This window comes from Rhodoferax ferrireducens, assembly GCF_003347515.1.
Classification (GTDB): Bacteria; Pseudomonadota; Gammaproteobacteria; order Burkholderiales; family Burkholderiaceae_C; genus Rhodoferax.
In genome coordinates this window covers 392717-450387 of record NZ_QEII01000324.1, presented here as the reverse complement: position 1 = coordinate 450387, position 57671 = coordinate 392717, and the positions used below count along the sequence as shown (strand labels likewise).

The window sequence follows — 57671 nt, the reverse complement described above, 5'->3', positions numbered from 1 at the left end:
TACTAAAACAATAGCTACTAACGTAGACAGCACGCGGGCTAGAGGCCAAAAAAGCATTGAACGCAAGGCCAAGCCTGCGGGTGCCGGCATCGACTGGCGCGGCTTCTGGCTGGCGGTGCTGCCGCCGGTGTTTGGCCTGGCCCTTTTGATTGGCGTATGGGCGCTGGTGTCCATCTCGACCGCCAGCAGCATCCCTTCGCCGACCGAGACCTTCAAACAGGCCGTGGTCATTTTCTCGGACCCGTTTTACCGCAAGGGCCCCAACGACCAGGGCGTGGGCTGGAACATCCTGATGTCGCTGGAGCGCGTGGCCGTGGGCTTCGGTCTGGCGGCAGCGGTGGGCATTCCGGCCGGTTTCATGATCGGGCGCTTCGAGTTTTTGAGCCGCATGTTCAACCCGCTCATCAGCCTGCTGCGCCCGGTGTCGCCGCTGGCCTGGCTGCCGATTGGCTTGCTGGTGTTCAAGGGCGCCAACCCGGCCGCCATCTGGACCATCTTTATCTGCTCGATCTGGCCCATGATTATCAACACGGCGGTGGGCGTGCAGCGCGTGCCGCAGGACTACATGAACGTGGCCCGCGTGCTGAACTTGAGCGAATGGAAGATCGTCACCAAGATCCTGTTCCCCTCGGTGCTGCCCTACATGCTGACGGGTGTACGCCTCGCCGTCGGCACCGCCTGGCTGGTGATCGTGGCGGCCGAGATGCTGACCGGCGGCGTCGGTATCGGCTTCTGGGTGTGGGACGAGTGGAACAACCTGAACGTCAAGAACATCATCATTGCCATTTTCGTCATCGGCATCGTCGGGCTGATTCTGGAATACGCACTGATCAAAATCGCCACCGCATTCACATTCGAAGAGGTCAAATCATGAGCGACTCATTCAGCACCAAATACATCGAAATCTCGGGCGTCGAACAAACCTTCAAGACTAAAAAAGGTCCGTTCTGCGCCCTGCAAAACGTCAACCTGAACGTTGCCAAGGGCGAGTTCGTGACCCTCATCGGGCACTCGGGCTGCGGCAAGTCCACCCTGCTGAATCTGATTGCCGGCTTGACCATGCCCACGCATGGCCACCTCTTGTGTGCCAACCGCGAAATCGCCGGGCCCGGCCCCGAACGTGCCGTGGTGTTCCAGAACCACTCGCTGCTGCCCTGGCTGACCTGCTTCGAGAACGTCTACCTCGGTGTCGAGCGCGTCTTTGGCGCCGCCAACCGCACCACCGGCGCCGCGTCAGAGACCAAAGCCCAGCTCAAGGCCCGCACCGACGCCGTGCTGGCAATGGTGGGCCTGACGTCGGCCGCGCAAAAGCGCCCTGGCGAAATCTCGGGTGGCATGAAGCAGCGCGTGGGTATCGCCCGGGCGCTGGCCATGGAGCCCAAGGTGCTGCTGATGGACGAGCCTTTTGGTGCCCTGGACGCCCTGACTCGCGCCAAGCTGCAGGACGAGCTGCTGGAAATCGTTGCCCGCACCCACAGCACCGTGGTGATGGTGACGCACGACGTGGACGAGGCGGTGCTGCTGTCTGACCGGATCGTGATGATGACCAATGGGCCGGCAGCCACCATCGGTGAAGTGCTGAGTGTGGAGTTGCCGCGTCCGCGCAACCGGGTCGAACTGGCCGACAGCGCGCAATACCTGCAGTACCGCAAAGCCGTGATCGATTTTCTGTACACGCGCCAGGCGCACGTGGAAAAACAGGTGGCCTGATAGCCCATCCGGAGGAAAAGATGTCTGCCGTGCTGTCCGTCAACAACTCACTGGCTACAAAGTCAGCAGCCCCTCGCGGACGTGCAACACGGGCCAGAGGCAGTTTTTCCTTCGGAAAGTACCGCGAAATCATCATCGCGGTCGGTTTCTTCCTGCTGTTTGACCTGGGTGTTCTGGTTCTAAACTTCTACACGTCGTTCCAGATCGCGCAAGACGCCGTCGGCATCAACCTGTCGGGGCGCCAGCGCATGCTGTCGCAGCGCACCGCCAAAGCCATGCTGTCCGTTGAAGCGGCACGCATCCGCAACCAGGCGGTGGACCGGGAACTTGATGAACTGAGGAATGCAGCCACCCTGTTCGACACCACACTCAAAGGATTCCAGAAAGGTGCCACGGTGCCCGGCGGCGACGGCAAACCCGTCCATTTGCAAGCTGCAGAAGGCGCCAAGGCCCTTGATATTCTGAGACAAGCCCAAGCCATCTGGACGCCCTATCAGGAACGACTGACACCCGTTCTTGCCGGTGCCAGCACGGACGCCGAGCTGCAGTCGGCTGGCGACTATGCCCGCGCCAACAACCTCCCGCTGTTGGGCTTGATGAATGAGCTCACCACGGCGCTGGAAGCGGTGGCCTCGGACCGTGCCAACACACTGCGCCAGGTGCAAACCGGCGGCATTGTGCTGGCGTTGCTGAACTTTGCCTTCATCCTGTTCAAGTTCCTGCGCCGGCTGCGCACCTCGGACGCCGCCATTGACGCGGCGAACGACGAAAACCGCGAAATTCTGGTCAGCGTGCGCGAAGGCTTGTTCCTGATGACGCCGGAGTTCACCCTCGGCTCCCAGTTGTCAGACTCCGCGCACAAACTGTTTGGCAAGACCTTGACGCCGGGCGATCGCTTCTTTGACCTGCTGGCGCCCCTGGTTTCGGACAAGGCGCTGGTCGATGCCCGCGACTATGTCGAACTGCTGTTCTCACCGCATGTGAAAGAGGCCCTGGTGCAGGGCATCAACCCCCTGTCGGAAGTCGAGATCGCCGTGAAAAACCGGCTCGGCCAGGAGACCCAACGCCATTTGTCCTTCCATTTCAACCGGGTGCAAGAAGGCGGCACGGTACGCCATTTGCTGGTGACCGTGCAAGACATTTCTGAGCGCGTCGCACTTGAAGAAAAACTGAAAACCGAACGCCTGCGGTCCCAAAAGGAGTTCGCCATGCTGCTGACCGCATTTGACACCGACCCGGCCATGCTGCGGCAGTTCGTCACGCGCGCCGAAAGCAGTTTGCTGGAAATCAATGACTTGCTGCGCAGCACGTCAACAGCGCATGGCGAGCGCGCCATCATCCAGGTGATTGACGAGGCCTTTCGTCGCATCCATGCCCTCAAGGGCGACGCCGCCATGCTGGGCCTGGATACCCTGGCAGCCCAGGCGCACCAGTTCGAGAACGATCTGCAGCGTATCAGGCAATCGGGCGGGGTGACCGGCAATATGGGAGACGCCCTGCTCGCCCTGCCTATGCCGCTGGAGGACCTGCTTGGCAAGATTGCCGCGCTGAAGAGCATCATGGGCCGCAGGCGTGAAGACGGCGCGGCGCGCCCTGCGCAATCCGTCAGCGACGTGCTGACCCAACTAGCCAAGACCGTGGCCACCGACTGTGGCAAACGGGTCGAGGCGACTGTGGACATGGGCAAGCACAGTGATCTTCCGAGCCGCGCAAGAGACCTGGTGCGCGAAATTGCCGTGCAGCTGATTCGCAATGCCGTGGCCCATGGTATCGAAACGACACCCTCCCGGCTGGGCTCAGGCAAGTCGGCCGAAGGCAAAATTGAAGTGACTCTGGTGCGCAGCGAGACCGACTGGTGCTTGAGCGTGCGCGACGACGGGGCGGGCTTGAGCGCGGCCCGCGTCCGACAGCAACTGTTGGACAAAGGCTGGTATACCGCCGACCAGTTGGCGAGTTTCAACGAGCAGCAAATCGTGGCCCATATCTTTAAACCCGGCTTCTCTACCGCTGATGGCACATCGCTGCATGCCGGGCGTGGCGTCGGTCTGGATGTGGTGCAAGCCAATGTCCAACGGTTGGGCGCGCACTTGCTGTTGACGTCCACGCCAGGACAGTTCACCGAGTTCAAGGTCAGGTTTGCCGAATGAAGCCAAGGAGTACAGCATGCGAATGATGGTGGTAGATGACTCCAGCATGATCCGCACCCGCATCTCGCGCATCGTGCAAAGTGGCGGGCTCACCGGCATCGCCCTGGTCGGGCTGGCGCGCAATGGCGCCGAGGCGATCCGCATCGCGCGCGCCACACAACCCGAAGTTGTGACCATGGACCTGACCATGCCCGAAATGGACGGCGTTGAGTGCATTCGCGAACTGATCCGCATGCTGCCAAAAATCAACATTCTCGTGGTGAGCGCCTTGAGTGATAAATCCACGGCCATCGCCGCGTTACGCCAGGGTGCACGGGGCTTTGTGGCCAAGCCTTTCGGCGATGACGAATTGAAGCTGGCCTTGCTCGATGTGATGGAGGCGCGATGACCATGGGCGCACTGGTTGAAGACGAACTCAAGCTGTTTGTAAATTCGGTGCGTCGCTACTTCAGCGTCACCACGTCGCAAGAACCGCAAATCACGTCGGCCTTTTTGGGCACCAGCGATATTGAAGGCCATGACTTCAATGGTCTGGTGTCATTTTCAGGCACCTACGACGGCCACGTCATGGTGTCCATGCCAGGTAAGCTGCTGCGTGAGCTGCTCTTGCTGCAACACGAAACCGATTTGAGTGACGCCAACCTGCTCGATGCGGTGGGAGAAATCGCCAACACGCTGGCTGGCAATGCACGCAAGGCCCTGGGCTCGGGGCTGCAGATCTCGGTGCCAGTCAAAGTGCAAGGCGCGTCGGGCATCAAGGCGCGGGTCCGTCAACACCCCTACGTCATCACCCTGCGCTGGAACCACCAACCGGCACTCATCGTCGTGGACATGGAGCGACGAAGCTAACGAACCCTCCCCCGCGTTTCAACGAAGCGCGGTGACGCACGCAATTTGTGCCGCGCACCAAAAAGACGAAAAGACGGCGGACAGATCAACCCATAAAGGTGCAGTTATCGCACCCCAAGATGGCACAGTTATTGCACCAATTCCGTGAGTCTTTTTTTAATCTTTTGAGGGTTTGCACCATGGCGGGATTCCGCACCTTTCTCAAATCAGGGCATGCACCGACTTTGTTCGCTGCCTTCCTGTACTTCGATTTCTGCTTCGCGGTCTGGGTCTTGAACGGAGCTATGGCGCCGTTCATCAGCGAGACTTTTCAACTGACGGCCGCACAAAAGGGCTTCATGATTTCGGTGCCCATTCTGGCGGGCGCCTTCATGCGCTTTCCACTGGGCATTCTGTCGCAGTACATTGGCCGCAAGAATGCCGCCTTGGTCGAAATGGGCCTGATCATGATGGCGCTGGTCCTTGGCTACTTCTTCATCAGCTCGTACGACCATGTGCTGGCCATGGGCGTGCTGCTGGGCATTGCCGGCGCCAGCTTCGGCGTGGCGCTCTCTTTGGGCTCGGGCTGGTTCCCACCCAAATACAAGGGCCTGGCCATGGGCATTGCGGGCGCCGGTAACTCCGGCACCGTGCTGGCCGTGCTGTTTGCGCCGCCGCTGGCGACCGCCTACGGCTGGCAAACGGTCTATGGCATTGCCGCGTTTTTCATGCTGATCCCGATGGTGGTGATGGTCGTCTTTGCCAAGGAACCACCGGACATTGAGCACCAGACCTTTCGCCAACACATTGCCTGTCTGTTCGAGAAAGACGGCTGGGCATTCAGCCTGATCTACATCATCACCTTTGGCGGCTTCATCGGCCTGGCCAGCTTCCTGCCCACCTATTTTTATGACCAATTCGGTGTCACCAAAGTGCAGGCCGGTCAGCTCACCATGCTCTCCGCCCTGATGGGTTCGGCGGTGCGCGTGGTCGGTGGCTATATATCTGACCGCGTGGGCGGTATCAACACGCTGAGCGGCGTGCTGGTGGTGGTTGCCATTACCCTCGTGCTGTGCGGCCTGTCCGGCGGCTCGCTGGTTCTCACCACGCTGTTCTTCATGCTCTGCTTTGCGGCTCTCGGCGCGGGCAACGGTGCGCTGTTCCAGTTGGTGCCACTGCGCTGGCCGCTGACCACGGCGGTGGCGGGCTCCATGATTGGTGAGATTGGCGCTCTTGGGGGCGGGTTCATTCCCAACGCGATGGGTCTGTCCAAGCAGTACCTGGGCACTTACCTCTGGGGCTTCGTGGCTTTCGCCATCCTGGCCCTGGTCATGCTGGTGATGTTGCGCGTCATGCAAATTCGGTGGACGCGGACTTGGGCTGAGAAAGGTGGGCGCGCTCGGGCTTGATATTCTGGCTGTATTTCCCCCCTATCCCCCCGCCCCTTTCCACCCCGGCGGGGGGAGTGAGCGGGGAAACACTCACTTCGGCAAAAACAACAACCAGTAAATCAGCAATAAATTAAACAGCACAGACACCGCCAGCGCCACCTTCCACAAGGCCGTCGGGTCCCGCTGCATCAGCGGCGTCACTTGCGGCGCGGTCAGGGGGCGCGATGCGCCGCGCTCCAGCGCCAGTAAAAACTCCTCCGCCGTCTCGAACCGGTTGCGCTTGTCGCGCGCCACCGCCTTGAGCACCACATGGTCGAGCCAGATGGGGATCTCGGGGTTGCGCCGGCTCGGGGGCGTGGGGTCGCGGTAGTAGCGGCCCACCTGGTAGGGCAGCACCTCGCCGTAAGGCAATTTCCCGGTCAGCAGTTGGTAGAGCGTGACGCCCAGCGCGAACAGGTCGCTTTGGGCATCGGGCAGCTCGTGCTCATCTTCGTCGGCGCCGACCGTTCCGCCCGTTGCATGGGCCTTGCGCTGGTAGCCCCACTGCTCAGGGTTGACATAGCTGGGTGTGCCCGCATGCAACTGCCGCATGGACTTGGGTTCGCGCCCGCTGAGCGCCACGCCCAGGTCCAGCACCCGCAGCACGCCGTCCTCGCCCTGATGCAGGTTGGCCGGCTTGATGTCGCGGTGAATCACGCTTTGGCGATGCAGGCGCCCCAGTGCCTTGAGCGCCTGCATGGTTCCGCTCACCGCCTGTTGCGGGCTGAACTTGTGTTCGCGCTCCAGCATCTGCTGCCAAGTTTCCCCGCCATGCCAGTCATACAAAAGGTAGAAAGCGGAGTGCACCTGCCCTGTAGGCAACTGTTCATGAATTCTGACCAGGTTATCCGCCGCCCGCGAAGACTGCATGTGCTTGGCCAGCCAGGCCTCGTGCGCCAGCATGGCGCGTTCGTCCTGGTCGTGGGCGCGGGCCGGGTTCAAGGTCTTCAACGCATAGAGAGTTTGCGTCCTGGGATCCCGGACCTGGTACAGCACATTGATGCCGTTGTCAGCAACCGGTGCCGTCACCATCAGGCCATCGATGCTGTCGCCCACCTTCAGGCGCGGCGGGATCGGTAACGCCAGCGCGCTGCGATTGACGTCCTGAAGCGTGGCTTCCAGCAAACCCAGCACGCGCACCACCAGTGCCGTCACGTTGTCGCTGCTGCCGTTTTCCAGGGCCGCCTCCACCAGCTTCTGGCTGGCTTCCTGCGCGCTGGGAAGTCCGGCAAAGTCACGCAAATGGCGATCGCGCACTTTGCCGTGCACACCATCGGTCAGCAACACAAACACATCCCCGACGTGCAGATCACCCTGCCTGTAGTCCACGATCAGATGGTCTTCGGAGCCGACCGCGCGCAACAACTGGTGCTGGAAATCCGGGTGGTTCACCACATGGTCGTGCGTGAGCTGGATGGTTTCGCCGTCACGCAGCAGGTAGCAGCGCGAATCGCCCACATGGGCCAAGGTGTAGGTCTGACCGCGCAGCACCAGTGCGGTCAGGGTGGTCAGCCCCAGGATCGGATGGCGGCGGCGGTTGATGCCCGCCAGCCAGGCATTTTGCGCCGCGATGATGCGATCCAGCGCCACCGTGGTGTCCCAGGTTTCGGGCGTTCCGTAGTAATCGCGCACCAGGCTGGTGACCGTGGTCTGGGCCGCCTCTTTGCCCATGCCGCCGGTGCTGACGCCGTCGGCAATCGCCACGATGGAGCCCATGTCCTCCTGCCCCGTCTGGGGCAGCATGGCCGCGCAGAAGTCTTCGTTGATGTCTTTGCGGCCAGCCTGTGAGGCAAAGCCAATGTCTATTTCAAATGTCATGCACCAAGACACGCAAGATCAATGCCCAACATTGGTGCATTGCAGCAAAACACGGTCAACCGACCAGCATTTGCATGCTGCGTTCGTAATACCCGGACAGTTGCTCAAACACCTCCAGCAGGGTTTCGCTGGCGCTCGCCACGGTCTCCTGACCGGCAGGGTGCCGGGCATCGGTGGCGCCAGCCAGCATGTGCCGCCAGCCCACGGCGGCAGCATCCAGCGCGGCGCGGATGTCGGGCGTACTCAGGGGAATATTGTTGAGATAACTCAAGCCTTGCTCGAACTCCGCCCTGGATTCGGCCATGCCAACCTCGCTACGCGTCTTCGCGGCGGCGTCACCCAATACGCCAAGCAAGGCGTATTTGGCAAAGCGCTGGGACAACATGCGCTGTCGGCCCGCCATATTCAGCACGTGCAAGGGCGCCACGGAACCGGCATTTTCCAGACTGCCGGTCAGGCGCTCCGCCTCCAGCAGCAGCAGTTCGGCCAGCTCGTCGATATGCCCCATCTGGTCGGCCCGGGGTGCCCCTTGCAAGGCCTGCTTCAGGCGCGTCCAGGTGATCAGGACCTGCCCCAGCAAGTCGCCAAAAGTGGGCTTGGAAAGATTTTTACCCAATAGTGCCAGATTGCCCTCGATGCGCTGCAGGGAGTCTTTCAGGCGCTCTTTATCCTGGGCCACCTGCACGCCGGCGAGCTGCAGCAGATACAACTTGATCAGGCGCTGCGACAACATGCGCAACTGCCCGGCGCGGTTCACCGATTCGGCAAAACGGGCCGAATGGATGATGTGCTGCGACACCTGGCCCAGACGCTGGTTGCTGTGCATGGAGGCGGTGCGCAGGATCTGGAAGGCATCATCGTCCGACATCTGGCGCGCCCGCATCAGGATGCCTTTGGCCCGGTCCACCATCTTGCGCTCCTCGAAGCGGCTGGAGACGTCCAGCAATTCATCTTGCAGCGCCTGCTCACGCCGGAAACGGGCCAGCGCCAGGTGGACCAGCGGACGCAGACGGTTGGCACCATAACCGTTGATCTCATAGGCGTGGATGCCGGACTCGGTGGCGCGCACGATGTTGTCGGCATCACTGTCGCTGGTGAACACGATAACCGGGCGTGGCGAAGTCTCGTAAATAACCTGCGTGGCCTTGAACAGCGTCTCGTCCGGCAGCGGGTCATCGCAAATCACCACATCTGGTGCATGGCGCACCACCTCCCGCACCAACTTGCTGCGGTCATCGACCACGCAAACAACCTGGATGCCTGCGGCTTCGAGGTCTGGCACCAGCAGTGCCGAGCCTTTCGTGCCGTTCAAATGGACCAACGCGCTTGTCATAAATACCAATATACCAATGAGATGAAGGAGGAACAGGGTGTACCACATGCAAGTCGCGCACCAGGCCGACGGGTGCGACGGCAGACGCATAAACCGCGCTCCCGACACATGGCACAAGTTTTGCATGACACAGGGCGGACGTAACGAAGCGTCCGACCCGGGCCAAAGCGCCGCGAGTTCTGCGCACAACGCCGTGCGTAACGTATTTGAGAGGTTGCACCTGGTGTGCCTCACACCGGCTCTACAGCCGTGGTATCTGTTTTTCCAAGCCCCGAATTGGGTGCGCAGGCACCGCATGTGCCGCCACGGCATGGGGCTTGCACGCAAACAAGCGAATCAAATCTGGAGTAGCGCGATGAAGAAATCTAAATTGGTGATGGTCGGCAATGGCATGGCGGGTGTTCGCACCATTGAGGAACTGCTCAAGGTCTCGCCCGAGCTCTATGACATCACGGTGTTCGGCGCCGAGCCGCACCCCAACTACAACCGCATTCTGCTGTCACCCGTGCTGGCGGGCGAGCAAACCATCGACGAGATCGTGCTCAACTCGTGGGACTGGTATACGGACAACCACATTACCCTGCACGCCGGCTGGAAGGTCACCGAGGTGGACCGCATTCGCCGTGTGGTGCATGCCGAAAACGCGTCCGGTGAAAAAATCAGCGCCGAATACGACCGCCTGCTGATGTGCACCGGCTCCAACCCCTTCATCCTGCCCATCCCCGGCAAGGATCTGGAAGGCGTGATTGCCTACCGCGACATTGCGGACACCAACGCCATGATTGACGCCGCCGTCAAATACAAGAATGCCGTCGTCATCGGCGGAGGCCTGCTGGGGCTGGAAGCGGCCAATGGCCTGATGCTGCGCGGCATGAACGTCAGCGTGGTGCATGTGATGCCGACCCTGATGGAGCGCCAGCTCGACAGCGTGGCGGGCAAGCTGCTGCAAAAGTCCCTCGAAGACCGGGGCCTGAAATTCCTGATGGGCGCGCAAACGCAAGACCTGGTGGGCGGCGGTGGAGACGACGGCAAGCGCGTCACCGCCATTCGTTTCAAGGACGGCACGCAGGTGCCCGCTGACCTGGTGGTGATGGCGGTGGGCATTCGCCCCAACACGACACTGGCCGAGTCCATGCGCCTGCATTGCAACAAGGGCATTGTGGTCAGCGACACCATGCAGACCATCACCGACGCGCGCATCTATTCGGTGGGCGAATGCGCGGCGCACCGCGGCATTGCCTACGGCCTGGTGGCCCCGCTGTTCGAGCAGGCCAAGGTCGCGGCCAATCATCTGGCCCAGTTCGGCATTGGCCGCTATGTCGGCTCGCTCACTTCCACCAAGCTCAAGGTCACGGGTATTGACCTGTTCAGCGCCGGCGAATTCATGGGCGGCGACGGCACCGAAGAAATCGTGATGAGCGACCCCTTTGGCGGTGTCTACAAAAAACTGGTGCTCAAGGACGGCAAGCTGGTGGGCGCCTGCCTGTATGGCGACACGGTGGACGGCAGCTACTACTTCAAGCTCCTGCGCGACGGCCGCAGCGTGGCCGACATCCGCGACAAGCTGATGTTTGGTGAATCCAACATCGGCGACACCGGCCACGAGGGCCACAACAAGGCCGCTTCCATGCCCGATGACGCCGAAGTCTGCGGTTGCAACGGCGTCAAGAAAGGCACCATCTGCAAGGCCATCAAGGAAAAAGGCCTGTTCACGCTGGACGAGGTGCGCAAGCACACCAAGGCCAGCGCGTCGTGCGGCTCCTGCACCGGCCTGGTCGAGCAGATTTTGATGTTCACCGCCGGTGGCGACTACTCGGCCACGCCGAAGACGAAAGCCATGTGCGCCTGTACCGACCACGGCCATCAGGCGGTGCGCGAGGCGATTGTGGCCAACAAGCTGCTGACCATCGCCAGTGTCTACCAATTCATGGAGTGGAAGACGCCCAATGGTTGCGCGTCTTGCCGCCCGGCGATCAACTACTACCTGATCAGCAGCTGGCCCAAGGAGGCCAAGGACGATCCGCAAAGCCGCTTCATCAACGAGCGCAGCCACGCCAACATCCAGAAGGACGGCACCTACTCCGTCATTCCCCGCATGTGGGGCGGCGAGACCACGGCCAGTGAGCTGCGCCGCATCGCCGATGCGGTCGACAAATACAAGATTCCTACCGTCAAGGTCACCGGTGGCCAGCGCATCGATTTGCTGGGCGTGAAGAAAGAAGACCTGGCCAACGTCTGGAAAGACATCGGCATGCCCAGCGGCCACGCTTACGCCAAGGCCCTGCGCACGGTCAAGACCTGCGTCGGCTCGGAGTGGTGCCGCATGGGCACCCAAGACTCGACGCAAATGGGCAAGGACCTGGAGCGTGCCATGTGGCGCATGTACGCCCCGCACAAGGTCAAGTTTGCGGTGAGCGGCTGCCCGCGCAACTGCGCCGAGGCGGGCATCAAGGACGTCGGCATCATCGGCGTGGACAGCGGCTGGGAGATGTACATCGCCGGCAATGGCGGTATCAAGACCGAGGTGGCGCACTTCTTCGTCAAGCTGAAAACAGCGGAAGAAGTGCTGGAGTACACCGGCGCTTTTTGCGAGCTTTATCGTCAGGAAGGCTGGTACCTGGAGCGTACCGTGCACTACGTTTCGCGCGTGGGCTTGGACTATGTCAAGAAAAAGATACTCGACGATGCAGCCGGCCGAAAAGCCCTGTGGGAGCGCCTACAGTTCGCGCTGGACGGTGAGCCTGATCCCTGGTTTGACTTCAAGGAGGCTGCCGTCGATACCCGGCAGTTCGACGCCATCGGGACGTGAACTGCCTCACACCCCCATGGAGAGCTTCCCCACATGAAACGCAGACACCTGATCGCCGCCGCCGTCGCGGCCCCCCTCCTCAGCCTGAGCGGCCTGCAAGCCCAGGCCCAGGTCATTGACCTGAATGACGCCATCAACAAGGCCGGCCGCCAGCGCATGCTGAGCCAGCGCATGGGCAAGGCCTGGCTGGCCCTGCTGCATGGCATCGAGCAGACCAGCGCCCAACAGGTGCTGGACAAATCGATGGCCTTGTTTGACCGCCAGCTGACGGAGCTCAAGGCCTTTGCCCCCAACGCCGCGATCAAGCTCACCTACGGCCAGCTGGAGGCCGCGTGGAGCGACTACAAGAGCGCGCTGGTGGGGACGGCGCCGGACAAGAGGAACGCGCTGGCCTTGCTGCAGCAGGACGCCAAAGTGCTGGCCCTGGCGCACCAGGGTACCGTGCAGTACGAAGCGGCCTATGGCAAACCACTGGGCAAGCTGGTCAACATTGCGGGGCGCCAGCGCATGCTGAGCCAGCGCATGGCCAAGTTCTACCTGGCCGCCCGGCTGCCGGTGGACGCCGGCACCGCCAGCCTGGAGATCGGCAAGGCGCGCACCGAGTTTGTCAACGCCATGGAGATCCTGCGCAACGCGCCCGAAGCGACTGCCCGCATCAAGGACGAGCTGCAGTTGGCCGAGGGCCAGTGGGTGTTTTTCGACATCGCCCTGCAAAAGCTCCAGGACGGTCAAGGCAGCAGCAAGTCCCTGACCGAGGTGTTTGTCAGCAGCGAAAACCTGCTGAGCGTGATGGACCGTGTCACCGGCATGTATGCCGCCGTGAAAACCTGATTTTTATTGACTAAAACTGCCTCTAGCCCTTATTTAATAGGCGTAGGCAGCTATTAAAGGAGTAGCGAAATGACTGAATGGACCACTATCTGCCGCGTCGAAGACATCCCCGTTTTGGGCTCGCGCCGCGTCGCCCGCGCCCAAGGTCTGGATGTAGCCGTGTTCCGCAATGACAGCGGCGAAGTCTTTGCCTTGCTGGACCGCTGCCCGCACAAGGGCGGCCCGCTGTCGCAAGGCATTGTGTTTGGCACCAGCGTGGCCTGCCCGCTGCACAACTGGACCATCGGCCTGTGCACCGGCCAGGCCGCCGCACCCGATGAAGGCTGTACGCCGAAGTTCAGCGTCAAGGTGGATGACGGTCAGGTGTTTTTGCAAAGCGCCGAGCTGGCCAGCCATGCAACCGACCTGACGCGCCCCATCGCCGGTCCGGTTCGCAAAGAAACCAGCTGCACCTGAGCGGCGTGCAGGTCGGTATGAGCATTCCATGGCCTAAGCGCCCCCCGTTGATTCGAGAGCAGGAGAAAAAATGATATTCGGTCGAACAAATCGCAAGCCCATCTCCATCCCTGCCAAGGAAGTCAAGGAGTGGAAATACACGACCTGCAACTACTGCTCCACCGGCTGCGCCATCGAAATCGGCCTGAACGACAAAGGGAAGATCGTGACCAGCCGCGGTCATGCCGGGGCCGATGTCAACCGCGGCAAGCTGTGCATCAAGGGCCTGCTGGAGCATGAACTGTTCGACTCCCCCGGACGCGGCACCATGCCTTTGATGCGCGATAAGGCGCACCTGCCGTTTCAACCCAGCAACTGGAACGCGGCGCTGGACAAGACGGCGGAAAAAATCAAGGAAATCCAGGCCAAGTACGGGCGCGACGCCTTTGCTGTTGTCTCCACCGGCCAGCTGCTGACCGAAGAGTTCTACACCCTGGGCAAGCTGGTGCGTGGCCAGATCGGCACCAACAACTACGACGGCAACACCACGCTGTGCATGGCGTCGGCCGTGTCGGGCTACAAGCGCTCGTTTGGTTCGGATGGCCCGCCGGGCTGCTACGACGACTTCGAGCACACGCACTGCTTCATGGCCTTCGGCTCCAACCTGCCGGAGCAACACCCCATCATTTACTGGCGCCTCAAAGAAGCTTTGGAGAAGCGCAAGTTCCCGCTGATTGTGGTGGACCCGCGCGTCACCATGCTGGCGCAGTTTGCCGACATCCACCTGCCGATCACGCCGGGCACCGACACCGTGCTGATCAACGCCATGATGCATGTGATCTTTAAGGAAGGCCTGGAGGACAAGGACTACATCGCCAAGTACACGCAGGGCATCGACGAATTGCGCGCGCTGGTCGCCGACTACGACCCGGTCACCGCCCAGCATGTGTGCGGCATTGACGAAGACCGCATTCGCACCGTCGCCCGCATCTATGCCAAGGCGCCGGCCGCCATGAGCATCTGGACCATGGGCATCAACCAGTCCACGCACGGGTCGGACGGCGTGGTCGACATCAACAACCTGAACCTGATCACCGGCAACATCGGCAAGCCCGGCGGCACCAGCCTGTCCATCACCGGCCAGTGCAATGCCATGGGCACGCGCGAGTGGTCGTCCTGCTCCGGCCTGCCGGGCTACCGCGCGCTGGAAAAAGAAAAAGACCGCAAGACCGTGGCCGACTACTGGGGCATCGACGAGAGCTTCTTCCCGGCCAAGCGCGGGCTGGCGCAGACCGACATTTTCCCGGCCATCGAGACTGGCGAGATCAAGGGCCTGTGGCTGATCGCCACCAACCCCATGACCTCCATGGCCAACCAGCCGCGCATTCGCAAGGCCATGGAAAACCTGGAATTCCTGGTGGTGCAGGACGTGTACGAAGACGTGGAGACCAACAAATACTCGCACGTCTTTCTGCCCGCCGCCGTGTGGGCCGAAAAAGAAGGCTGCCACACCAACACCGAGCGCCGCGTCAACCTGACGCGCAATGTGCTGCCGGCCTACGCCGACTCCAAGCCGGATTTCTGGATCTTCAACCAGATGGCCAAGCGCTTTACCGACCGCAACATCATCCATTTCCCGGACACGGCCGAAGGGGCGTTCGATGAGATGAAAGAGCTGTCCAAGGGCGAGGGCCGCACGCTGGACATCTCGGGCATGAGCTACGACCGCATCGAAGCGGCACGCGGCATTCAGTGGCCCTACTCGGAAGCGCAAGCCGATGCGGACACCCAAAAGATCGGGCTATCGGACCCCTTCGAGATGAAGCTGCGCATGCCATTTGACGGCAATCCGCGCCTCTACACCGATGGCGTGTTCCAGACTTACTCTGGCCGCGCCAATCTGATCCCGGTGCGTTTCGTCAACAACAACGAATGCCCCGACACCGAGTACCCGTTCTGGCTCAACTCGGGCCGCGTGGTGGAGCACTTCCACACCCGCACCCGCACCGGCAAGATCGGCAACTGCAACAAGTTCAGCCCCACACCCTACATGGAGATGAACCCCGATGCCGCGGAAAAGCTCGGCATCGAGCACCAAAGCTATGTGCGCGTGGTGAGCCGCCGCGGCGATGCCATCGTCATGGTGCAGCTCACGCAACGGGTGGGCAGCGACATGTTGTTTATCCCCTTCCATTTTCATGACTGCGTGAATCGCCTGACGCTGGGCCTGCTGGACCCGCACTCACGCCAACCCGCGTTCAAGCAGAACGCGGCGCGGGTGGAAAAAATCGACCAGCAAGAAGCCGCACGTTTGAACCTGGAACGCAGGGCTTTTTGAGACATTGCGGGGCGGACCGCAGCAACACACAGTGCGCAAGCTCTGTCCTCACTGACTAAGGATGAATGCCATGAAAGACAACACCCTACGGAAGAACGCCCTGGTGGCCGATCCCAAAAACGGCTGCGGCAAACCCGGGTGCGCCAGCGGCGGCTGCGGCTCCCAAAAAGCGGCAGAGAAAAAAATCTGGGAGATCCGCACCGAGGAGCAGGTCTACGCCTTTCTCAAAGACACGACACATGCCGACACCAACCGCTACGGCCAAAAGATTGACCTAATCGCCCACACCGCCAACAAGCTGCCGGTCGGTCGCTCCATGTTCATCAACGAGAACCCGGCTGTGGGCACCAACCCCAACCGCAACAAGCAGCACGGTTTTTTCTTCACGGCGGACAACTGCATTGGTTGCCACGCCTGCGAAGCCGCGTGCAGCGAGAAAAACAACAACCCGGCGCACCTGGCATTCCGCTCGGTCGGCTATGTGGAGGGCGGCAGCTACCCCGACTACAAGCGCATGAACATCTCCATGGCCTGCAACCATTGCGATGACCCGGTCTGCCTCAAGGGCTGCCCGACCCGCGCCTACACCAAGCATGTGGAGTATGGCGCCGTGCTGCAAGACCCGGAAACCTGCTTCGGCTGTGGCTACTGCACCTGGGTCTGCCCCTACAACGCGCCGCAACTCGACCCGGTCAAAGGCCAGGTCTCCAAATGCAATATGTGCGTGGACCGGCTCGAAGTCGGCCTGAAGCCCGCCTGCGTGTCGGCCTGCGTGGGCAACGCGCTGGACTTCGGCGTGATCGAAAACATTCCGGGCGGCCGCGAACAGGCCCGTGTCGAGATCCCCGGGTTCCCGTCGCCCGAAATCACCCAGCCCAACATTCGCTTCCAGCAGATCAAGCAACTGCCGGACGAGATGAAGCGCACCGACTCCATGCCGGTCAAATACCACAAGGACGACAAGGGCCGCTACCGCCCCGCCATTGACCAGAAGAAGGGCAAAGCCAAACACTGGAACCTGGCGCGCCTGAGTTCGCGTGAAAACCCGCTGGTGCTGTTCACGCTGGCAGCGCAGACGGCGGCTGGCGCCTTTGCGCTGGCCTTCCTGGGCGCGCAGGCGGGCTTGAGCGGCTTCGCCGGCTTTGCGCAGTCGGCGCTGTATGCGCCGCTGGCCATCGTCTGCTTTTTGCTAGTCGCCTTTGGCCTGTTCATGTCCACCATGCACCTGGGCAAACCCCAGCGCTTTTACCGCGGCTTCAACAACTTGCGTCACTCGCCGGTGTCGCGTGAAGGCCTGGGCATTGCCATCTTCATGGGCGCGCTCGGCATGCACATTCTGTTCAGCCTGCCGGGCAACACCTTGGTGCAGTCCCTGTTCAGCGCCGTGTTTTCCAGCGATATCAACGTGCTGATCAGCTTTGATCGCGCCGCTGCCCTGGCCCGCGTGTTTGGCTACCTGGCGGTGCTGGGCAGCGCCGCCGGCCTGTACTACATGTACCGCTGCTACCGCATCAAGGCGCGTCCGTTCTGGAACCATTGGCAAGTCGGCACAGCCTTCGTGGGCAGCATGTTGTCCCTGGGTTCGCTGGTGGTGGGCGTCGTGGTGATTTCCACCCTGGCCTTTGCCGGTGAAGACTACTTGAATGTGACGCTCATCTGCGCCGGCGTATTGAGTCTGGGCATGTTGATTGAAGGTGTGGGGCATACGGCGCATGGCCGCGACATGGGCCTGGCCGAGCATGAAGGCGGCGCGTCCTACTATGTGCAGACCACCACATTCGGTAAAACCTATGTGCTGCGCAACGCCTTGCTGGGTCTGAACCTGGTGTTGGTTGTTGGCCTGCTAATCAGCATGCTGGCCTTCAATGCCGTCAATGTCTATATGCTGCTGGGCTTGGCCCTGGTCGGCGCCACCTTGATTGCCACCAGCGTGATTGGCCGGGCCCTGTTTTACGTGCTGGTGATTCCCACCACCATGCCAGGCGCCTTCTTCTGGAAGAACAAGGGCTTTGAAGACCATGCCCGGGACATCGGCCTGGCCAACATGCCGCAAGTGGGCGTGGCGCCGCTGCGGCACTGAGCCGGAATCAAGCCATGCAAATCGAAGACCTGCTCCTAAAAACCTGCGTCATCGGCGTCTCGTACTTTGATCTGCAAGGCGAGCTGATGAAGCAGAACCAGTATGCCGGCCAGGTGGTCAAGGTAGACGCGGAGCAAGGCATCAGCATCCAGCTCCGTCACAGCGACGCGGCGGTCAAAGTCGCAGAGTTCATCGTGCCGCCCCATCTGGATGCCTGGTTCAAAGCCCCGCCGGGGCGCTATCAGCACGCCGCCTCGGGCGTCGATATGGAAAATCCCGACTACCTGGTCACCTGGAACGTTTACCGCACCCAGGAAGACACCGCTGAAGGCCAGCACGAGTGGTGGGAATGGGTGCCAAACACCGAGCGACCGCAGGTGGGGCAAAGTCCAGACATGACCCCGAGCGCTTAGGGCTTGACCTATTCGTTGACAATTGGCGCCCCATGCGCATTGACAACTCCACCAAACTCACCGGACATGACTGAGACAAAATCCACCTGCCCCTACTGCGGCGTTGGCTGCGGCGTGATCATCGCGTCCGAAGGCAGCCAGATCACCGGCGTGCGCGGCGACCCGGATCATCCCGCCAACTTCGGCCGGCTGTGCACCAAGGGCTCCACGCTGCACCTGACCGCCAGTGCAGTCGTCAACCAGCAAACCCGGCTGCTGCAACCGATGCAGCGCTTGCAGCGGGGCGCCCCACCCCAGCGCACCACCTGGGACAGCGCCCTGGACCTGGCGGCCGGGCGTTTTGCCGACATCATCCGTAAGCAAGGGCCGGATGCGGTCGGCTTCTACATCTCGGGCCAATTGCTCACCGAGGACTATTACGTCTTCAACAAGCTCGCCAAGGGGCTGATTGGCACCAACAACATCGACAGCAACTCGCGCCTGTGCATGAGCAGCGCGGTGACCGGCTACAAGCAGACGCTGGGGGCGGATGCGCCGCCGGCCTGCTATGACGACGTCAACCATGCCGGCACGATTTTCATCGTCGGCTCGAACACCGCCTACGCGCACCCGATTCTGTTTCGCCGCATTGAAGATGCGCGCCAGGCGAATCCGGCGTTGAAGATTGTGGTGTGCGACCCGCGCCGCACCGACACGGCTGAGATCGCCGACCTGTTTTTACCGATCCAGCCCGGCACCGACGTGATGCTGTTCAACGGCATGCTGCACACCATGCTGTGGGAAGGCTGGCTGGATACCGCATACATGGCCGACCACACCAGCGGCTTTGACGCGCTCAAAGCCACGGTGCGCGATTACACGCCGGAGCTGGTGGCCCAGACCTGCGGCATCTCCAAGGACGACCTGCTGCAGGCGGCGCGCCTGTTTGCCGGCGTGCACGCGGGTAATGCCGCCAACCCGGCACAACGCAGCCCGACGCTCAGCCTGTACTGCCAGGGCCTGAACCAGTCCAGCAGCGGCACGGCCAAGAACGCCGCCTTGATCAACCTGCATCTGGCCACCGGGCAGATTGGCAAACCCGGCGCCGGGCCGTTCTCGCTCACCGGCCAGCCCAACGCCATGGGCGGACGCGAAGTCGGCGGCATGGCCAACTTGCTGTCGGGCCACCGCGACCTGAACACCCCGGCCCACCGCGCCGAAATCGCCGCGTTCTGGGGCCTTCCTGAGGTGGCGGCCAAGCCCGGCAAGACAGCAGTCGAGATGTTCCAGGCCGCCGCCGACGGCGAAATCAAGGCACTGTGGATTGCCTGCACCAACCCCGCGCAATCCATGCCCGACCAGGCCACCGTGCGCCGCGCGCTGGAGCGCGCCGAATTCGTGGTGGTGCAGGAAGCCTTCGCCGGCACCGCAACCTGCCGCTACGCCGACTTGCTGCTGCCCGCCACCACCTGGGGCGAAAAAGAAGGCACGGTGACCAACAGCGAACGCCGCATCAGCCGGGTGCGCGCCGCCGTCCCCGCGCTGGGCGAGGCCCGCCACGACTGGGCCATCGTCGTCGATTTTGCGCAACGCCTGGAAGCCATGGGGGTCGGGTCCGAAGTCAGGCTGCCAGCCTCACCGCAAACCCTCTTCCCCTACCCCACCCCGGAATCGATCTGGCTCGAACACCGCGAATCCACGCGCGGCCGCGACCTGGACATCACCGGCATGTCCTACCCCCTGCTGGAGCAGGCGCCCCGGCAATGGCCCCTGGTCGAGGGCGAAACGCAGGGTAAGGCGAGGCTGTACGAGGATGGCATCTTCCCCACGCCCGACGGCCGCGCGCGCTTCGTCAACACGGTCTACAGACCAGTGGCCGAGCCGCGCGAATCGCGCTACCCGTTCTCGCTCACCACCGGCCGCCTGCGCGACCAGTGGCATGGAATGAGCCGCACCGGTACGCTGGGCCGGCTGTTCGGCCATGTGCGCGAGCCCACCGTGCAGATGAACCCGCAGGACATGGCCCGCCGCCTTCTCAAGGAGGGCGACCTGGTGCACGTCACCAGCAAACGCGGCTCAATTCTGGTGCCCGTGCAAGCCAGCGCTGACCTCGGAATGAGCCAGGTCTTCATGGCCATGCACTGGGGCGAGGAGTTCCTGAGCGGCATCAGCTCCACCGGTCAGCGCCTGGCTGGCGTCAACGCTCTCACCACCCCGGCTTATTGCCCGGACTCCAAGCAGCCCGAGTTCAAGCACGCCGCCGTCAAGGTTTTGAAGGCCGACATGCCCTGGTCCCTATTGGCCGTGGCCTGGCTGCCAGCAGATCGCGTGCTGTCGGCGCGCACCGAACTGCAGCAGTTGATGAGCCATTTTGCGTACGCCAGTTGCGTGCCGTTTGCCAACAACGTGCCGCTGGATGCCCCCGGCCAGGAGCGCAGCGGTCTGCTGTTTCGCGCCACCACGTTTGAAATTCCGGCGGACGACGCACTACTGACGCAGATCGAGGCCCTGCTCAACCTGGACAAGCCCCAAGTTGTGCGCTATGCCGACAAAAAGCGCGGCCAGCGCCGTGCCGCCTTGCTGCAACGCACAGCGACCAACACCACGCTGGAAGGGTTCATGCTGGCCGGCGACACCAGCGCCCAAGGCTGGATCACCACGCTGCTGCAAGACGAGTTGCCGGCACAAGCCTATGGCCGTGCCCTGCTGCTACCCGGCGCCAAACCGCCGGTCCAGGTGGTGTCGCGTGGCAAACAGGTGTGCGCCTGCTTCGACGTGACCGACGTGGCGATCAGCGCGCAGCTGGCCAACTGCCACGGTTCAGGCAAGGAGCGGCTGGACGCGCTGCAGTCCGCACTGAAATGCGGCACCAATTGCGGCTCCTGTGTGCCCCAGCTGCAGCGCATGGTGCGCGACACCCTGGCGCCCAGCCTGCAAAGCGCCTGAGCCGGCCGGAACGCAGACAAGCTTTCAGACCCCAAGTCATCCACGTTCACGGACAATCCGCGCATGAGCATCGGCAAATACATCAAAATCATCGGGCGCGGCAAAGACGGCGCGCGTTCCATTCCGCGCGAACAAGCCGCCGACCTGTTCGGCCAGGTACTGGACGGCGAGGTCACCGACCTGGAGATCGGCGCGTTTTGCCTGGCCATGCGCATCAAGGGTGAAACGCCGGAAGAGATGGCTGGTTTTCTGGACGCCACCCATGCCCGGCTGTTGAAGATTCCCGTGCATGGCCGCACCGCCGTGGTGCTGCCCAGCTACAACGGTGCACGCAAGCTGCCAGTGCTCACGCCGCTGCTGGCACTGTTGCTGGCGCGCGAGGGCTTGCCCGTGGTGGTTCATGGCACACCCACCGAATCCACCCGCGTTTCTGCACAAGATGTGCTCGTGGCCCTTGGCATACCTGCGCAAACGGCTATCGAAACCATAGTGAATGGGTGCGTCCAGTTTGTCCCGACCGGCCTGCTATGTCCCGGCCTGCAGCGCCTGCTGGACGTGCGCCGCGTGGTCGGCCTGCGCAACCCGGCGCACAGTCTGGTCAAGCTGATGAACCCCTGCGACCACCCGGCCGTGGTGGTAGGCAGCTACACCCACCCGGAATACGCGCTCTCCATGGCGGCGACCTTGCGCCTCGTGCAGGCGACGGCCTTGCTGCTACGCGGCACCGAAGGCGAACCCGTGGCCGACCCGCGCCGCACGCCCGTCATGGATGCGTTTGCCGACGGCGAGGTGACCCGGTTGCAGGAGATGCTGAATGGCTCCCTGACCGAGGTGCCAGGCTTGCCGGCGCCGGACGTGCAAAGCACCACCCGCTGGATCCGGGCGGTGCTGGACGGGCAGGAACCCATTCCTACCCCGATTGCCCTGCAGGTGGCACACATCGTGCAACTGTCTGACCAAACGAGGACGACACCATGACACCCCCCCCATCCCCCCTGACCGGCCAAGGCAGCTGCACCCTCGTCGGGGCCGGCCCGGGCGACCCCGAACTGCTCACCATCAAGGCCGTCAAAGCCATCCAGGTCGCCACCGTGCTGCTGGTAGACGATCTGGTCAGCGAGGCCATCGTCGCGCTGGCCTCGCCCACCGCCCGCATCATCCATGTGGGAAAACGCGGCGGCTGCAAATCCACCCCGCAGGCCTTCATTGAAAAGCTCATCCTCATGGCCGTGCGCGAGGGCGAAACCGTGGTGCGCCTCAAGGGCGGTGACCCCTTCGTCTTCGGTCGTGGCGGCGAAGAAGTGGAGCATCTGCAGGCGGCGGGCGTGCGCGTGACGGTGATCAACGGCATCACGGCCGGCTTGGCCGCCGTGACCTCCCTGGGCGTGCCGCTGACGCACCGCGAACATGCCCATGGCGTGGTGTTTATCACCGGTCACGCCAAGCCCGGTAGCACGGGGACCGACTGGAAGGCACTGGCCGCCACCGCCCACAGCGCCCGGCTTACCCTGGTGATTTACATGGGCGTGAGTGGCGCGCACAGCATTCAGGACCAGTTGCTGACTGGCCTGCCCGCCAGCACGCCGGTGGCCGTTATCCAGAATGCCAGTCTGACGAGCCAGCGCCACGCGGTCTGCACCCTGGCGGAGCTGCAACGCACCATCACACGCGAAAAACTGATGAGCCCGAGCGTGATCGTGGTGGGCGACGTGCTGCAGGGCACGCTGGCATTGCAACAAGCACTGCCGGAAGCGCGCACCGCTCGCGCTTGAGGCGGGCGAAGCCTCAACAACGCCGCAGGTCAGCGGCGTTTTTTTCGCCGTTTGCGGCGCTGTATCGCCTAACAAGTTTTGACTCAAATCAACATCTGGCCCGTATATTGCGTAATCTAAGTAATAACCCTTGGAGAAGCCATGATGTTTGCCCCCACCGTTTCAGTCAAAACGCATACAAAGCCTTCATTCCTGCCCTCCTCACCCGCGCGGCCTGTCCATGTCCGACCGGCAGCCGCCAACGTATCGATGTCGCTGGTCAATCTGGCGGCGCGCCAGCGCATGCTGTCGCAACGCATGATTTTGCAAACGGTGCTGGCCGCCAGTGGCAGCGGCACTCACCTGCAGGCGGCGCAAAAAACCTTCCAGTTGTTTTGCGATAGCCAAGTCCAATTGCGCGGCACCATCACCGAATTTGATGCAGTCAGCGCCCAATTGGTGCGCGACACCTACCAGGGGTCGCAAAGCGTCGGCCCCGTCATTGAGCAATTCATGCAGCAGATGCGTACCACGCTGCAATGCATCAGCGACGGGGAGTCGCACAAGCACTCCCTGAATGCCCTGATCACCAGCACCGACAGCGTGCTTGAAGCACTGAACACCGCGACCACAACCTTTGACAACATCAGCAAAGGCAAGTCGACCTTGTTGATGCAAGAGCTGAGCAGCATCGTGTCCGACATCCAGACGGTGGCCCGCGAGGCCAAAGTCGTCAGCTTCAACGCCCAGGTGATGGCGGCCCGCGCCGGCCAGCATGGGCGGGAGTTTGCCGTGGTGGCCAATGTCTTGTCAGGCATCACCGTAGAAATCGACGGTATGTCACGCAAGGCGGTTGATCTGGTGGCCCGGAACAAACAGGCCAGCTGAGGTCCAGCGGTCTCTGAGGGCTGCGTCTACACTGCGGCCCATGCAAAATTTTGACGTTGTGATCGTGGGCGCCGGCGCAGCCGGCCTGTTCTGTGCGGGGGTGGCGGGCCAGTTGGGCCTGAAGGTGCTGCTGGTCGACCACAGCACGGCCGTGGCCGAAAAGATCCGCATCTCGGGCGGCGGGCGCTGCAACTTCACCAACGTCGGCACCACCGCCGCCAATTTCCTGGGCGACAACCCGAATTTTTGCCGTTCAGCCTTGTCGCGTTACACCCCGCGCCACTTCATCGAGTTGCTGCAAGGCCACGGCATTGCGTTTCACGAAAAGCACAAAGGACAGTTGTTTTGCGACCGTTCGGCCGAAGACATCATTCAGCTACTCCTAGCCGAATGCGATGCCGGGCAAGTGACGCGCTGGCAGCCCTGCAACCTAAAAAATATAGTGTTTTCAGCCTCTAGCCCTGACGAAACGGGCGCAGGAAGCTATGAAATAGGTAGCGACCGAGGCATGATTCACACGCGCTCGGTCGTCATCGCCACCGGCGGTCTGTCCATCCCCAAAATAGGCGCCACGGATTTCGGTTACCGTGTTGCGCGCCAGTTTGGCCTGCGTCTGGTCGAGCCACGCCCTGCCTTGGTGCCCCTGACTTTTGACGGCGACGCCTGGGCGCCCTATGCCCAACTGGCGGGCCTGTCGTTACCGGTACAAATCGAAGTGGGCAGCAAGAAGGAAAAAACAGGTTTTCTGGAAGACCTTTTGTTCACCCATCGCGGCCTGAGCGGCCCGGCCGTGCTGCAGATATCCAGTTACTGGCAAGCCGGCACCCCCATTCGGCTCAACCTGGCACCCAACACCGATATATTGCAGTCGCTCACCCACGCCAAATCCACCTCGCGCAAATTGATTGCCAACGAGCTGGCCACCCAAGTGCCCGCCCGCCTCGCCGACGCCTGGGTGCAGCAAGGCAGTGGGGTCGGCCACAACTGGCAGCGCCCCATCAACGAGGCCACCGACAAGGCCTTGACTGCCCTGGCGGAACGCCTCACGCGCTGGGAACTGACCCCCACCGGCACCGAGGGCTACAAAAAAGCCGAGGTCACCGCCGGCGGCGTGGACACGCGGGATCTGTCGTCCCAGACCTTTGAGTCCAAACAGCCCGGCCTGTATTTCATCGGCGAAGTGGTGGACGTGACCGGCTGGCTGGGCGGCTACAACTTTCAGTGGGCCTGGGCCAGCGGATTTGCCTGTGCACAGGGTTTGGCGGCCACGCTGTTGAAGGAACGCGCCCATGCGTGAATCGGCGCATTGAATTCAATAAAGATAAGGCTATAATCCTAGGCTTTGCTGGCAAACCCCCGCTGCCTGATCAACTTTATAGCGGGGAAAATCGCACGAAATACGTCAAATGGCTCGATCTCCCTTTGACTGAAGTCTGCATATTCTGGACAACATGACGTAATGACAACCATCCGTGTAAAAGAGAACGAACCCTTTGACGTAGCGCTGCGTCGCTTCAAGCGCACCATTGAAAAACTCGGCCTTTTGACTGACTTGCGCGCACGCGAGTTCTACGAAAAGCCCACTGCCGAGCGCAAGCGCAAGAAGGCTGCCGCCGTCAAGCGCAACTACAAGCGCATTCGCGCCATGCAGTTGCCCAAGAAAATGTACTGATCCAGTACCCTCTTGCAAGGCACTTAACTTGATTAAGGCCTGAAAAAAAGCTCACCGGGGACGCTCAGGTGGGCTTTTTTTACGTCTGGATCCGTTGCGCATCAGGGCAGAAACCACATTCACAAACCACCCAACAAGGAGTTCCTCCAATGTCACTCAAAGACCAGATCACCGAAGACATGAAAACCGCCATGCGCGCCAAAGACAGCGAGCGCCTGGGCACCATCCGCCTGCTGCTGGCGGCGGCCAAGCAAAAAGAAGTGGATGAGCGCGTGGTGCTGGACGACGTCGCCATGGTGGCCATCGTCGACAAACTGATCAAGCAGCGCAAGGACTCGGTGGCCGCCTTTACCCTGGCCAACCGCATGGACCTGGCGGACAAAGAATCGGCTGAGATCAAGGTGCTGGAGGCTTACCTGCCGCAGCGCCTGAGCGCCGACGAAGTGGCGACCGAGGTCAAGGCCATCGTGGCTGAACTCGCCGTTGAGCTGGGCCGCAATGCCGGGCCCGGCGACATGGGCAAGGTCATGGGCGCCGTGAAAGCGCGTCTGGCGGGCAAAGCCGAGATGGGCCAGATTTCCGCGGCGGTCAAGGCCGCCTTGGCCGGGTAAGTTAGCTTCCCGCCACCTTCATGCGGTTGACCAGGATGGAACCCACCGTCTTGGCGCCGTAGTTGTAGGTGTCAGCCCCCACGGCCTGAATGCCCTTGAGTATGGCTTTCATGTTGCCAGCAATGGTGATCTCCTGCACCGGGAAGGCAATGCGGCCCTTCTCCACCCAGAAGCCGCTGGCGCCGCGCGAGTAGTCGCCGGTGACGTAGTTCACGCCGCTGCCCATCAGCTCGGTCACAAACAAGCCGGTGCCCAGTTTTTGCAGCATGGCATCCAGGTCATCCCCGGCGCGCGTTAGGCGCGAACTCAGGATCAGATTGTGCGAGCCACCGGCGTTGCCTGTGGTTTTCATGCCCAGCTTGCGGGCCGAATAGCTGCCCAGGAAATAGCCTTGCACACACCCCGCCTCCACCACCTGGCGGGCCTTGACCTTGACACCCTCGTCATCAAACGGCGAGCTGCCTTTGCCACGTTTGACAAACGGGTCTTCCAGAATATCGATGTGCTTGGGCAGCACCTGCTTGCCCAGCGAGTCCAGCAGGAACGAGCTCTTGCGGTACAGCGCGCCGCCGCTGATGGCCTGCACAAAGCTGCCCAGCAGACCGGCAGCCAGTGGTGACTCAAACAAAACCGGGCATTCCGTCGTCGCAATCTTGCGCGACTTCAGCCGGCTCAAGGCGCGCTCGGCGGCGTAACGCCCGATCGACTCGGGCGACGCGAGGTCATCCGGGTGACGCATCGAACTGTACCAGGCATCGCGTTGCATATCATTGCCCTTGCCCGCAATCGGCGAGACCGACATGGAGTGGCGCGAGCTGGCGTAACCACCGCGAAAACCCCGCGTGTGTGCGCTGAAGAAATGCGACTGCTGGGCCGACACGCCCGCACCCTCGCTGTTGGTAATACGTTTGTCCGTTTGCAGGGCTGCTGCTTCGCAAACCATGGCCAGTTGCGCGGCCTGTTCGCTGGTGATGGCCCAGGGATGAAACAGGTCCAGGTCGGTGCGCTGCTTTGACTGCGGCGCCACATCCTTGGCATCCGGCAGCCCGGCCATGGGGTCTTCCGCCGTGAACCGGGCAATGTCATAGGCCGCTTGCACGGTTTGCTGGATGGCAGCGGTGGAGAAATCAGAGGTGCTGGCATTCCCCCTGCGTTTGCCCATGTAAACCGTCACGCCCAATGATTTGTCGCGGTTGCGCTCCACATTTTCCAGCTCGCCCTTGCGCACCGAAACGCTCAGGCCGCAGCCCTCGGACGCTTCAGCGCCGGCGTCGGTCGCGCCCAGTTTTTTGGCATGCGCCAAGGCGGTGTCGACCAGCTCTTCAAAATAGGGGCGGCTGTAGCTGAAGCCATTGTCAGCGCGGGGCTGGGCGGGGGGCGTATTGGGTTTCTTCATATCGGAGGCTATGATACTTGGCTCTGCGGAACTCCGCGTCCGCCCTTCCCCCATTTTTCCTACCATGTCACGCAAATTCAAAAAAGGCTATTTCGTCAGAGGTGAGTTCGTCGCCGAAGGCAGTGAACGCGATCTGGAGCTCAAGCGCGAACTCAAGGGCACGGACGACCAAAGCCGCACCGACCTCAAACGCGAAAGCCTGGAGCTACAAAAGCTGGGTGAAGATTTACTGACGCTGCGTGCCGACCTGATGAAACGACTGGACTTGACTGAAAAGCTCAAGGACGCCATCGCCGAGGCCAAGCGCATCACCAACTTTGAAGGCAAACGCCGCCAGATGCAGTTCATTGGCAAGCAGATGCGCCTGATCGATGAAACCGGTGTTTACAACATTCGTGCCGCACTGGCGGAGCAGAACAATGGTTCAGCCCGCGAAAACTACGCACTCCATCAAGCCGAGATCTGGCGCGACCGCCTGATTGCCGAAGAGGAGGCGTTTGGCGAGTGGATCACCCAGCACGCGGACACCGACACGCAACAGTTGCGTGCCCTGATTCGCCAGGCGCGCAAGGATGCCAAGCCCGAAAAACCCGGCGAGGCCGTGCGCCATGGCCGCGCCTACCGCGATATTTTTCAGATCGTGCGTCAGCAGCTGTTGGGCTACGACGTAACTGAAACCGGCCCGCACCAAGCAGGAGATGAAACGCCATGACCACCGGCGCCACGACTCCGTTCGACGCCATCAAGATTGGCATCGTTTCCATCAGTGACCGCGCCTCCAGCGGCGTGTATCTGGACAAAGGCTTGCCCGCCCTGCAGGACTGGCTGACCCGTGCGCTGAAAAACCCGTTGCAGTTTGAGCCCCGGCTGATTCCTGATGACCAAGCCAACATCAGCGCCACCCTGATTGAGCTGGTCGATGCCGGCTGCGCGCTGGTGTTGACCACCGGCGGCACCGGCCCAGCGCTGCGCGACGTTACGCCCGAAGCCACGCTGGCGGTGGCACACAAGGAAATGCCGGGCTTTGGCGAGCAAATGCGCCAGATCAGCCTGAAGTTTGTGCCAACCGCGATTCTGTCGCGGCAGGTGGCGGTGATCCGCGACCAGTGCCTGATCATCAATCTGCCGGGGCAGCCCAAGTCGATTCAGGAAACACTGGAAGGCCTGCGCGACAGCAACGGCGAGTCGGTGATGGCTGGCATTTTTGCCGCAGTGCCGTACTGCATCGACTTGATTGGCGGACCTTACCTGGACACCGTTGAGTCAGTCTGCAAGGCATTCCGGCCTAAAGCGGCGATACGCCCGGCCCCCTAGCGGACTGACTTGTTCCATTTCCAATTCGATGCGAGATTAGGCGCACCGCTGCAGACAGCACTTTAGTACGGCAAGGCGGGGCAACGACATATCGAATTGAATTGGGAATGGAACTACTTGCCCACCAGCTGATTGAGCTTGTCGGCCTCGAAGTGCTCGCTCAAAGCGGCATCGCCCGGCACACAGTTGGTGGCCGAACGATTGGCCTGCAGCGTCTCGATCGCCTTCCACAGCAGGGCGATCTGGTGTTCCTGGGTTGACGCGTTGTCAATCAAACCACGCATGGCCTGACTCAATGGATCGTCATTTTGCGTGACGCCGTAGGCAGAAAATCCCATCTTGGAGGCGGTTTCTTCCCGTTTGACATCCAGTTCGGCCTGGATGATGCGCGCCGGGTTGCCGACCGCCGTGGCTCCGGCCGGCACCGGTTTGGTGACCACCGCGTTGGAACCTACTTTGGCGCCGTCGCCGACGGTGAAACCACCCAGCACTTGCGCGCCCGCGCCGACCACCACATTGCGGCCCAGCGTGGGGTGACGTTTGACGCCCTTGTACAGCGAGGTGCCGCCCAGGGTAACGCCTTGGTAGATGGTGCAACCGTCGCCAATTTCGGCCGTCTCGCCCACCACCACGCCCATGGCATGGTCAAAGAACACCCGCTCACCAAGCGTCGCTCCGGGGTGAATCTCAATCCCGGTGAGGAAGCGGGCAAGGTGCGAAATAAAGCGGCCCAGCCATTTGAAGCCATGACTCCAGCATCTATGGGCTAAACGGTGTAAAACCACGGCATGCAGACCGGGGTAGCAGGTGAGCACCTCCCAAGTGGTGCGCGCCGCCGGGTCGCGGTCGAGAATGCATTGGATATCGGAACGTAGTCGGGAAAACATCGCTGAAGTCTAGCCTTTTGAAGGTTCTGCGGCTGGCGGCAAGGGTTTGTGCCCCGTGGCGGTCTGGTCCATCATTTTGGCGATACCGCGAAGAATGTGGATTTCTTCCTGCGTGACACCAGCCCGGTTGAACAGCTGATTGAGCCGGGGCATCAGCTTCTTGGGTGCCTGCGGGTCCAGAAACCCGATCGCGATCAGTGACTTCTCCCAATGCGCCAGCATGCCCGCCATCTGACTCGCGTCGGCCAGCACCGGAGCGGCAGTCGCCTCCTCGACGGCAAAGGCACCGAGGGCCAGTCGCCATTCGTAGGCGATCACCTGCAAGGCCGCCGCCAGATTAAGGGAGCCAAACTTGGGGTCGCTCGGAATGGTCAAGGCGACGTGGCAGCGGTAGACATCTTCATTGCTCATGCCAAACCGCTCGCAACCAAACAAAAATGCAATGCCTTGCTGCACCGCCACAAGCTCGGCCGGTGTCGCATTGTCCTCAGATTTACAAGGAAAATTAGCCTCTAGCCCCCGTGGAATATGCGCAAGCAGCTCCTTTTTCGATAGTACCTCGAAATGCTCGCGGGGCGTGACGGTGGGCGGGCCAAAGTCGCGCGGTGTCATGGCCGTCGCACATAGGTGGGTCATGCCGTCCAGCGCCTCGTCCAGTGTGGCAACAATGCGGGCGTTTCTCAGCACATCCAGCGCCCCGCTGGCGCGCTGGATGGTTTCCTCGCGGTTAAGCACATTAGCCCAACGCGGCGCCACCAGCACCAGGTCGGTAAACCCCATGGTTTTCATGGCGCGGGCCGCCGCCCCCACATTGCCCGCGTGGCTGGTGTTGATCAGGATAAAACGTGTTTTCATGACATCCAAAATGCGCTCGAAATTTGAAAAATCGCCGGGCGGGTAAAATCCCGCTATTGTCGCTGCCCGCATCGCCTTGCAGTCCCGTCCCGCTCTTAATCAAAACTTATGGCATCCCCCAATCTGCACCCCATGATCAATGTGGCCGTCAAGGCCGCCCGCACCGCTGGTTCCATCATCAATCGCGCCGCGCTTGACGTTGAAGCGGTTCGAATCTCGCAAAAGCAGGTCAACGACTTCGTGACCGAGGTGGACCAGGCCGCCGAGCAAGCCATCATCGAGACGCTGCTCACCGCCTATCCAGGCCACGGCATCTGGGCTGAAGAATCAGGTCGGGAACATGGTGCCAAGGACTCCGAGTTTGTCTGGATCATCGATCCGCTGGACGGCACCACCAACTTCATCCACGGCTTTCCCGTTTACTGCGTCAGCATCGCGCTGGCCGTCAAGGGCAAGATTGAGCAGGCCGTCATTTACGACCCCAGCCGCAACGACCTGTTCACCGCCACCAAAGGCCGTGGCGCTTATTTGAATGACCGCCGCCTGCGCGTCTCCAAACGCATCCGCCTGCAGGAATCCCTGATTTCCACCGGTTTCCCGTTCCGTCCGGGCGACGACCTCAACACCTACCTGCTCATGATGGGTGACATGATGAAACTCACGGCCGGCCTGCGCCGCCCTGGCGCTGCGGCGCTTGATCTGGCCTATGTGGCTGCCGGTTACACCGAGGGATTCTTCGAGGCCGGCCTACAACCCTGGGACGTGGCAGCGGGCGCCCTGATGGTGACCGAGGCCGGCGGTTTGGTCGGCAATTTCTCCGGCGACGCGGATTTCCTGGAGCAAAAAGAATGCATGGCCGGCAACCCGCGGATCTATGGCCAGATGGTGAGCATTCTGGGCAAGTACAGCAAGTTTGCCAGCGCCGGCGAAAAGGCCACTTTGCGTCAGGCGGCACAGGCCTCTGTGGCAGAGCCAGAAACCACACCCACCGCAGGCGACACACCAGACGCCGTCGCCCCTACGGCGACTGACGCGCCTTTTTAACGCCACCCCTGTAGCGCCGCCGCAAGGAGCGCTACGACGCCAGCGACCGGTCGCCGAGCTGCAGTAGCTCTATCGGCGCCGGCTTGCCAAACAGATAGCCCTGAAACAGGGTGCACCCGTTTTTCAGCAAAAAGTCGCGCTGGCCGACGGTTTCCACACCCTCGGCCACCACGTCAAACCCCAGACTTTGCCCCAGGGCGAGCACGGTGCGGGCAATGGCGGCATCGTTCGGGTCGGTCAGCACATCGCGCACGAAGGACTGGTCAATCTTGAGCTGCTGCAAGGGCAAGAGTTTGAGGTAGGACAAAGACGAATAACCGGTCCCGAAATCGTCCAGCGAGAAACGCACGCCGACCGCACGCAACTCCGTCATTTTCAGAATAGCGTCCTGGGTGTCCGTGAGCAAAAGGCTTTCCGTCAGCTCCAGTTTCAGGCGTTGCGGGTTCGCCCCGGTTTCGCGCAACAAGTCCAGTACCTGCTGCACAAATTCCGGGTGTTTGAACTGGCGGGCACTCACGTTCACCGCCATGCTCAGGCACGCGGTGGACGCGTGCGCCGACCAGCGCACCAGTTGCAGGCAGGCGACTTCCAGCACCCACTGCCCCAGCGGCAAGATGAGGCCAGTCTGCTCGGCCATGGGAATGAACTCGGCAGGCGACACCTGACCGCGCAAGGGGTGCTGCCAGCGCACCAGGGCCTCCACACCGACAACACGTGCGTGCGCGTCGACCACCGGCTGGTAAAACAACACCAACTCATTGCGCTGCAAACCGTGGCGCAAGTCCAGCTCCAGTTCGGTGCGACGGGCCACCAGCGCCTGCATGGCCGGGTCGAAAAAACGCAGCGTATTGCGCCCGGCCGATTTGGACTCGTACATCGCCAGATCGGCCTGCTTGAGCAATTCATCCATCGTCTGCTGATGGTCTTCAAACAGGGTGACGCCGATACTGGGCGTGCTGTGATGCTCCAGCGTGCCCAACAGGTACACCTGGTTCAACTGGCGCAGAATTTTCTTGCCCACGTGCTCCACCTGGGCGGTGGCCGTGGCCACATTGCGGTCCAGTTTCTGCAACATCACCACAAACTCGTCACCACCCAGGCGCGCCACGGTGTCGGCCTCGCGCACACTGGCCACCAGACGCTGCGCCACCTGCCTGAGCAGCAGGTCGCCGACATCGTGACCCTGGGTATCGTTGAGGTCCTTGAAGTTATCCAGGTCGATGAACAGCAAGGCGCCGGTCGATTTTTCGCGTCCGCTGGCCACCAGCGCCTGCTGCAGGCGATCCATCAGCAAGCGGCGGTTGGGCAGCTCGGTGAGTACGTCGTAGAACGCCAGCCGTTCAATTTTCTCCTCGGCCCGTTTGCGGGCAGTGATGTCGCGCCCTATGCCTCGGTAGCCCTTGAAACAGCCCTTGGCATCGAAAATAGGCGTGCCACTGACGGAGGCCCACACCAGGGAGCCATCCACGTGCCTGCGCTGCATTTCGAAATCGTGAAAGGTTTCATGCGCCGCCAACGCCGCCCGGTGCGCGGCCCACTGCGCCTGGCTGACACCCAGCGCGTCGGATTCCCAGCGCGTGACGCCAACAAGACTTTGCGCCGGCAGCTCATTGAATGACTCCAGATTGCGGTCCACCCGGATGAAGCGAAACTGCTCGTCCTGCTCCCAATACCAATCGGAGGAGAGTTCGGTCAAGGCCCGAAAACGCGCCTCGCTGTCTCGCAGGCTTTCCTCGGCCTGTTTGCGCGAGGTAACGTCGGTGGTAAAGCCATTCCACAGCACGGCGCCATCCACCTCCCGTTCGGGCATGGCATGCCCCAGCAGCCAGCGCACCTCGCCATCCTCAAAGCGCAGACGGTATTCATGGCGCCAGGGCGAGAGATCCCGGGCGGAAGCCCTGACCGAGGTAGTGAATGCTTCCAGGTCATCTGGATGGTGCAGTTTCAGGGTGCAGGACGCGTCTCGCATGAGATCATCAGGCGTCACGCCCCGATAGAGGTCGCGCACGGTGTCGCTGATGTAGGGAAACTCAAACGAGCCATCGGCCTTGAGCCGCAACTGAAACACCACGCCAGGCAAACGACTGGTGATTTTTTGAATGAACCCGAGCCTTTCCTGGAGCGCCAGCGAAGTCTCACGTTCATCTGTGATGTCTTGCACCACGCCAAAGGCTTCGCTGCCGTCCTCCGACCAGCTCCGCATGCGCGAGCGCAACCAGTGAACCCGCCCGTCCCGGTGATGCCACCGGTATTCCAGCATGGAGCCGTCCAACTTGGCACGGGCCTCGGCAAACTGCTGCAGATCGTCTGCATGGATGCGGCTGCGCGCGGCGGCCGCCTCCAGAACCGTCCCGGGTTCCAGTGCCGCCAGCCCATACAAGCCCTTGGACCAGCGCAAGCCGCCAACCCCGGCGCCGGATGTCCAGTACCCCACCGAGGCGAGACTCTCCATCGTTTCGAACAGTCGGACTTGCTGACTGAGCCGGTTGTTGCTCGCCTTCAAAAGCTGCTCACTGGCCAGCAATGCAGCTTGCGCCGCTCGCTCAGCGCTTACGTCCTTGACGTAACTCAGCAAATGCGCCGTGCCGCCTATCTCGATATGGGAGGCGTTGAGCTGGAGGATGAGCTTGGTGCCGTCCGGCCTGGTGAACGGAAAATCCAGATTGCGCAGGCGTCCGGATTCGCGCGCGGGCTTCACCCCGGCATCGCGCTGTGCCTTATCGGTCCAAACGCCAATCTCAACCGTGGTTCGCCCGACAACGTCCTGCACGGTCAGGCCCATGAGGCGGGTCCATTCGTCGTTGACATCCACATACATGCCATCACATGCACGGCTCAGGGAGATGGCCACCGGGCTCAGTCTGAACACCCCCGCCAGCAGCGCCTTCGACGGGTCACCCCCCAGAGGACCAGTCGCATCGGCCGCCAATTGCAGGCGGCGATGCGCATCCCGCAGTTCGTCTTGCAGGCGCTGGATTTCGTCAGCCATATTCACCGGGTCAAAACTCATTTCGGGACAGACACCCACATGACGTTACTTGGAGCGTCCATTGTGCCGCAAGCGATCTGCATGGTCTGCATTGGCGTTCTCTCCAGAACGGCTCAGCGCCGCTCTACTTGCCGCCCTGTCGCGTCGGATTCCTTGATCGGCGGACCACATCTGCCGGCGGCATCAGCTGCGGGTCGGTTTTTGCAGTCAGGCGCAAACAGACCATCAACTGCTCGCTGCTCGGCGGCAGCCGCCGTCCGCGCATCGTGATCAGTCCAATCGGCGGCAGTTCGATCGGAACTTCGATCGGCAACACATGGAGCAAACCTTGGTTCTGAAAATGCAGACCCACCGAACGCGCCAGAAAGCCAGCCGCGTCGCGCTGCTGCACAAAGGTGCTGAGCGCCAGGAATGACGAGGTCTCGAGGATGTCCAGCGGCGGGTTCAGGCCATGGCGAAAGAAGGTCTGCTCAATCTTCACGCGCAAGGACGCCCACGGCGGCGGCAGCACGCAGGGCATACGGGCCAAATCACCCCAGTCCGGCGCTGGCTGACGCGTGAGCGCATGGCCGTGCTTGACCACCACCACCATGGGTTCGTTGTACAGGGCTTCGGTCACCAGGTCCGGGGCGGAATAGCCGGGCTCCAGGCGGCCGACGAACAGATCCAGTTCACCCAGGCGCAGTTTGGGCAGCAGGTGCGTCAGGTCGCCCTCCTCGACCAGCACACTGGCCTGGGCCGAGCGCTGCTTGAGCAGCTTGACCGCGCCGGCCAGCAGCACCGGCAAGGCCACCACCATGGAGCCCACCCGGGTGCGCCCCGCCGCGCCACTGGCCACCGCCGCGATCTCGTCGCGCGTGCGCTCATAGTCAGCCAGCACCGAACGGGCAAACCGGACAATAGCCTGTCCGCTGGAGGTCGGCTCGGTGCCGCGCGTCGAACGGTCAAACAGGGTTAAATCCAGCATGCTTTCCACCTCGGCCAGCATTTTGGAGACGGCCGGCTGGCTGACCGACAGGAACTCTGCCGTCCGGCCCAGATGACGAAACTGGTCCAGCGCCACCACCAGTTGCAGGTGGCGCAGTTTGATGTTGGAGCGCAGGACGCGGTCAATTTGGGTCACATCTAATGTTAACTTGCAGGCTATCAAGCAATTCCAATAATTGATTGGATTGTTATAAAGAATCGGGGAAGAATCGCGGCACAACAACCCATCCCTTCAGAGGCAGACAACATGCAAACTCCCCCTTTTTCCGTCAGCATCAAGCGTCGCAGCCTGCTCGTCGGTACCGCCGTTGCCGGTGCAACCGCGCTGCTGAGCCCCTTGCGCGCGCTGGCGCAGGGCTATCCCGAGCGCCCCATCACCTTCATCTGCCCCTGGCCCGCAGGCGGCACCGCCGACCAGTCGATGCGCGCCTTGTGCCTAGTGGCCGCGCGCGCGTTGGGTCAGTCCATCGTGTTGGAAAACAAGGCGGGCGCCTCCGGCATGATTGGCACCAAGGCCATGGCCTCGGCCAAGCCTGACGGCTACACCATTGGGCAGATACCGATTTCCGTGACGCGCTTCTCGCAGCTCGGCACCCTGCAGCTGGACCCGCTCAAGGATTTCACCTTTCTGGCGCGGACCTCGGGCCAAACCTTCGGCATCGCCGTCAAGGCCGATTCAAACTTCAAGTCGCTCAAAGACCTGGTGAGCTTTGCGAAAGCCAACCCCGGCAAGCTCACCTATGCCCATGCCGGCGTCGGTGGCGCCACCCATGTGGGCATGGAAGAGTTCGCCATGGCCGCCGGCATCCAGTTCAACCATGTCCCCTACAAGGGCGGCGCCGAGGCCTTGCAGGCCGTGCTGGGCAGTCATGTGGATTTGCTGGCCGATTCCAGCTCGTGGGCACCGCATGTCGAAGCCGGCAAGCTCAAATTGCTGGCCACCTGGGGCGAGCACCGTACCGCGCGCTTCAAGGACGCGCCCACGCTCAAGGAACTGGGCTACAACGTCGTGGTGGATGCGCCCAACGGCATCGGCGCACCCAAAGGCCTGGACCCGGCCATCACCCTGAAGCTGCGCGAAGCCTTCCGCGCGGCCGTGGCCAGCCCCGAGTTCAAGCAAGTGGCTGACAAGATCGATGCCCCGGTGCTCTATCTGGATGGTCCCGACTATGAAAAGTACGTCGCCAGCATGTACCAGAAGGAAACCCTCCTGATCGACAAGCTCAAGCTGAAGGAACTGATGAAGAATTAAATCATGAGCAATCTCACCGTCAGCCCCCCTGTCAGCCCCCTTATCCGCCTGCATGCCAACGACAACGTGCTGGTGGCCAAAACTGCCTTGTCACTGGGCCAGGACCTGCCCGAGATCGGCGTGCGAGCGCGTGCGCAAGTGCCGGCCGGTCACAAAATCGCGGCCTGCCGCATTGCCGAGGGCGAGCGCATCTTGAAATACGACACAGTGATCGGCATGGCCGCGCGCGACATCGAGCCGGGCGACTACGTGCATTCGCACAACATGAAGCTGGTCGATTTCGAGCGCGACCCGGCCTTTGGCCAGGACGTGCGGCCGGTGGACTACGTGCCTGAGCCTGAGCGCGCGAGCTTCATGGGCTTTGTGCGGCCGGACGGCCGGGTGGGCACGCGCAACTTCATCGGCATCCTGTCCTCGGTGAACTGCTCGGCTTCCGTCATCAAGAACATCGCGGCCCACTTCACACCCGAGCGCCTGGCCGCTTTTCCCCATGTGGACGGCGTCGCCGCCTTCGCCCAGACCAGCGGCTGCGGCATGTCGTCGCCGAGCGAGCATTTCGACGTGCTGCGCCGCACCCTGGCCGGCTATGCGCGCCATCCAAATCTGGCCGGCGTGTTGATCGTCGGCCTGGGCTGCGAGCGCAACCAGGTGTCCTCGCTGGTCGAGTCACAAGGCCTGGAGACCAGCAAGCTCATGCGCACCCTGGTGATGCAGGAGGTGGGCGGCACCCGTGTCACGATCGAAGCCGGCATTGCCGCGATCCAGGAGATGCTGCCGCACGCCAATGCGGCCCGACGCCAGCCGGTGTCGGCCAGCCACTTGAAGATTGGCCTGGAATGCGGCGGCTCGGACGGGTTTTCCGGCATCACGGCCAACCCGGCGCTCGGCGCCGCCATGGACATTCTGGTGCGCCACGGCGGCACCGCCATCCTGTCGGAAACCCCCGAGATCCACGGCGTGGAGTACATGCTCACGCGCCGGGCCGTGTCCCCCGAAGTGGGCCAGAAACTGCTCGACCGGCTGGCCTGGTGGGAGCGCTACACAGCCGGTCACAATGCCCAGTTCAACGGCGTGGTCGGCCACGGCAACCAGGCCGGCGGTCTGGCCAACATTTTCGAGAAGTCGCTGGGTTCAGCCATGAAAGGCGGCACTACGCCGCTGCAGGCCGTCTACGAATACGCCGAGCCGATTGAGCAACACGGCTTTGTCTTCATGGACTCACCCGGTTACGATCCGGTGGCCTCCACCGGCCAGATTGCCAGCGGCGCGAATCTGATCTGCTTCACCACCGGGCGGGGCTCGATGTTCGGCTCCAAGCCCGCACCGACGATCAAGCTGGCCAGCAATACGCCGATGTTCAAACGCCTGGAAGAAGACATGGACATCAACTGCGGCGTCATCCTGGATGGCGAGCTGGACGTGCCGCAGATGGGGCAGCGCATCTTCGAGGAGATCCTGCGCCACGCCTCGGGTGAGCCGACCAAGAGCGAGGCGCTGGGCCTGGGCGACCACGAGTTCGTGCCCTGGCATATGGGCATCGTCAGTTAACGATTTCAAAGGATGAACACATGATTTCACGCAACCCCTTCAAGGCCGCACTGGCCAGCGGGAAACCGCAAATCGGACTGTGGCTGTCCATGGCCGACCCTTACCTGGCCGAGGTCAGTGCCACCGCCGCATTCGACTGGCTGTTGATCGACGGCGAACACGCCCCCAACGATTTGCGCAGCACGCTGGCGACGCTGCAGGCGGTCGCACCCTACCCGGCGCAGCCCGTGGTGCGTGCGGTCGCGGGCGAGGTGCCGCTCATCAAGCAGTTGCTGGACATCGGTGCCCAAAATCTGCTGGTGCCCATGGTCGATACGGCCGCGCAGGCGCAGGCCATCGTCGACGCCACCCGTTATCCGCCCTTGGGCATCCGAGGCGTGGGCAGTGCCGTGGCACGCGCCTCGCTGTGGACCGCGCGCACCGACTACCTGGATTACGCCGACGACGAAATTTGCCTGCTGGTGCAGGCCGAAACGGTGACTGCCTTGTTGAATCTGGAAGCAATCTGCGCCGTGAAAGGCGTGGACGGCGTGTTCATCGGCCCGGCTGATCTGGCCGCCTCCATGGGCCACCGCGGCAATCCTGGCCATCCAGAAGTACAGGCGGCGATTGAGCAGGCCATGAAGACCATCATCGGCGCCGGCAAGGCCGCCGGCACGCTGACCTCGGACCCGCTGCTGGCCAGGCGCTACCTGGACCTCGGCTGCACCTTTGTTGCCACCGGTGTCGACGTCCTGATCTATGCCAACGCCATCAGGCGCCTGGCGAGCAGCTTCAAACCCGCTGCTGTTGACACATCACCTGCACGCCCCAGCGCAGCCTACTGAAACCAACTGACCATGCAAATTCCCAGCCCGTCTGCCCAGCACGCCCTCGACGCCATGCGCGCCATCGTTGGCGCGTCGGCTTGCGTGATCGAACCCGCCGAAGTAGCGCCCTATGTCATCGATTACCGCAAGCTCTACCAAGGCCAAGCGCTGCTCGTGGTGCTGCCGGCCTCGACCAGCGAGGTAAGCCGCATCATGACGTGGTGCCATGCGAACAACGTGCCGGTGGTACCGCAGGGCGGCAACACGTCCTTGATGGGCGGCGCGGTGCCGGATGACAGCGGTACGGCGGTAGTGCTGAACCTCAAGCGCATGAACCAGGTCACCGAGATCGATTCCGTGAACGACACGATGACCGTGCAGGCCGGGGTCACATTGAACGCCGCGCGCAGCGCCGCCGAGTCGGCCAGCCGGCTGTTCCCGCTGCGCATCGGCTCGGAAGGGTCGTGCCAGATCGGCGGCAATTTGGCCACCAACGCGGGCGGCACCGCCGTGCTGCGCTACGGCAATATGCGGGACCTGGTGCTGGGCATCGAGGCCGTGTTGCCGGATGGGCGCATCTTTTCTTCGCTCAAGGGCCTGCGAAAAGACAATACCGGCTACGACCTGAAACAGCTCTTTATCGGCTCGGAAGGAACGCTGGGCATCATCACGGCAGCCGTCCTGAAGCTCGCACCCCAGCAGCGCTCGGCCTCGGTTGCGTTGGTTGCCGTCGAAAATCCGGCCGCTGCCGTGCAACTGCTGGGAGAGGCCAAACGCGTCGCAGGTCAAACCCTGACGGCTTTTGAACTCATCTCGCGCCCCGCCCTGGAGCTCGTGCTGGATTACCTGGGCAAGGTGGCCTCACCCCTGCCGGCGCTGCACGACTGGATGGTGCTGATCGAGCTGACATCGGGCGGCGATGAGCAGCCCCTGAACGACACCCTGCTCGGGATTCTGGAACCGGCGCTGGAAAGCGGCCTGGTCCTGGATGCGGCGGTAGCCAGCAGCGGGGCCGACGCCCAGACCTTCTGGCGCATTCGTGAAGAAATCTCGGATGCGCAAACGCGTCACGGCGGCAGTGTCCGCTGCGATGTCTCCGTTCCCCTGTCGCGCATCGCCACCTTCATTGAGGCCGCCTCCCAACGGGTGCTTGAACTGGAGCCCGAGGTCCGCATGGTGATTTATGGGCACATGGGCGATGGCAACGTCCACTTCAACCCTTTGCGGCCCAAGAACCAGTCGGCAGCGCAATTCCTGGCGGCCCACGGAAAATCGATTGCAGAGGTGGTGGATGATTTGGCAGCCGAAAACAAAGGCTCCATTTCGGCCGAGCACGGTGTCGGCGTGGCCAAGCGGGACGCGTTGCTGGCCTACAAGGCTCCGGTCGAAATCGAGTTGATGTGGCAGATCAAGCAAGCGCTGGATCCGAAAAATCTGCTCAATCCATCAAAGGTCTTGCCGCTGACGTAGGTGGCTCGCATTGATGGAGTGCCAAGCGATCCGTCACCCTGGTCGAAGTTGCTAGACTTCCTCCAATGACCGACGCTGCAAAACAAATTACCCCGATGATGGCCCAGTACATGGGCCTCAAAGCCGACTATCCCGACACCCTGCTGCTCTACCGCATGGGCGACTTCTATGAGTTGTTTTATGCCGATGCCGAGAAAGCCGCGCGCCTGCTCAACATCACGCTGACGCAACGCGGCCAGTCGGGGGGACAACCGGTGGTGATGGCGGGTGTGCCGTTTCACTCGATAGACACCTACCTGGCGCGGCTCATCAAGCTCGGTGAATCGGTGGCGATTTGCGAGCAGGTCGGCGAGGTCACCGGCAAAGGCCCGGTGGAACGCAAGGTGGTGCGCGTGGTCACCCCCGGCACCTTGACCGACATGGAGCTGCTGAACGACAAAACCGAGTCGCTCTTGCTGGCCGTGCACCAGGGCCCGCGCAACACCTGCGGCCTGGCCTGGCTGAGCGTGACACAGGGCGAGGTGCATCTGGCCGAATGCGCGCCGGACGAAGTGGCGGAATGGGTGGCACGCATCAGCCCCGGCGAGTTGCTGTTCAGTGCCGGCGCCACGCCGGCGTTTGAAGCCCGTTTGCGCGGCCTGCAGGCGCCCGGCGCCATGTCGATCACGGTGCGGCCCGACTGGCAGTTTGACCCCGCCCTGGGTGAGCGCACGCTGCTGGCGCAACTCCAGGCAGCAACCCTGGCGACGTGGCAGGCGCAAGACCTGCCGCAAGCCCACGCCGCCGCCGCCGCCTTGCTGGGCTACGCCGAACACACCCAGGGCCGCGCCCTGACCCACATCCACAGCGTGCGGGTGCAGCGCAACGACGAACTGATTGACCTGCCGCAAACCACCCGGCGCAACCTGGAGCTCACCCAAACCCTGCGCGGTGAAGACAAACCGACCCTGTTTTCGCTGCTTGACACCTGCATGACCGGCATGGGCAGCCGCCTGCTGAAAAACTGGCTGCTGGCGCCCCGGCGCGAGCGCACGCAGGCGCAGCAACGGCTGGGCGCCATCGCCGCCCTCAAAAGCGGCCCCTGGCTCAAACTGCGCGAACAGCTCAAGGGCAGCACCGACGTGGAACGCATCACCGCCCGCATCGCGCTGCGCCAGGTGCGCCCGCGTGAGTTGGTGGCCTTGCAGCAAACGCTACTAAAAACAGAGCTACTTGCGCAGACTACACGGGGGCTAGAGGCCTATTTGACTCATATTTCGGGGCACTTGCTGCCGCCCGCCGGTTGTGCCGAATTGTTGGCAAGCGCTGTTGACGCCGAGCCCGCCGTGCTGGTGCGCGATGGCGGAGTCATCGCCACCGGCTTTGACGCCGAGCTGGACGAGTTGCGCGCCATCCAGACCAACTGCGACAGCTTTCTGCTCGAGCTCGAAGTGCGCGAAAAAGCCCGCACCGGCATTGCCAACCTGCGCGTGCAGTTCAACAAAGTGCATGGCTTTTTCATCGAGGTCACGCAAGGCCAGGTGGACAAGGTGCCCGACGACTACCGGCGTCGCCAGACCCTCAAGAATGCTGAGCGCTTCATCACCCCTGAACTGAAAGCATTCGAAGACAAGGCCTTGAGCGCACAAGAACGCGCCCTGGCCCGTGAAAAATGGCTGTTTGAGCAAGTGCTGGACCAGCTACAAGTGTTCGTCCCCGCCCTCACCCAGTTGGCCCGCGCCCTGGCGACACTGGACGCGCTGTGCGCCCTGACCGAGCGCGCCCTGACGCTGGACTGGTGCGCCCCGCAGTTTGTCAAAGAACCGTGCCTGGACATCACGCAAGGCCGTCACCCGGTGGTCCAAGCGCGGCTGGCCGAAACCAGCAGCGGCGCCTTCATCGCCAACGACACCCGCATGGGCCCGAAGCAGCGCATGCAAATCATCACCGGCCCCAACATGGGCGGCAAGTCCACCTACATGCGGCAAATCGCCGTCATCGTGCTGCTCGCCAGCATGGGCTCTTATGTGCCGGCCAGCGCCTGCCGCCTCGGGCCGATCGACGCCATCCACACCCGCATCGGTGCCGCCGACGACCTGGCCAACGCCCAGTCCACCTTCATGCTGGAAATGCTCGAAGGCGCGCAAATCCTTCACGCCGCCACGCCCAACTCGCTGGTGCTGATGGACGAAATTGGCCGCGGCACCTCCACCTTTGACGGTCTGGCACTGGCCTCCGCCATAGCCACCCAGTTGCACGACAAAACCCAGGCCTACACCCTGTTTGCCACCCACTACTTCGAGCTGACCGAATTCCCGGCCAAACACCACGCCGCCATCAACGTCCATGTCAGCGCCGTCGAGTCCGGCCGCGACATCGTGTTTCTGCACGAAATCCAGCCCGGCCCGGCCAGCAAGAGCTACGGCATTCAGGTGGCACGCCTGGCCGGCATGCCCGCCGCCGTGCTCAACCACGCCCGCCACACACTGGAGGCGCTCGAAGCCCAGGCCACCGAAAGCAACGCCCAGGTAGACCTGTTCGCGGCGCCGCCAGCGCCAGAAAGCACAGCTGCCAGCGCCATAGAGATGGCGGTTGCAGCGCTAGACCCTGATGCCATGAGCCCGCGCGAAGCACTCGATGCGCTGTACCAGTTGAAGAAAATCACTGCCACTTCATAGCGTTGCATGACGGCTGGGTGAAACTCTGCGGAGAATGGATTGCCGCGCTTCGCTCGCAATGACGGGGTATTGCAATGACAGGCTGTATTGAACTGAACGACCAACAAAGCGAGGCAGGGGCGGGGCGGATGTTGGGGGCGATTTCAAAAAGCGAAGCGTATGAGCCCCCGGCATCCGCCCCGCCCCTGCCGGGTCAACACCAACAAAGCCACCCTCAACAACGTCGCCCTCAACATGACCCCAACAAGACCGCAATCAAACAGCGCCTAAACGTCAACCAACGACAAATAAACCAGTGTCTGATTGAGCAACTGGTAGCCAATCTCCCCAAACGTCATCGGCCCACAAAAAGCACCCGTCCGCTCCCCCTGCAACCCGCCATAAGCGTAATTCAGGATGCAGTTACAGCAAAACACCACCTCGCCCGGTGCCTCCTGCGCGCCGATCACGCCGCGAAACGCCGCCATGTAGTCATCCAGCGGGGCAGCCACGCGATAAACCGTATCCGGAAACACCGGCGCATAAAAATCAACGCTGTACGCCGCGGCGTTCAGCGCCTTGATGCTGACGTTGACCATGGCACCGCTGTAATCGGCCACCAGCGGCAACTGCGTGTCGATCTCCTCACGCTCCATCCAGTCATGCAAATTGGTCTCGACGCCGTCGATGCGCGCCAGGGTGGCGGAAAAACCCTCCTCGGCAAACTCGATGCCCGGACCATCACCCGGACTGAACAGATTGAGGATGTCCACATGCACCAGCTTGTTCGCAGGCACCGGCACATGCATGGCCACCGCCGCGTTGTCGAGCACCTCGCCACTCGGGCCATGCACCACACGTGCACTGGCCTTGCCGAGATCGTCCAGATGCAGGCCGGAAATCCAGCCCACCAGCGGATGCAGGTACATGTTTTCGTAGTTCGGCGCCTCCTGCGCGAAGGCTTCGTGAATGGCGGTGAAGGCCGGGATCACCAGCACCGTGAAACCGTGCTCGGGCGCCTCGGTGCAGACCTGCGCGAGGCTCTGGCGGTCATAGGACACGATGCGCGGGCCCTCGCCGACCAGCGGCAACTCGGTCACAAAAAGATGCTCGCGCGTGCAGGTGCCGCCCTGCTCGGCCATGAAATAAGGAATGGTGCCGCCGATCCACTGACCGCGTGGCAGGCGGCGCAGCAGCGCCTCGTCACCCGCGATGCAGCAGGGCCGGCCCGCGAGGATCAGCGCCTCGGTCTGGGCCAGGTCCAGCAGGCCGTTTTGCAGTTTGCTCATGTTCAGTTTCCGTGTTGTGGGGTCAATGCACCGACCAGCTGTGCAGTTGACCAATTTCGTGGTGCAGCACCGCCTGGTGCCGTCCGAAGAATCGGTGCAGCTCGACCAGCTTGAGCATCATGACCTCGTCGTCGCGAATGCTTCGCGCCTGCGCGCGCAGCTTGGTGAGCAGCAGCTTCAGGCTCAGCGTGCGGACATCGAGATCGCGCTCGCCCTGCAACAAGGCCAGCCACAAGGGGTCGCTGACATCGGGCAGTTCGTCGGCGGCCTGCGCCGGTGCTGGCGCCGCCTGGCGCTGCTGTAGCTGCACCGAGGCACGATCGAGTTGGGACACCTCATGCGCCAACAGGCTCAGGTTCTTGACGAAATAGCGATGCAAGGACTGAGCCGCCTGGGCGTAGAGATCGGCATCGTCGTGCATGCGGGCTTCACGCTGCAACTTGGCCAGCAGCAGCTTGAGCCCCAGCGTGCGCACGTCAAGTTCCAGGCGACCCAACAGCAGTACCAGCCACACCGGCGAGTCTTGCGGCGGAAGGCCCGCCACCGCCTCGTCAACCGGGGCCGGTACGAACTTGCTCACGACCATGGCCGGAGCTGCGCTAGCGGACGCCGTGGCCGGCCCCGCAACCCGCGTCGTTCCCTGATCAAGACGGAACTTGAACTTCCACAAATCGGCAAAGGGCACTTGCAGCATGCGACAGAGCTGGTCCATGGTGGCGCCTTCGAGCAGCAGATCCATCGCCAGCCGTGACAAGCCATGGGTGAACGGCGAGTCGACCTGACCGGACCAGCCGGCGTTGGGTACATGCTGACCGTCGCGCAAGGCCAGCACGATCTCGCAGCGCACGCCCGCCATATTGATATGGGCCCAGCGCAGCCAGTGCTCCACGGGGGCACTCTTGCGTGTCGCCCAGAAACGCCCGGGGGCTTCGTGTTGATCAATATGGACGCTTATCAGCCGCGCCGCCCGGTCGGTGATGCGCACCTCGGTGACTGACCAGGGTGCGGTCACCCCAAGCAGTTGGGCTATCACACTGCATTCTTGCAAAGCCATTCGGTTTTCTCCATCTCGTTCTTGTGGCGCCCCGGCCTCCACCTGTGTCAGCGGGCCGTCTGAGTTGTGATTAATGCAAGGAGCGGGCCATACACGCGCCGGCCCCCATGCGGCGCAGCGGCAGCCCTCTACAGCGCAAATGGACGTCACAAGGCCCTGGCCCGCCCGCGGGCTGTACCAATCGGAAACAGATGCCCGTGGTGAACTACGGGTTATCCCGCAGCCCCTGCAGGCGCGGTTGGGCACCAGCCACGACGGCTTGGCGTCGACGTACTGCACGGCGAATCGGTTAAGGTGTCGTTCCGCCGTACTTTTTATTCAATTTTTCTCAAATCATGACTTACTGCGTCGCCATCAAACTCAATGCCGGACTGGTCTTCCTGTCCGACTCGCGCACCAACGCCGGGCTGGACCAGATCAGCACTTTTCGCAAAATGATCGTTTATGAAAAGCCCGACGACCGCTTCATGGTGCTGCTGTCGGCCGGCAACCTGAGCATCTCGCAATCGGTACGCGAGATTCTGCAAATCGAGCAATTGAAAGAACACGGGGGCGGCGAGCCCATCACCATCTGGAACGCCAAAAGCATGTTCGACGCGGCGCGCGTGCTGGGCGCGGCCATTCGCCATGTCTACGACCGCGATGCAGCCTCGCTACGACAGTCGGGGGTTGAATTCAACGTCTCCCTGATTTTTGGCGGGCAGATCAAGGGTGAGGGGATGCGCCTGTTTCAGGTCTATTCCGCAGGCAACTTCATTGAGGCGACGACCGAGACCCCCTTCTTTCAGGCGGGTGAATCCAAATACGGCAAACCGGTGCTGGACCGCGTCATCACCCCCGACACGCCGCTGGACGAGGCCGCCAAGTGCGCGCTGGTGTCGATGGATTCCACGCTCAAGTCCAACCTGTCCGTTGGCTTGCCGCTGGACCTGGTGGTGTATGAAGCCAATTCATTCCAGTCCGACAAGGTGGTGTGCATTGACGAGAACAACCCCTATTTCAGAATGCTGCGCGGCAGCTGGGGGCAAAAATTGCGCGAGATGTTTGACAGCATTGAAGACCCCATGTGGCACGGCGAGCAAACCGACATCCCCTTGATGATTCAGACTGGTCGCAACCAGCCGCTGAAAAAAATCAGCACACCGCAGGAAAAGCTGATCTGAACGATCGCCAGCCCACCACCCATGCCCCTCATCATCTTCTCGCACGCCAATAGCTTCGCCGCCAGCACCTATGGCGTGCTGTTCAAAAGTTTGAAAGCACGCGGTTTCACCGTCAAGGCGATCGAAAAATTTGGCCATGACAGCCAATACCCGGTCACCAACAACTGGCCGCATCTGGTGCAGCAACTGATTGACTTCACGCAGGCCGAAGTCGACAAAGCGGGAAAACCCGCTTTTCTGGTCGGCCATTCATTTGGCGGCTTTGTCAGCCTGATGGCCGCCGCGCGCGCGCCCGAACTGGCGCGTGGCGTGGTGCTGGTGGACTCGCCCATTCTGGGCGGCTGGCGCGCCACCACCCTGGGCGTCATCAAGAGTACGCAAATGGTGGGATCGTGGTCACCCGGCGCGATCAGCCGCAAACGCCGCAACAGCTGGCCCAGTCAAGCGGCAGCGCTGGAGCACTTTGCCCACAAAAAAGCGTTTGCCCGGTGGGATCCGCAAGTGCTGCAGGACTACATCGCCCACGGCACCCATGACGAGGGCCACGGGGGCGAAAGCAAGCGCGTGTTGAGCTTCGACCGCGTGGTGGAGACTGCCATCTACAACACCCTGCCCCACAATCTGGACGCGCTGCTCAAGCGCCATCCGCTGAAATGTCCGGCGGCCTTTCTGGGCGGCACGCAGTCCGTGGAGATGAAGCAGGTCGGCATGGGCATGACCGAAAAAGTCACGAAAGGCCGCATCATGATGCTGGAAGGCAGCCACCTCTTTCCGATGGAAAGACCGATTGCCACCGCCGCGGCCCTGGAAGCAGCGCTGCTCTGCCTGGGGGCCTGATCAGGCTTGCGCTTCGACCGCTTTGGCGGGAGGTTTCTTGAGCAGGATCACCTTGAAAGTGGTCCCCTGCCCCAACTCGCTATCGACCTCGATCCGCCCACCGTGCTTTTGCACAATGCCATATGAAAGCGACAAACCCAACCCGGTGCCCTGGCCCACGGGTTTGGTGGTGAAAAACGGTTCGAAAATCCGGGCCAAATTCTCGGGCTTGATGCCCCGGCCGGTATCCTGTACTTCCACCCACACCCAGGCCTCGTCATGCCCGGTGCGGATAGTGATCGTGCCATGCTTTTCAATAGCATGCGAGGCATTGACCAACAGGTTCATGAACACCTGGTTGAGCTGGAACGGAAAGCACTCGATTTGCGGAATGCCGGCGAATTCCCTGATCACCTCGACCTTGAACTTGAGCTCGTTCCAGACCACGCGCAAAGTACTCTCCAGCCCCGCTTCCAGGTCAGCCCACTGGCGCTCGGCTTCATCGACATGGGAAAAATTCTTCAAGTCCTGCACGATGCGCGTGACGCGCTTGAGCCCATCCAGCGACTCGGCGAGCAGGCTGGCGACGTCGTCACGCAGGAACTCGACGTCGATGTCCGCCTTGACCTGCCTGATCTCCTGCACAGCCGCCCCGGACATGGCGCCCTCGGCCTGCTCGTAGACCGACAGCAGGCGCAGCATGTCCAGCACATAACGCTGCAAGGAGCCGAGGTTGGAGTTGACAAAGCCCACCGGGTTGTTGATTTCATGCGCGACCCCGGCCGCCAGTTGGCCAATGGACGCCATGCGCTCGGATTGCAGCAACTGGTTTTGCGCCTGTTCCAGTCGCTTGATCAGAATGGCCTGGCGCTCCTTCTCTTGCAGCAGCGTCTCGTTGGCGGTATTCAAGTCTGCCGTTCGGGCGAGCACCCGTTGCTCCAGCAGATCGCGCGATTCACGCAAGGCCTCTTCGGCCAGCGTGCGTTGCGTGATGTCCTGAAAGCCAAACACGCGGCCAATGATCTGCTCGCCCAGATGCTGCGGACGAGAACTGACCTCGAACACGCGCCCGTCCTGGTGATGCAGCAGGTCCTGGGTTTCGCCGTTGTCCACGATCGCGCCCAGTCGGGCATGCAGCAACTGGGACTCGATCACCCGCCCGGCGAGGAAATCGAGAATTTGCGCATCGTCATGCGAATTCAGCAAATCTTCAGGAATTTCCCACATCTTGCCAAACAGACGGTTCATGCTGTCGATGCTGCCCCGCCAGTCAATCACCAGGATGCCATTGCCGGTGGACTCCAGCGTGGCGCGCAGTTGCGACAGGGTGCGTGCCAGCGCGTCCTCCGCCTTGCGCTCACTCTGCGTCTGCACGGCCTGTACCAACAGCCAGGGCGCACCTTCGTACTCAAGCAGTTGAACAGACTTGCTAACAGTCAGCAGCTCGCCATCCGCGCAGCGATACTGTCCCTCCTGGCTCTGCACTTCAAGGTACTGGCCACCGCGAACGTCCTCCCAATAAAACACATCCTGCAGCGCGCTTTCAATCTCGGTGATCGCCATACCCTCCAATTGCGCCAGCGAGTAGCCCAGTGTTTTAGCCACCGGGGCACTCGCCATCACGATCTGCAAAGATTGCGGGTTGACCAACAGCAGCATTCCGGGGCTGTGGTCCAGCATCAGTCGGGCCAAATCCGTCGTCATGACTTGCCCGCGTCCGATCGGGCCGAGGCCGCGTCAAAATAGTAGCTGACCCGTTTGCGCGGACTCAGGTAGTTGTACACCTCGCGCGGCACCTGGGCGGGCCGGATGGCTTTGGCGATGTTGACCTCGGTTTCACGCTCCATGTCGAGCAGAATCGCTTCCTCCTTGGGGATGTCGGCGTCGTACACCACCACCGTCGGCTTCATGGGTCGCGCCGTGTTGACGGTCGCCACCATCCCAATGGCGCCGTTGGACAGTTGCACGATAGTGCCCGGCGGGTAGACCCCCAGACAGCGAATAAAGACCTGCAGGAGCTTGGGATCGAACTTGCTGCGCAACTTGGCAAACATGAGGGACAAGGCCTCGTGCGGCGTCAACGCATCCGCGATCGCGTTCGGGTTGCACAACTCGTCGTAGTAGTTGGCAATGACCACAATGCGCGACAACAGGCTGGTCACTTCGCCTTTGAGTTTTGCCGGATAACCGGTACCGTCAAACAACTCGTGATGTTCCCGGATGATGGCCAGCACGGGCGGCGCAAGTTGCAGGCGCTGGCCCATGACCACCCCATACTGGCAGTGCAATTCATAGAAGTTGCGTTCCGCCTGCGTCAGTGCTTCGATTTTCTTCAGAATCTTGTCTGGCACTTCCTTGCGCCCGACATCATGCAGGATGGCACCCATGCCCAACGCGCCCACCACCTCAACCGGCAGTTTCAGATCGCGCGCCATCATCATCGAGAGCATGGTGACGTTGAGCGAATGAAAGTACAGCTCTTCCCCACCCATCTTGTCGCCCATGACATGAATCACGAGTTCCGGGGCGCCAAGCATCGAATCGGCAATGTCCGAAATCAGTTTCGTCGTCTGCTGCACGGTCTCCGCCGGCCTGCTGTACAGGTTCTTTTCGATGTCCCGGATGGTGTTGGCAGTGTTGATGAAGGCTTTTTCAATGCGTGCAGCGGCGTCGCGGCGCTGCTGCATCTGCGCCATCATGGCCCGCTTGGCGAGCATGACGGGTGACAGCTCCGGCTCGATGGTGGGAGCCAAGGCCGCAGCCGCGTCAGGAACGGGCGCTGGCGGCGCGGCCACCGGCGGCGGTGGACTGCCCTCACTCAGATCTGGAGCGTAGCGCACCGATTTCAGACTCAGGCTGCGAATAACCTTGATTTGCTCCTCTGACTTGATCTTGAAATGACCAAAGGCGAACGGGTGCTCAAACCACTTCAAGTCAAGGTAGACATACAACCCAACCCGAAGCTGGTCCATCGAGAGATAGTGTTCATCCGCCATGGTGCTCCATGTTTCCGTTGAAGTAACTCACGCCGCCCAACGCACCATACCACTCCAGTCAGTCAGCAGCACCAGCACGCCAAAGGCGATGCGGTAATAGGCAAACCCGACAAAGCTGTGGGTGGCGATATAGCTTAGCAGCCAGCGAATGCACAACCAGGCGCTGATGAAGGAGAACACCAGGCCCACACAAAACATCGGCGCGTCGGACCAGGCCAGCAAGGCACGGTCTTTGTACAGGCTGTACGCACCGGCACCAATCAGGGTGGGTATCGCGAGGTAGAAGGAAAAATCGGTGGCGGCCTTGCGCGACAGCCCCAGCAACATGCCGCCGATGATCGTGGCACCGCTGCGGCTGGTGCCCGGAATCATGGCAAAGCATTGCGCCAGGCCAACCTTCATGGCATCCATGGGCGTCATCGACTCGACATCGTGAATGCGTGCCACGGCCGGATTTTTTTGCTGCCGCCGCTCGGCCCACAAAATGATGAAGGCACCAATGATGAAGGTGCTGGCGACCACCACCGGCGTGAACAAATGCTCTTTGATGGCCTTGCCAAACAGCAAGCCTAAAAGAACAGCCGGCACAAACGCGATGAACACGTTCAAGGCGAACTGCTGCGCCTGCTTGCTCGATGGCAAGGCCACGATCGTGTCGCGCAGTTTTTGCCAGTACACCAAAATCACGGCAAAGATGGCGCCGGTCTGGATGGCGATGTCGAACACCTTGGCTTTCTCGTCATCAAAACCCAGCAGCGCGCCGGCCAGGATCAGGTGTCCGGTGGATGAAATGGGCAAGAACTCCGTCAAGCCCTCGACGATGCCCATGATGGCGGCCTTGACCAGTAATGCAATATCCAAAAGAACTCCTGAAACTGTCGGAACAGACCTGGGGCGCGCAGGGTGCGGCGTGGTCGTCCACGGTGATAAGAGCCATGATTATCACCGGGTGCCTCCGGCAAGCCCGGTGCGCTTCGCGCCGCATGGCGACCATTTACTTCCTGTTTCACGCATTTGGTCGCATCGCGCTGGCGAGCCGAGCCGGCTCCCGGCACAGTCCACCCATCGCTTAACCCACACCGGAGAACCCCCATGCTGACCCAACCACACTTCAACAACGATCTCGAGCGTCTGGCCCACCAACGCGCGCGCCGAAAGATGGGCTGGTACATCCACGCCTTTGTGTTCATTTGCGTCAACCTCGGACTGGCCGCGCTGTCCGCCCTCAATGGTCGCGACTGGGCCACGTTCCCGGCATGGGGCTGGGGCCTGGGCTTGCTGATTCACGGCCTGGTGGTGTTCGTTTTCATGCCCGGCAACGGACTGCGCGAGCGCCTGGTGCAGCGGGAACGTGAGGCCCTGCAAAAGGGCAGAATCGGTGCTGATCCGTGGTGAGTGTTTCAAAGGAATCAACGTGAATGTTCTTGAATTGCTGAAATGGCAGTGGAGTGGGTACGCGCAGTATCACGGCTCGCGTGCGAACCTGCTGCTCCACATCGCCGTGGTCCCGGTCTTCCTGGCTGGCAATGTCGGCCTGCTCATCGCGCTCACCGCGCACTCAGTCCCGTGGGGCCTGCTCTCGCTGCTTGCCATGGTGGTCTCGGTGGCGCTTCAGGGTCGCGGCCACAAGCAGGAGACAAACCCGCCGGCGCCTTTCACTGGCGCCGGCAACGCCCTCGCTCGCATCTTTCTAGAGCAATGGATTACCTTCCCGCGGTTCGTGCTTTCGGGCGGCTGGCTGCATGCCTTTCGCCAGCACCGGGCCTCCTAAAATGCGCCCCATGACCGCCCCTCTCTCTCCCGAACAAATCGACCGTCTGGCCCGTCGGCGGGCGGGCGCCAAGCTGGGCTGGTACGTGCATGCGACGGTCTACGTGCTGGTCAATCTGGTGGTGTTCGCCATGTCCCGGTATGGATTCGGCAACCGCCCGTGGTCGATTTTCCCCTTGCTGGGTTGGGGGACAGGCCTGGCACTGCACGGCATTTCGGTTTTCGTCCTGGGTACCGGCAACGGCTTGCGCGAACGAATGATCCAGAAAGAACGCGAACGCCTGCAGCGTGAGCGCGGCGGTTCTTGACACCATGAGGATCGACTGGATCGCCAAGCTGCGGCATTGGCTGCAAACGATGGCATTCTGTCTGGCAATCTCGTTCATTCAATGGGCCTTCAATCCCGAGCGGAGCTACGGCGTGCCCATGCTTTATTCGCTGTGCATCGGCTTCATCTGCTGGGTGTGGATCGACTTCGGACGCCACCTGTTTGCCTCCAGCCTGGAAACCGGCTGGCCCAAGGGCTTGCAAGGGCTGGTGCTCGTCATCACGGGCAACTTGGCCGGTTACTTTTTAGGCACCTATGCGGCCGACAGCTGGTTCGGCTGGTCGTCCTGGGACGCAGGCCCCTCCCGTACGCAACTGCGCACATCGATTTTGATCACGGCGCTGGCCGGCATCGCTGTCACCTACTACTTCTACAGCGCCAACAAAAGCGCCTATCTCCTTCGCAAAATGGATGAGGCGCGCGCGCATGTGAACGAAGCGCGCCTGAAGCTGCTGGAGACGCAACTGGAGCCGCACATGCTGTTCAACACGCTGGCCAACCTGCGCGCACTGATCAGCGCCGACCCACCGCGGGCGCTGCAGATGCTGGACCACATGATCGCCTACCTGCGTGCCACGCTCAGCGCGTCGCGCGCGCCCATGCACCCGCTGCAGGCCGAGTTCGACCGGCTGCGCGACTACCTGGAACTCATGGCGGTGCGCATGGGCCCGCGACTGAACTACGTACTGGAGCTGCCGGCGGACCTGGCGCAGCATCCCGTGCCCACGCTGCTGCTGCAGCCGCTGGTGGAAAACGCCATCCAACACGGTCTGGAGCCCAAAGTGAACGGCGGCAGCATTACCGTGCGCGCTCGCCACGAGGCCGGCTGGATAACGCTGGAGGTGCTTGACACGGGCGTAGGCCCGCCGCAGGGTAGCGCCACGCTCGACGGGTTTGGACTGGCGCAGGTTCGCGAGCGCCTGCTGGCGACTTACGGCCATCATGGAACTATTAAATTATTAGCAAACAGCCAAGAAGGCACGGGGGCCAGCATCACTTTTCCTTTAAAAATATGAGTGCGCCATGAATCTCGATGCAAGACCGACCGCCCTGATTGCCGAAGATGAGCCGCTGCTGGCCGCTGCCTTGCAGGCCGAGCTGGCACGCGCCTGGCCTGAGTTGAAAGTGCTGGCCGTGGTCGGTGACGGCGCGTCGGCCGTTACGCAGGCCATGCAGCTGAAACCCGATGTGTTGTTCTTCGACATCCGCATGCCGGCCTTAAGCGGGCTGGACGCCGCAGCCGAGCTGGCCGACGCCTGGGACACCGGTGGCAACACTGACGGGAAGGGCGGCACGCCCTTTCCCGCGTTGGTGTTCGTCACCGCCTATGACCAGTATGCGGTGCAGGCCTTCGAGGCGCAGGCCATAGACTATCTGCTCAAGCCGATCCAGGCGGCACGGCTGCAAAAAACACTGACAAAAGTGCAGCTGACCCTTGCCAATCGTGCGCAGAAAGCTACCGATTCAATAGCAAATTCATCTTCTGGTCTTAGCCAAACAGACACCCTGCTGGACACCACCCTGGCCCAACTGCGCCAGCTGCTGGCAACTCTGCCCGGACCTGCCGCAGGTCCTTCATCGGCCATGACCCTGGCGCCGCTCAAGGTCATTCAGGCCAGCGTGGGCAACGCCATCCGCATGGTGCCGATGGAAGACGTGCTGTGCTTCGAGGCCGCCGACAAATACGTGCGTGTGCTCACCGCAGAGCGCGAATACCTGATCCGCACGCCGCTCAAGGAACTGACGGAGCAACTTGATGCGCAGGTATTCTGGCAAATCCACCGTGGCACGGTGGTACGCGCCCAAGCCATCGAATCAGTCACGCGCGATGAGGCCGGCAAGACCGCTTTAAGCCTGCGCGGCCGACAGGAAAAATTCGTGGTGAGCCGGCTCTACAGCCATTTGTTCAAGGCCATGTGAGGCGAGCGGTCTGCCCCCCTCACCACCCAAACAGCACCGCGAGCCAGACGCGCACGATGAGTCCCAGAGGCATCAAGGCAAGCGCCAGACCCGCCACGGCGCGTAACGACAAGCGCACCAGACACATGCGCAGCATCAGGTAGGCCGAGAAGCCCGATGCCAAGGCCAGCAGCCCACCCCGCACCGCAGGCACCCAATCCAATGTGATGCCCTCGGCCTTGATGTGGCCCAGCGTCAGCATCGACAGGCCCAGAAACACGCCAACACCGGCCATCGGCACCAAGGCCAGTGACAGTTTCTGCCAGGACAAGGCCGGGTCACGCAGCACCCGCGCCGCCAGCCAGACCCCGGCCCAGACCGCCAGCCCCAGCGCGCCACCGCCGCCCAATATGAAGGCCAGAATGCACAGACCGTCCAGCCAGGTGAACACATCATGGGCGGCCGGGTAATGCGTCAGCAGCCACCAGGGCGCGTTGTCCTGCAGCAGCGCCAGCCAGTCATGCTCGATCAGCCAATCGACCAGCACCATCTTGATCTGCACAAAGCGCGCACTCGCGGACCATGAAAATGCGGCGGTTGCGATGCCCAAGACCCCAAAAATCAGCGTCATCGCCTCCGACGTCCTGGCCTCACGGACGCTGGTCGCCAGAATTTCACGCGCCGGGGACCGCAAGGCCAAGGCCACCGCGCCATGTTCACCGCTGCAACGGCCACAGGCATGGCAGGCGGAGGCGCTCTTCATATGTCGGATGTTGATCAGCGGGGCACAGTTGACGGCCGGCGCGCGCCGTGAGTCCTGCCGCCAGATGTCTTCACTGACTTTAAAGTGCAGCGGCGCGACTTTGGCCAGCAAACCAAACACGCCATTGGCCGGGCACAGGTAGCGGCACCACACGCGCGAGCCGCGGCCATACACCAAGCCGACCGCGACCGCCGCCACCGTGGAGCCGCCCAGCACCAGCAGCGCGGCTTGGGGATACTCGTAAACGCTGACCAGTTGGCCATACACCGTGGTGCAGACAAAAGCCACAAACGGCCAGCCGCTCCAGCGCAGCCAGCGCGGAATCGGCCGCCCCAGACCGTGGCGGCTGGCCAGCTCGGTCAAGGCACCCTCAGGGCAGAACACGCCGCACCAGACCCGGCCCATCAGCATCGTGCCCAGCATGACGAAGGGCCACCAAACGCCCCAGAACAGAAACTGCGCAAACAGCCGCAGGTTGTCCACGATATGCGCATCCTCCGCCGGCAAGGGCATGAACGCGGGGTAAATCAACAGGCTGAAATAGAAAACAACCACCAGCCATTGCACGCCCAGGATGGCGCGCTGATGGCGGCGCATGGCCTGGCCGATGCGCGCCAGCAAGCTCGCGGGCGCGGCGGCAAGGACATCGCCCTGAACCGGCGTGATGGCAATGCTACGCATCGCGCCTCACGGGCCGCATGGCGCGCCACATGGCCAGCCAATACGCCGCATAGACGATGACCAGCATCATCGAGGGGTGCGCGCGGTACCCCGCCAGCGCGGCCAGCAAGGACCCGACACGACTGCCGTCATCCAGCAACCATGAACTGTCCCACAGCGGATCGACCAAGGCCGGCAGCAGCCCGGCGCCGATCAAGCGATCGACCGCGCTTACCAGCAGCGCCACGGCAAACACCAGCAGCATCCAGCCACTGAGCACAAAGAAGCGCCGGTAGTCCAGAAAGCGCAGTCCGCGCCCCAGCGCCCAGGCGGTCAAACCGGCCAGCGCAAAACCAAGCCCAGCGCCCGTCACAAGGCTGGCCGAGCCGCCCGGCTCCAGGCTCACGCCGTACAGGAACACCGCCGTTTCCGCGCCTTCGCGCGCAATCGCCAGCGCGGCCACGATGGAAATGCCGAGCAGGCCAGAGCGCTGCATGGCGACCGCCAGATTCTGGTGCAGGTTTTTCCGCATGCCGGCGCCATGCCTTCGCATCCACAGCACCATCTGCACGATCAGGCCCGCCGCTACCAGCAGCATGCCGATCTGAAACCACTCCAGCGCCGCGCCCGAGAGTTCATCTTGCGCGGCCACCATCGCCCAGCCCAGAACACCGGCGAGCGCCACGCCACAACCGACACCAAGCCAGAGCGCTCGCATGCCGGCACGGCCAGCCTCGTTGAACTTCAGCCACGAATGCAGAATGCCGACCACCAGCATGGCCTCCACGCTTTCGCGCCAGACGATAAACAGCGTGCTCCCCATTGCAGTCTTCCTTTATTTGGCCACCATTTGGCCTTGTGCCGTATCCGGATGAAAGTCGCCAAAGAACTTGTAGGTGCCGGGTTTGAGCGGCTGAAAAATCAGAAAGCTCGACGCACCCGGTGCCAGCACCTTCTCCTTGCGCAACTCCACGCTCTCGAACTCCTCCGCCCCCGGTCCTTCGTTCTTGATCAGCAAGCGGAACTTGGTGTTGACCGGCACCTCCAGCGTGGCCGGCACAAAGCGGCCGGCCCGAATCAGCAAGTTGACCGACGGCATGTCCTGGGCCCACACAGGCGCCTGCGCCAGCAATACAAAAGAGGCCAGCACGACAGCGCCGGCGGTATGAAACTTCAGTGCCATGGCGGTTTCCTCAACAGGCTCAGTAGCCGCCCTTTTTGCCAATGCCGGCGTAGCTGAAGTCATTCTCGACATCAAAGGACTTGAACCACGGCTTCACTCCTGTGAGCTTGTCAACGTGGCGCCCAAAATGGGCATGTTGGTTGTCTGTGGGCGGCGAAATGGTGTATTTGACGTGGTACTTGCCGGGCCCAAACAGCTTGACGTTGTCGCCATAGTGCGGGCCATCGTTGGCCACCATGGGCATGAATTCACCCGCCACTTTTTGGCTGGTGCCGGTCTTGGTGATCTCGAACTTCACCACCAGGTAAGGAATCCACGCACCCTCCTCGAAACCATTGGGATTGCCTTTGAGCGCCTTGATGTCGGCTTCAATATGGATGTCGGACTCGTCAGCCTTGCGCATCATGCCTTCGGGCTCCATGGCGACGGGCTGCAGATACACCGCGGCAATCTCCATGCCAAAGTGTTGCTGCGGCTTGCCTATCGGGTATTCCACCGCGCCGACGCTCAGGGCGCAGGCGAGCAGGCCGAAAGCAGCAACTTG

General features: G+C 62.1%; 50 protein-coding genes (2 of these 50 running past the window's edge). 34 read left to right on the top strand and 16 right to left on the bottom strand.

Translation table 11 applies throughout. The features are described from left to right. From ntrB to C5P05_RS32655, 6 genes are all read left to right on the top strand, one after another. Nucleotides 1-874, top strand: the 3' portion of a protein-coding gene (gene ntrB / locus C5P05_RS32680; protein WP_114974020.1) for a nitrate ABC transporter permease. Its footprint begins 71 nt before the window's first position; only the last 874 of its 945 coding nucleotides appear in the window; its start codon lies beyond the left edge, outside the window; it ends in the stop codon at nucleotides 872-874. After that, nucleotides 871-1710 carry an ABC transporter ATP-binding protein gene (locus tag C5P05_RS32675; RefSeq protein WP_114974019.1) on the top strand — a complete coding sequence of 280 codons (840 nt, stop codon included), beginning with the start codon at nucleotides 871-873 and terminating at the stop codon, nucleotides 1708-1710. Before ntrB ends, C5P05_RS32675 begins: the two co-directional genes overlap by 4 nt. 20 nt (nucleotides 1711-1730) lie before the next feature. Then, nucleotides 1731-3857, top strand: a complete 2127-nt coding sequence (locus C5P05_RS32670; RefSeq protein WP_114974018.1) for an ATP-binding protein — start codon at nucleotides 1731-1733, stop codon at nucleotides 3855-3857. 22 nt (nucleotides 3858-3879) lie between these two features. Next, the gene (locus C5P05_RS32665; RefSeq protein WP_232834752.1) at nucleotides 3880-4245 is read left to right on the top strand and encodes a response regulator transcription factor; all 366 of its coding nucleotides are present in this window, start codon (nucleotides 3880-3882) and stop codon (nucleotides 4243-4245) included. Nucleotides 4246-4247: 2 nt separating this feature from the next. Beyond that, nucleotides 4248-4706, top strand: a complete 459-nt coding sequence (locus C5P05_RS32660; protein ID WP_114974206.1) for a chemotaxis protein CheX — start codon at nucleotides 4248-4250, stop codon at nucleotides 4704-4706. Nucleotides 4707-4885: 179 nt separating this feature from the next. Then, nucleotides 4886-6094, top strand: a complete 1209-nt coding sequence (locus C5P05_RS32655) for a nitrate/nitrite transporter (RefSeq protein ID WP_114974017.1) — start codon at nucleotides 4886-4888, stop codon at nucleotides 6092-6094. A 72-nt stretch (nucleotides 6095-6166) separates the two neighbouring features. Here C5P05_RS32655 and C5P05_RS32650 read toward each other — a convergent pair whose 3' ends face one another. After that, nucleotides 6167-7933 carry a bifunctional protein-serine/threonine kinase/phosphatase gene (locus C5P05_RS32650; RefSeq protein WP_114974016.1) on the bottom strand — a complete coding sequence of 589 codons (1767 nt, stop codon included), beginning with the start codon at nucleotides 7931-7933 and terminating at the stop codon, nucleotides 6167-6169. Between the two features lie 55 nt (nucleotides 7934-7988). Then, nucleotides 7989-9266, bottom strand: coding sequence for a type IV pili methyl-accepting chemotaxis transducer N-terminal domain-containing protein (locus C5P05_RS32645; RefSeq protein ID WP_114974205.1), 1278 nt, complete (start codon nucleotides 9264-9266; stop codon nucleotides 7989-7991). Nucleotides 9267-9621: 355 nt separating this feature from the next. On the opposite strand from C5P05_RS32645, the gene nirB reads away from it, so the two are divergent. The 13 genes from nirB to C5P05_RS32580 all read left to right on the top strand — a co-directional run bounded on the left by nirB (nucleotide 9622) and on the right by C5P05_RS32580 (nucleotide 26019). Continuing rightward, the gene (gene nirB, locus C5P05_RS32640) at nucleotides 9622-12075 is read left to right on the top strand and encodes a nitrite reductase large subunit NirB (protein WP_114974015.1); all 2454 of its coding nucleotides are present in this window, start codon (nucleotides 9622-9624) and stop codon (nucleotides 12073-12075) included. A gap of 33 nt (nucleotides 12076-12108) precedes the next feature. Continuing rightward, complete coding sequence (locus C5P05_RS32635; protein ID WP_114974014.1) at nucleotides 12109-12906, top strand: type IV pili methyl-accepting chemotaxis transducer N-terminal domain-containing protein; 798 nt, start codon at nucleotides 12109-12111, stop codon at nucleotides 12904-12906. Nucleotides 12907-12975: 69 nt separating this feature from the next. Next, nucleotides 12976-13362, top strand: a complete 387-nt coding sequence (gene nirD, locus C5P05_RS32630; RefSeq protein ID WP_114974013.1) for a nitrite reductase small subunit NirD — start codon at nucleotides 12976-12978, stop codon at nucleotides 13360-13362. A 70-nt stretch (nucleotides 13363-13432) separates the two neighbouring features. Next, nucleotides 13433-15679 (top strand): molybdopterin oxidoreductase family protein, encoded by a 2247-nt coding sequence (locus tag C5P05_RS32625; protein WP_114974012.1) that lies wholly within the window; start codon nucleotides 13433-13435, stop codon nucleotides 15677-15679. A 70-nt stretch (nucleotides 15680-15749) separates the two neighbouring features. After that, nucleotides 15750-17759, top strand: coding sequence for a DmsC/YnfH family molybdoenzyme membrane anchor subunit (locus tag C5P05_RS32620; protein WP_114974011.1), 2010 nt, complete (start codon nucleotides 15750-15752; stop codon nucleotides 17757-17759). Nucleotides 17760-17773: 14 nt separating this feature from the next. Further along, on the top strand, nucleotides 17774-18172 hold the full coding sequence (locus tag C5P05_RS32615) for a hypothetical protein (protein ID WP_114974010.1): 399 nt from the start codon (nucleotides 17774-17776) through the stop codon (nucleotides 18170-18172). A 66-nt stretch (nucleotides 18173-18238) separates the two neighbouring features. Further along, a complete protein-coding gene (locus C5P05_RS32610; protein WP_114974009.1) occupies nucleotides 18239-21097 on the top strand; it encodes a molybdopterin-dependent oxidoreductase in 2859 nt (952 codons plus the stop codon). A 63-nt stretch (nucleotides 21098-21160) separates the two neighbouring features. After that, the gene (ybiB, locus tag C5P05_RS32605) at nucleotides 21161-22075 is read left to right on the top strand and encodes a DNA-binding protein YbiB (RefSeq protein ID WP_114974008.1); all 915 of its coding nucleotides are present in this window, start codon (nucleotides 21161-21163) and stop codon (nucleotides 22073-22075) included. Further along, the gene (gene cobA, locus C5P05_RS32600) at nucleotides 22072-22869 is read left to right on the top strand and encodes a uroporphyrinogen-III C-methyltransferase (RefSeq protein WP_114974007.1); all 798 of its coding nucleotides are present in this window, start codon (nucleotides 22072-22074) and stop codon (nucleotides 22867-22869) included. Before ybiB ends, cobA begins: the two co-directional genes overlap by 4 nt. 141 nt (nucleotides 22870-23010) lie before the next feature. Further along, the gene (locus C5P05_RS32595) at nucleotides 23011-23736 is read left to right on the top strand and encodes a methyl-accepting chemotaxis protein (RefSeq protein WP_232834751.1); all 726 of its coding nucleotides are present in this window, start codon (nucleotides 23011-23013) and stop codon (nucleotides 23734-23736) included. Between the two features lie 31 nt (nucleotides 23737-23767). Continuing rightward, on the top strand, nucleotides 23768-25033 hold the full coding sequence (locus C5P05_RS32590; protein ID WP_269813980.1) for an NAD(P)/FAD-dependent oxidoreductase: 1266 nt from the start codon (nucleotides 23768-23770) through the stop codon (nucleotides 25031-25033). A 162-nt stretch (nucleotides 25034-25195) separates the two neighbouring features. Continuing rightward, nucleotides 25196-25408, top strand: coding sequence for a 30S ribosomal protein S21 (rpsU, locus tag C5P05_RS32585; protein ID WP_011465162.1), 213 nt, complete (start codon nucleotides 25196-25198; stop codon nucleotides 25406-25408). 149 nt (nucleotides 25409-25557) lie between these two features. Then, nucleotides 25558-26019, top strand: coding sequence for a GatB/YqeY domain-containing protein (locus C5P05_RS32580; protein ID WP_114974005.1), 462 nt, complete (start codon nucleotides 25558-25560; stop codon nucleotides 26017-26019). A gap of 1 nt (nucleotide 26020) precedes the next feature. Here the strand turns inward: C5P05_RS32580 and pmbA are convergent, their stop codons facing one another. Beyond that, the gene (gene pmbA / locus C5P05_RS32575) at nucleotides 26021-27415 is read right to left on the bottom strand and encodes a metalloprotease PmbA (RefSeq protein ID WP_114974004.1); all 1395 of its coding nucleotides are present in this window, start codon (nucleotides 27413-27415) and stop codon (nucleotides 26021-26023) included. Nucleotides 27416-27479: 64 nt separating this feature from the next. On the opposite strand from pmbA, the gene yjgA reads away from it, so the two are divergent. Both yjgA and mog read left to right on the top strand, forming a co-directional pair. After that, the gene (gene yjgA / locus C5P05_RS32570) at nucleotides 27480-28127 is read left to right on the top strand and encodes a ribosome biogenesis factor YjgA (protein WP_114974003.1); all 648 of its coding nucleotides are present in this window, start codon (nucleotides 27480-27482) and stop codon (nucleotides 28125-28127) included. After that, a complete protein-coding gene (gene mog / locus C5P05_RS32565) occupies nucleotides 28124-28729 on the top strand; it encodes a molybdopterin adenylyltransferase (RefSeq protein ID WP_114974002.1) in 606 nt (201 codons plus the stop codon). Before yjgA ends, mog begins: the two co-directional genes overlap by 4 nt. Before the next feature lie 113 nt (nucleotides 28730-28842). Here mog and cysE read toward each other — a convergent pair whose 3' ends face one another. Next, nucleotides 28843-29616 (bottom strand): serine O-acetyltransferase, encoded by a 774-nt coding sequence (cysE, locus tag C5P05_RS32560; RefSeq protein ID WP_114974001.1) that lies wholly within the window; start codon nucleotides 29614-29616, stop codon nucleotides 28843-28845. 9 nt (nucleotides 29617-29625) lie between these two features. Next, nucleotides 29626-30471: an RNA methyltransferase gene (locus C5P05_RS32555; protein WP_114974203.1), complete on the bottom strand. Its 846-nt coding sequence runs from the start codon at nucleotides 30469-30471 to the stop codon at nucleotides 29626-29628. 108 nt (nucleotides 30472-30579) lie between these two features. On the opposite strand from C5P05_RS32555, the gene C5P05_RS32550 reads away from it, so the two are divergent. After that, complete coding sequence (locus C5P05_RS32550) at nucleotides 30580-31515, top strand: inositol monophosphatase family protein (RefSeq protein WP_114974000.1); 936 nt, start codon at nucleotides 30580-30582, stop codon at nucleotides 31513-31515. 31 nt (nucleotides 31516-31546) lie between these two features. Here the strand turns inward: C5P05_RS32550 and C5P05_RS32545 are convergent, their stop codons facing one another. Next, nucleotides 31547-34504 (bottom strand): EAL and GGDEF domain-containing protein, encoded by a 2958-nt coding sequence (locus tag C5P05_RS32545; RefSeq protein WP_198674933.1) that lies wholly within the window; start codon nucleotides 34502-34504, stop codon nucleotides 31547-31549. 124 nt (nucleotides 34505-34628) lie between these two features. Continuing rightward, entirely contained in the window at nucleotides 34629-35627 is a 999-nt protein-coding gene (locus tag C5P05_RS32540) for a LysR substrate-binding domain-containing protein (protein ID WP_114973998.1), read from the bottom strand. A 111-nt stretch (nucleotides 35628-35738) separates the two neighbouring features. Here C5P05_RS32540 and C5P05_RS32535 point away from each other — a divergent pair, with 111 nt between their 5' ends. From C5P05_RS32535 to mutS, 5 genes are all read left to right on the top strand, one after another. Continuing rightward, nucleotides 35739-36743 (top strand): Bug family tripartite tricarboxylate transporter substrate binding protein, encoded by a 1005-nt coding sequence (locus C5P05_RS32535; RefSeq protein WP_114973997.1) that lies wholly within the window; start codon nucleotides 35739-35741, stop codon nucleotides 36741-36743. A gap of 3 nt (nucleotides 36744-36746) precedes the next feature. Continuing rightward, nucleotides 36747-38291 carry a UxaA family hydrolase gene (locus C5P05_RS32530; RefSeq protein WP_114973996.1) on the top strand — a complete coding sequence of 515 codons (1545 nt, stop codon included), beginning with the start codon at nucleotides 36747-36749 and terminating at the stop codon, nucleotides 38289-38291. A gap of 20 nt (nucleotides 38292-38311) precedes the next feature. After that, entirely contained in the window at nucleotides 38312-39118 is an 807-nt protein-coding gene (gene hpaI / locus C5P05_RS32525) for a 4-hydroxy-2-oxoheptanedioate aldolase (RefSeq protein WP_114973995.1), read from the top strand. A gap of 54 nt (nucleotides 39119-39172) precedes the next feature. After that, nucleotides 39173-40570, top strand: coding sequence for an FAD-binding oxidoreductase (locus C5P05_RS32520; protein WP_114974202.1), 1398 nt, complete (start codon nucleotides 39173-39175; stop codon nucleotides 40568-40570). A 65-nt stretch (nucleotides 40571-40635) separates the two neighbouring features. Further along, nucleotides 40636-43227, top strand: a complete 2592-nt coding sequence (gene mutS, locus C5P05_RS32515; protein ID WP_114973994.1) for a DNA mismatch repair protein MutS — start codon at nucleotides 40636-40638, stop codon at nucleotides 43225-43227. A 266-nt stretch (nucleotides 43228-43493) separates the two neighbouring features. Here the strand turns inward: mutS and C5P05_RS32510 are convergent, their stop codons facing one another. Next, nucleotides 43494-44495 carry a DUF6976 family protein gene (locus C5P05_RS32510; protein ID WP_114973993.1) on the bottom strand — a complete coding sequence of 334 codons (1002 nt, stop codon included), beginning with the start codon at nucleotides 44493-44495 and terminating at the stop codon, nucleotides 43494-43496. A gap of 22 nt (nucleotides 44496-44517) precedes the next feature. Next, nucleotides 44518-45549 carry a hypothetical protein gene (locus C5P05_RS32505; RefSeq protein WP_114973992.1) on the bottom strand — a complete coding sequence of 344 codons (1032 nt, stop codon included), beginning with the start codon at nucleotides 45547-45549 and terminating at the stop codon, nucleotides 44518-44520. Nucleotides 45550-45884: 335 nt separating this feature from the next. Between C5P05_RS32505 and C5P05_RS32500 the strand changes: the two genes are divergently transcribed. Next, nucleotides 45885-46712 carry a proteasome-type protease gene (locus C5P05_RS32500; protein WP_114973991.1) on the top strand — a complete coding sequence of 276 codons (828 nt, stop codon included), beginning with the start codon at nucleotides 45885-45887 and terminating at the stop codon, nucleotides 46710-46712. Nucleotides 46713-46733: 21 nt separating this feature from the next. Further along, nucleotides 46734-47549 carry an alpha/beta fold hydrolase gene (locus tag C5P05_RS32495; RefSeq protein WP_114973990.1) on the top strand — a complete coding sequence of 272 codons (816 nt, stop codon included), beginning with the start codon at nucleotides 46734-46736 and terminating at the stop codon, nucleotides 47547-47549. Here C5P05_RS32495 and C5P05_RS32490 read toward each other — a convergent pair whose 3' ends face one another. From C5P05_RS32490 to C5P05_RS32480, 3 genes are read right to left on the bottom strand one after another with little or no spacing between them, the layout of a single operon-like run. Then, nucleotides 47550-49232 (bottom strand): ATP-binding protein, encoded by a 1683-nt coding sequence (locus tag C5P05_RS32490; RefSeq protein WP_114973989.1) that lies wholly within the window; start codon nucleotides 49230-49232, stop codon nucleotides 47550-47552. Beyond that, a complete protein-coding gene (locus C5P05_RS32485; protein WP_114973988.1) occupies nucleotides 49229-50524 on the bottom strand; it encodes an HD-GYP domain-containing protein in 1296 nt (431 codons plus the stop codon). The genes C5P05_RS32490 and C5P05_RS32485 overlap by 4 nt, the downstream gene beginning before the upstream one ends. A gap of 27 nt (nucleotides 50525-50551) precedes the next feature. Further along, a complete protein-coding gene (locus C5P05_RS32480) occupies nucleotides 50552-51385 on the bottom strand; it encodes an undecaprenyl-diphosphate phosphatase (RefSeq protein ID WP_114973987.1) in 834 nt (277 codons plus the stop codon). 231 nt (nucleotides 51386-51616) lie between these two features. On the opposite strand from C5P05_RS32480, the gene C5P05_RS32475 reads away from it, so the two are divergent. Genes C5P05_RS32475 through C5P05_RS32455 form a run of 5 tightly spaced genes read left to right on the top strand, consistent with a single transcriptional unit; the run spans nucleotide 51617 to nucleotide 54542 of the window. Continuing rightward, nucleotides 51617-51919 carry a 2TM domain-containing protein gene (locus C5P05_RS32475; RefSeq protein WP_114973986.1) on the top strand — a complete coding sequence of 101 codons (303 nt, stop codon included), beginning with the start codon at nucleotides 51617-51619 and terminating at the stop codon, nucleotides 51917-51919. Between the two features lie 19 nt (nucleotides 51920-51938). Continuing rightward, nucleotides 51939-52295, top strand: coding sequence for an Mpo1-like protein (locus tag C5P05_RS32470; protein WP_114974201.1), 357 nt, complete (start codon nucleotides 51939-51941; stop codon nucleotides 52293-52295). A 10-nt stretch (nucleotides 52296-52305) separates the two neighbouring features. Further along, nucleotides 52306-52602, top strand: a complete 297-nt coding sequence (locus tag C5P05_RS32465) for a 2TM domain-containing protein (protein ID WP_114974200.1) — start codon at nucleotides 52306-52308, stop codon at nucleotides 52600-52602. Between the two features lie 4 nt (nucleotides 52603-52606). Next, nucleotides 52607-53638, top strand: coding sequence for a sensor histidine kinase (locus C5P05_RS32460; RefSeq protein ID WP_114973985.1), 1032 nt, complete (start codon nucleotides 52607-52609; stop codon nucleotides 53636-53638). A 7-nt stretch (nucleotides 53639-53645) separates the two neighbouring features. Next, the gene (locus tag C5P05_RS32455; RefSeq protein ID WP_114973984.1) at nucleotides 53646-54542 is read left to right on the top strand and encodes a LytR/AlgR family response regulator transcription factor; all 897 of its coding nucleotides are present in this window, start codon (nucleotides 53646-53648) and stop codon (nucleotides 54540-54542) included. A gap of 19 nt (nucleotides 54543-54561) precedes the next feature. Here C5P05_RS32455 and C5P05_RS32450 read toward each other — a convergent pair whose 3' ends face one another. The 4 genes in view from C5P05_RS32450 to C5P05_RS32435 are tightly spaced (at most 25 nt apart) and all read right to left on the bottom strand, a layout consistent with a single transcriptional unit that may run on beyond the window. After that, nucleotides 54562-55965 carry a 4Fe-4S binding protein gene (locus C5P05_RS32450; RefSeq protein WP_114973983.1) on the bottom strand — a complete coding sequence of 468 codons (1404 nt, stop codon included), beginning with the start codon at nucleotides 55963-55965 and terminating at the stop codon, nucleotides 54562-54564. Continuing rightward, on the bottom strand, nucleotides 55958-56767 hold the full coding sequence (locus C5P05_RS32445) for an FTR1 family iron permease (RefSeq protein WP_114973982.1): 810 nt from the start codon (nucleotides 56765-56767) through the stop codon (nucleotides 55958-55960). Before C5P05_RS32445 ends, C5P05_RS32450 begins: the two co-directional genes overlap by 8 nt. Nucleotides 56768-56779: 12 nt before the next feature. After that, nucleotides 56780-57121 (bottom strand): cupredoxin domain-containing protein, encoded by a 342-nt coding sequence (locus C5P05_RS32440; protein ID WP_420130797.1) that lies wholly within the window; start codon nucleotides 57119-57121, stop codon nucleotides 56780-56782. A 25-nt stretch (nucleotides 57122-57146) separates the two neighbouring features. Then, nucleotides 57147-57671, bottom strand: the 3' portion of a protein-coding gene (locus C5P05_RS32435; RefSeq protein ID WP_114973980.1) for an iron transporter. It continues 33 nt past the right edge of the window; the window shows 525 of its 558 coding nt (coding positions 34-558); the start codon falls outside the window, past its right edge; the stop codon is at nucleotides 57147-57149.

Coding starts and splice junctions, on each gene's coding strand:
- C5P05_RS32675 (WP_114974019.1), top strand. CDS start 871: ATGAGCGACTCATTCAGCACCAAATACATCGAAATCTCGGGCGTCGAA.
- C5P05_RS32670 (WP_114974018.1), top strand. CDS start 1,731: ATGTCTGCCGTGCTGTCCGTCAACAACTCACTGGCTACAAAGTCAGCA.
- C5P05_RS32665 (WP_232834752.1), top strand. CDS start 3,880: ATGATGGTGGTAGATGACTCCAGCATGATCCGCACCCGCATCTCGCGC.
- C5P05_RS32660 (WP_114974206.1), top strand. CDS start 4,248: ATGGGCGCACTGGTTGAAGACGAACTCAAGCTGTTTGTAAATTCGGTG.
- C5P05_RS32655 (WP_114974017.1), top strand. CDS start 4,886: ATGGCGGGATTCCGCACCTTTCTCAAATCAGGGCATGCACCGACTTTG.
- C5P05_RS32650 (WP_114974016.1), bottom strand. CDS start 7,933: ATGACATTTGAAATAGACATTGGCTTTGCCTCACAGGCTGGCCGCAAA.
- C5P05_RS32645 (WP_114974205.1), bottom strand. CDS start 9,266: ATGACAAGCGCGTTGGTCCATTTGAACGGCACGAAAGGCTCGGCACTG.
- nirB (WP_114974015.1), top strand. CDS start 9,622: ATGAAGAAATCTAAATTGGTGATGGTCGGCAATGGCATGGCGGGTGTT.
- C5P05_RS32635 (WP_114974014.1), top strand. CDS start 12,109: ATGAAACGCAGACACCTGATCGCCGCCGCCGTCGCGGCCCCCCTCCTC.
- nirD (WP_114974013.1), top strand. CDS start 12,976: ATGACTGAATGGACCACTATCTGCCGCGTCGAAGACATCCCCGTTTTG.
- C5P05_RS32625 (WP_114974012.1), top strand. CDS start 13,433: ATGATATTCGGTCGAACAAATCGCAAGCCCATCTCCATCCCTGCCAAG.
- C5P05_RS32620 (WP_114974011.1), top strand. CDS start 15,750: ATGAAAGACAACACCCTACGGAAGAACGCCCTGGTGGCCGATCCCAAA.
- C5P05_RS32615 (WP_114974010.1), top strand. CDS start 17,774: ATGCAAATCGAAGACCTGCTCCTAAAAACCTGCGTCATCGGCGTCTCG.
- C5P05_RS32610 (WP_114974009.1), top strand. CDS start 18,239: ATGACTGAGACAAAATCCACCTGCCCCTACTGCGGCGTTGGCTGCGGC.
- ybiB (WP_114974008.1), top strand. CDS start 21,161: ATGAGCATCGGCAAATACATCAAAATCATCGGGCGCGGCAAAGACGGC.
- cobA (WP_114974007.1), top strand. CDS start 22,072: ATGACACCCCCCCCATCCCCCCTGACCGGCCAAGGCAGCTGCACCCTC.
- C5P05_RS32595 (WP_232834751.1), top strand. CDS start 23,011: ATGATGTTTGCCCCCACCGTTTCAGTCAAAACGCATACAAAGCCTTCA.
- rpsU (WP_011465162.1), top strand. CDS start 25,196: ATGACAACCATCCGTGTAAAAGAGAACGAACCCTTTGACGTAGCGCTG.
- C5P05_RS32580 (WP_114974005.1), top strand. CDS start 25,558: ATGTCACTCAAAGACCAGATCACCGAAGACATGAAAACCGCCATGCGC.
- pmbA (WP_114974004.1), bottom strand. CDS start 27,415: ATGAAGAAACCCAATACGCCCCCCGCCCAGCCCCGCGCTGACAATGGC.
- yjgA (WP_114974003.1), top strand. CDS start 27,480: ATGTCACGCAAATTCAAAAAAGGCTATTTCGTCAGAGGTGAGTTCGTC.
- mog (WP_114974002.1), top strand. CDS start 28,124: ATGACCACCGGCGCCACGACTCCGTTCGACGCCATCAAGATTGGCATC.
- cysE (WP_114974001.1), bottom strand. CDS start 29,616: ATGTTTTCCCGACTACGTTCCGATATCCAATGCATTCTCGACCGCGAC.
- C5P05_RS32555 (WP_114974203.1), bottom strand. CDS start 30,471: ATGAAAACACGTTTTATCCTGATCAACACCAGCCACGCGGGCAATGTG.
- C5P05_RS32550 (WP_114974000.1), top strand. CDS start 30,580: ATGGCATCCCCCAATCTGCACCCCATGATCAATGTGGCCGTCAAGGCC.
- C5P05_RS32545 (WP_198674933.1), bottom strand. CDS start 34,504: ATGGCTGACGAAATCCAGCGCCTGCAAGACGAACTGCGGGATGCGCAT.
- C5P05_RS32535 (WP_114973997.1), top strand. CDS start 35,739: ATGCAAACTCCCCCTTTTTCCGTCAGCATCAAGCGTCGCAGCCTGCTC.
- C5P05_RS32530 (WP_114973996.1), top strand. CDS start 36,747: ATGAGCAATCTCACCGTCAGCCCCCCTGTCAGCCCCCTTATCCGCCTG.
- hpaI (WP_114973995.1), top strand. CDS start 38,312: ATGATTTCACGCAACCCCTTCAAGGCCGCACTGGCCAGCGGGAAACCG.
- C5P05_RS32520 (WP_114974202.1), top strand. CDS start 39,173: ATGCGCGCCATCGTTGGCGCGTCGGCTTGCGTGATCGAACCCGCCGAA.
- mutS (WP_114973994.1), top strand. CDS start 40,636: ATGACCGACGCTGCAAAACAAATTACCCCGATGATGGCCCAGTACATG.
- C5P05_RS32510 (WP_114973993.1), bottom strand. CDS start 44,495: ATGAGCAAACTGCAAAACGGCCTGCTGGACCTGGCCCAGACCGAGGCG.
- C5P05_RS32505 (WP_114973992.1), bottom strand. CDS start 45,549: ATGGCTTTGCAAGAATGCAGTGTGATAGCCCAACTGCTTGGGGTGACC.
- C5P05_RS32500 (WP_114973991.1), top strand. CDS start 45,885: ATGACTTACTGCGTCGCCATCAAACTCAATGCCGGACTGGTCTTCCTG.
- C5P05_RS32495 (WP_114973990.1), top strand. CDS start 46,734: ATGCCCCTCATCATCTTCTCGCACGCCAATAGCTTCGCCGCCAGCACC.
- C5P05_RS32490 (WP_114973989.1), bottom strand. CDS start 49,232: ATGACGACGGATTTGGCCCGACTGATGCTGGACCACAGCCCCGGAATG.
- C5P05_RS32485 (WP_114973988.1), bottom strand. CDS start 50,524: ATGGCGGATGAACACTATCTCTCGATGGACCAGCTTCGGGTTGGGTTG.
- C5P05_RS32475 (WP_114973986.1), top strand. CDS start 51,617: ATGCTGACCCAACCACACTTCAACAACGATCTCGAGCGTCTGGCCCAC.
- C5P05_RS32465 (WP_114974200.1), top strand. CDS start 52,306: ATGACCGCCCCTCTCTCTCCCGAACAAATCGACCGTCTGGCCCGTCGG.
- C5P05_RS32460 (WP_114973985.1), top strand. CDS start 52,607: ATGAGGATCGACTGGATCGCCAAGCTGCGGCATTGGCTGCAAACGATG.
- C5P05_RS32455 (WP_114973984.1), top strand. CDS start 53,646: ATGAATCTCGATGCAAGACCGACCGCCCTGATTGCCGAAGATGAGCCG.
- C5P05_RS32450 (WP_114973983.1), bottom strand. CDS start 55,965: ATGCGTAGCATTGCCATCACGCCGGTTCAGGGCGATGTCCTTGCCGCC.
- C5P05_RS32445 (WP_114973982.1), bottom strand. CDS start 56,767: ATGGGGAGCACGCTGTTTATCGTCTGGCGCGAAAGCGTGGAGGCCATG.